Origin of the sequence: Paraburkholderia sp. 35.1, from assembly GCF_050436525.1 — a bacterium.
Classification (GTDB): Bacteria; Pseudomonadota; Gammaproteobacteria; order Burkholderiales; family Burkholderiaceae; genus Paraburkholderia; species Paraburkholderia tuberum.
The window spans coordinates 3,371,274-3,428,944 of sequence record NZ_JBNDMJ010000003.1; the positions used below are offsets into that span (position 1 = coordinate 3,371,274).

Annotated in this window: 43 protein-coding genes and 6 pseudogenes (1 of these 49 only partly in view); 29 read left to right on the forward strand and 20 right to left on the reverse strand. The window is 65.1% G+C overall.

All coding sequences use genetic code 11. The features are described 5' to 3' along the window. Positions 1–79 precede the first annotated feature (79 nt). A complete protein-coding gene (locus tag OKW27_RS35780) occupies positions 80–289 on the forward strand; it encodes a hypothetical protein (RefSeq protein ID WP_090804099.1) in 210 nt (69 codons plus the stop codon). A gap of 19 nt (positions 290–308) precedes the next feature. Here OKW27_RS35780 and OKW27_RS35785 read toward each other — a convergent pair whose 3' ends face one another. Continuing rightward, entirely contained in the window at positions 309–2,831 is a 2,523-nt protein-coding gene (locus OKW27_RS35785; RefSeq protein WP_429336236.1) for an FUSC family protein, read from the reverse strand. 213 nt (positions 2,832–3,044) lie between these two features. Between OKW27_RS35785 and recC the strand changes: the two genes are divergently transcribed. The 3 genes from recC to OKW27_RS35800 are packed head-to-tail and all read left to right on the forward strand — an operon-like array spanning position 3,045 to position 12,255. Then, complete coding sequence (gene recC / locus OKW27_RS35790; protein WP_429336237.1) at positions 3,045–6,437, forward strand: exodeoxyribonuclease V subunit gamma; 3,393 nt, start codon at positions 3,045–3,047, stop codon at positions 6,435–6,437. Further along, entirely contained in the window at positions 6,434–10,159 is a 3,726-nt protein-coding gene (gene recB, locus OKW27_RS35795) for an exodeoxyribonuclease V subunit beta (RefSeq protein ID WP_429336238.1), read from the forward strand. The genes recC and recB overlap by 4 nt, the downstream gene beginning before the upstream one ends. After that, positions 10,156–12,255, forward strand: a complete 2,100-nt coding sequence (locus tag OKW27_RS35800) for an AAA family ATPase (RefSeq protein ID WP_429336239.1) — start codon at positions 10,156–10,158, stop codon at positions 12,253–12,255. The genes recB and OKW27_RS35800 overlap by 4 nt, the downstream gene beginning before the upstream one ends. 55 nt (positions 12,256–12,310) lie before the next feature. Here OKW27_RS35800 and OKW27_RS35805 read toward each other — a convergent pair whose 3' ends face one another. After that, positions 12,311–12,952, reverse strand: coding sequence for a VC0807 family protein (locus OKW27_RS35805; RefSeq protein WP_090804107.1), 642 nt, complete (start codon positions 12,950–12,952; stop codon positions 12,311–12,313). Positions 12,953–13,141: 189 nt separating this feature from the next. Between OKW27_RS35805 and arfB the strand changes: the two genes are divergently transcribed. Beyond that, a complete protein-coding gene (gene arfB, locus OKW27_RS35810) occupies positions 13,142–13,546 on the forward strand; it encodes an alternative ribosome rescue aminoacyl-tRNA hydrolase ArfB (protein ID WP_090804108.1) in 405 nt (134 codons plus the stop codon). 12 nt (positions 13,547–13,558) lie between these two features. On the opposite strand, the gene OKW27_RS35815 is transcribed toward arfB, so the two are convergent. After that, positions 13,559–14,854, reverse strand: a complete 1,296-nt coding sequence (locus tag OKW27_RS35815; RefSeq protein ID WP_090804110.1) for a sensor domain-containing phosphodiesterase — start codon at positions 14,852–14,854, stop codon at positions 13,559–13,561. A gap of 492 nt (positions 14,855–15,346) precedes the next feature. On the opposite strand from OKW27_RS35815, the pseudogene OKW27_RS35820 reads away from it, so the two are divergent. Further along, positions 15,347–15,507: pseudogene (locus tag OKW27_RS35820) on the forward strand (putative quinol monooxygenase); the annotation flags it as partial. Positions 15,508–15,587: 80 nt separating this feature from the next. On the opposite strand, the gene OKW27_RS35825 reads toward OKW27_RS35820, so the two are convergent. From OKW27_RS35825 to OKW27_RS35835, 3 genes are all read right to left on the reverse strand, one after another. Further along, positions 15,588–15,845, reverse strand: coding sequence for a DNA-binding protein (locus tag OKW27_RS35825; RefSeq protein ID WP_090804111.1), 258 nt, complete (start codon positions 15,843–15,845; stop codon positions 15,588–15,590). A gap of 235 nt (positions 15,846–16,080) precedes the next feature. Beyond that, positions 16,081–16,320 (reverse strand): hypothetical protein, encoded by a 240-nt coding sequence (locus tag OKW27_RS35830; protein WP_090804113.1) that lies wholly within the window; start codon positions 16,318–16,320, stop codon positions 16,081–16,083. Between the two features lie 199 nt (positions 16,321–16,519). Then, positions 16,520–17,239, reverse strand: coding sequence for a YdcF family protein (locus OKW27_RS35835; protein WP_425199369.1), 720 nt, complete (start codon positions 17,237–17,239; stop codon positions 16,520–16,522). Between the two features lie 265 nt (positions 17,240–17,504). Here OKW27_RS35835 and OKW27_RS35840 point away from each other — a divergent pair, with 265 nt between their 5' ends. Beyond that, on the forward strand, positions 17,505–17,828 hold the full coding sequence (locus OKW27_RS35840) for a hypothetical protein (RefSeq protein WP_018418368.1): 324 nt from the start codon (positions 17,505–17,507) through the stop codon (positions 17,826–17,828). 371 nt (positions 17,829–18,199) lie between these two features. On the opposite strand, the gene OKW27_RS35845 is transcribed toward OKW27_RS35840, so the two are convergent. Then, complete coding sequence (locus tag OKW27_RS35845) at positions 18,200–18,451, reverse strand: hypothetical protein (RefSeq protein ID WP_090804114.1); 252 nt, start codon at positions 18,449–18,451, stop codon at positions 18,200–18,202. 334 nt (positions 18,452–18,785) lie between these two features. Beyond that, a pseudogene (locus OKW27_RS35850) lies at positions 18,786–19,181 on the reverse strand (transposase); the annotation flags it as partial. 403 nt (positions 19,182–19,584) lie between these two features. Here OKW27_RS35850 and OKW27_RS35855 point away from each other — a divergent pair. The 4 genes from OKW27_RS35855 (at position 19,585) to rluB (ending at position 25,166) form a co-directional block, all read left to right on the forward strand. After that, positions 19,585–20,487, forward strand: coding sequence for a LysR family transcriptional regulator (locus OKW27_RS35855; RefSeq protein WP_090804116.1), 903 nt, complete (start codon positions 19,585–19,587; stop codon positions 20,485–20,487). Between the two features lie 190 nt (positions 20,488–20,677). Further along, positions 20,678–21,898, forward strand: coding sequence for a pyridoxal phosphate-dependent aminotransferase (locus OKW27_RS35860; protein ID WP_429336240.1), 1,221 nt, complete (start codon positions 20,678–20,680; stop codon positions 21,896–21,898). Positions 21,899–22,283: 385 nt separating this feature from the next. After that, positions 22,284–23,327, forward strand: a complete 1,044-nt coding sequence (gene scpB / locus OKW27_RS35865) for an SMC-Scp complex subunit ScpB (protein ID WP_090804119.1) — start codon at positions 22,284–22,286, stop codon at positions 23,325–23,327. A 63-nt stretch (positions 23,328–23,390) separates the two neighbouring features. Then, entirely contained in the window at positions 23,391–25,166 is a 1,776-nt protein-coding gene (gene rluB / locus OKW27_RS35870) for a 23S rRNA pseudouridine(2605) synthase RluB (protein WP_429336241.1), read from the forward strand. A 302-nt stretch (positions 25,167–25,468) separates the two neighbouring features. Here the strand turns inward: rluB and OKW27_RS35875 are convergent. Further along, a pseudogene (locus OKW27_RS35875) lies at positions 25,469–25,935 on the reverse strand (IS110 family transposase); the annotation flags it as partial. 654 nt (positions 25,936–26,589) lie between these two features. On the opposite strand from OKW27_RS35875, the gene rimP reads away from it, so the two are divergent. The 5 genes from rimP to truB all read left to right on the forward strand — a co-directional run bounded on the left by rimP (position 26,590) and on the right by truB (position 33,149). Continuing rightward, positions 26,590–27,048: a ribosome maturation factor RimP gene (gene rimP, locus OKW27_RS35880; protein ID WP_006052964.1), complete on the forward strand. Its 459-nt coding sequence runs from the start codon at positions 26,590–26,592 to the stop codon at positions 27,046–27,048. Then, positions 27,045–28,520, forward strand: coding sequence for a transcription termination factor NusA (gene nusA, locus OKW27_RS35885; protein WP_090804122.1), 1,476 nt, complete (start codon positions 27,045–27,047; stop codon positions 28,518–28,520). Before rimP ends, nusA begins: the two co-directional genes overlap by 4 nt. Positions 28,521–28,614: 94 nt before the next feature. Next, a complete protein-coding gene (gene infB / locus OKW27_RS35890; RefSeq protein ID WP_429336242.1) occupies positions 28,615–31,536 on the forward strand; it encodes a translation initiation factor IF-2 in 2,922 nt (973 codons plus the stop codon). Between the two features lie 233 nt (positions 31,537–31,769). Beyond that, the gene (gene rbfA, locus OKW27_RS35895; protein WP_008922231.1) at positions 31,770–32,135 is read left to right on the forward strand and encodes a 30S ribosome-binding factor RbfA; all 366 of its coding nucleotides are present in this window, start codon (positions 31,770–31,772) and stop codon (positions 32,133–32,135) included. Between the two features lie 78 nt (positions 32,136–32,213). Further along, entirely contained in the window at positions 32,214–33,149 is a 936-nt protein-coding gene (truB, locus tag OKW27_RS35900) for a tRNA pseudouridine(55) synthase TruB (protein WP_429336243.1), read from the forward strand. Between the two features lie 123 nt (positions 33,150–33,272). On the opposite strand, the gene OKW27_RS35905 is transcribed toward truB, so the two are convergent. The 4 genes from OKW27_RS35905 to OKW27_RS35920 all read right to left on the reverse strand — a co-directional run bounded on the left by OKW27_RS35905 (position 33,273) and on the right by OKW27_RS35920 (position 38,283). Continuing rightward, positions 33,273–34,835: a DHA2 family efflux MFS transporter permease subunit gene (locus OKW27_RS35905; RefSeq protein ID WP_187610396.1), complete on the reverse strand. Its 1,563-nt coding sequence runs from the start codon at positions 34,833–34,835 to the stop codon at positions 33,273–33,275. 34 nt (positions 34,836–34,869) lie between these two features. Next, a complete protein-coding gene (locus tag OKW27_RS35910) occupies positions 34,870–36,111 on the reverse strand; it encodes an EmrA/EmrK family multidrug efflux transporter periplasmic adaptor subunit (RefSeq protein ID WP_090804128.1) in 1,242 nt (413 codons plus the stop codon). A gap of 83 nt (positions 36,112–36,194) precedes the next feature. Further along, the gene (locus tag OKW27_RS35915; RefSeq protein ID WP_429336244.1) at positions 36,195–37,715 is read right to left on the reverse strand and encodes an efflux transporter outer membrane subunit; all 1,521 of its coding nucleotides are present in this window, start codon (positions 37,713–37,715) and stop codon (positions 36,195–36,197) included. 52 nt (positions 37,716–37,767) lie between these two features. After that, positions 37,768–38,283: a MarR family winged helix-turn-helix transcriptional regulator gene (locus OKW27_RS35920; RefSeq protein WP_090804131.1), complete on the reverse strand. Its 516-nt coding sequence runs from the start codon at positions 38,281–38,283 to the stop codon at positions 37,768–37,770. A gap of 326 nt (positions 38,284–38,609) precedes the next feature. Between OKW27_RS35920 and typA the strand changes: the two genes are divergently transcribed. From typA to OKW27_RS35950, 6 genes are all read left to right on the forward strand, one after another. Further along, positions 38,610–40,439: a translational GTPase TypA gene (gene typA, locus OKW27_RS35925; protein ID WP_090804133.1), complete on the forward strand. Its 1,830-nt coding sequence runs from the start codon at positions 38,610–38,612 to the stop codon at positions 40,437–40,439. A gap of 405 nt (positions 40,440–40,844) precedes the next feature. Then, positions 40,845–43,706 carry a 2-oxoglutarate dehydrogenase E1 component gene (locus tag OKW27_RS35930; RefSeq protein ID WP_090804134.1) on the forward strand — a complete coding sequence of 954 codons (2,862 nt, stop codon included), beginning with the start codon at positions 40,845–40,847 and terminating at the stop codon, positions 43,704–43,706. Between the two features lie 141 nt (positions 43,707–43,847). Then, positions 43,848–45,122, forward strand: coding sequence for a 2-oxoglutarate dehydrogenase complex dihydrolipoyllysine-residue succinyltransferase (odhB, locus tag OKW27_RS35935; protein ID WP_184029896.1), 1,275 nt, complete (start codon positions 43,848–43,850; stop codon positions 45,120–45,122). Between the two features lie 138 nt (positions 45,123–45,260). Continuing rightward, positions 45,261–46,703, forward strand: a complete 1,443-nt coding sequence (lpdA, locus tag OKW27_RS35940) for a dihydrolipoyl dehydrogenase (RefSeq protein ID WP_429336245.1) — start codon at positions 45,261–45,263, stop codon at positions 46,701–46,703. Positions 46,704–46,791: 88 nt separating this feature from the next. Then, a complete protein-coding gene (gene zapE, locus OKW27_RS35945; protein WP_090804139.1) occupies positions 46,792–47,889 on the forward strand; it encodes a cell division protein ZapE in 1,098 nt (365 codons plus the stop codon). A 99-nt stretch (positions 47,890–47,988) separates the two neighbouring features. After that, positions 47,989–48,447 carry a transposase gene (locus OKW27_RS35950; RefSeq protein WP_429336246.1) on the forward strand — a complete coding sequence of 153 codons (459 nt, stop codon included), beginning with the start codon at positions 47,989–47,991 and terminating at the stop codon, positions 48,445–48,447. Positions 48,448–48,606: 159 nt separating this feature from the next. Here OKW27_RS35950 and OKW27_RS35955 read toward each other — a convergent pair whose 3' ends face one another. Both OKW27_RS35955 and OKW27_RS35960 read right to left on the reverse strand, forming a co-directional pair. Then, complete coding sequence (locus OKW27_RS35955) at positions 48,607–49,092, reverse strand: DUF2147 domain-containing protein (RefSeq protein WP_090804143.1); 486 nt, start codon at positions 49,090–49,092, stop codon at positions 48,607–48,609. Between the two features lie 201 nt (positions 49,093–49,293). Further along, positions 49,294–49,491, reverse strand: a pseudogene (locus OKW27_RS35960) (ShlB/FhaC/HecB family hemolysin secretion/activation protein); the annotation flags it as partial. On the opposite strand from OKW27_RS35960, the gene OKW27_RS35965 reads away from it, so the two are divergent. Further along, a complete protein-coding gene (locus tag OKW27_RS35965) occupies positions 49,412–49,678 on the forward strand; it encodes a hypothetical protein (protein WP_429336247.1) in 267 nt (88 codons plus the stop codon). The pseudogene OKW27_RS35960 and the gene OKW27_RS35965 overlap by 80 nt on opposite strands. Before the next feature lie 107 nt (positions 49,679–49,785). Next, positions 49,786–50,502 (forward strand): DUF2968 domain-containing protein, encoded by a 717-nt coding sequence (locus OKW27_RS35970; RefSeq protein ID WP_429336248.1) that lies wholly within the window; start codon positions 49,786–49,788, stop codon positions 50,500–50,502. A gap of 241 nt (positions 50,503–50,743) precedes the next feature. On the opposite strand, the gene OKW27_RS35975 is transcribed toward OKW27_RS35970, so the two are convergent. Continuing rightward, positions 50,744–50,935, reverse strand: coding sequence for a hypothetical protein (locus OKW27_RS35975; protein WP_090805694.1), 192 nt, complete (start codon positions 50,933–50,935; stop codon positions 50,744–50,746). Positions 50,936–51,130: 195 nt separating this feature from the next. Between OKW27_RS35975 and OKW27_RS35980 the strand changes: the two are divergent. After that, positions 51,131–51,358, forward strand: a pseudogene (locus tag OKW27_RS35980) (hypothetical protein). Positions 51,359–51,388: 30 nt separating this feature from the next. On the opposite strand, the gene hfq reads toward OKW27_RS35980, so the two are convergent. Then, positions 51,389–51,874: an RNA chaperone Hfq gene (gene hfq, locus OKW27_RS35985; protein WP_429336249.1), complete on the reverse strand. Its 486-nt coding sequence runs from the start codon at positions 51,872–51,874 to the stop codon at positions 51,389–51,391. Positions 51,875–52,313: 439 nt separating this feature from the next. Here hfq and OKW27_RS35990 point away from each other — a divergent pair, with 439 nt between their 5' ends. From OKW27_RS35990 to OKW27_RS36005, 4 genes and pseudogenes are all read left to right on the forward strand, one after another. After that, positions 52,314–52,451 (forward strand): hypothetical protein, encoded by a 138-nt coding sequence (locus tag OKW27_RS35990; RefSeq protein WP_167368637.1) that lies wholly within the window; start codon positions 52,314–52,316, stop codon positions 52,449–52,451. A gap of 47 nt (positions 52,452–52,498) precedes the next feature. After that, positions 52,499–52,598, forward strand: a pseudogene (locus tag OKW27_RS35995) (RNA polymerase sigma factor); the annotation flags it as partial. A 143-nt stretch (positions 52,599–52,741) separates the two neighbouring features. Further along, positions 52,742–54,319, forward strand: coding sequence for an FAD-binding oxidoreductase (locus OKW27_RS36000; protein WP_429336250.1), 1,578 nt, complete (start codon positions 52,742–52,744; stop codon positions 54,317–54,319). 60 nt (positions 54,320–54,379) lie between these two features. Further along, the gene (locus OKW27_RS36005) at positions 54,380–54,808 is read left to right on the forward strand and encodes a hypothetical protein (protein WP_184029836.1); all 429 of its coding nucleotides are present in this window, start codon (positions 54,380–54,382) and stop codon (positions 54,806–54,808) included. On the opposite strand, the gene OKW27_RS36010 is transcribed toward OKW27_RS36005, so the two are convergent. From OKW27_RS36010 to OKW27_RS36020, 3 genes are all read right to left on the reverse strand, one after another. Continuing rightward, positions 54,805–55,743, reverse strand: coding sequence for a DUF1571 domain-containing protein (locus OKW27_RS36010; RefSeq protein ID WP_429336251.1), 939 nt, complete (start codon positions 55,741–55,743; stop codon positions 54,805–54,807). The genes OKW27_RS36005 and OKW27_RS36010 overlap by 4 nt on opposite strands. 97 nt (positions 55,744–55,840) lie before the next feature. Next, positions 55,841–57,628 carry an AMP-binding protein gene (locus OKW27_RS36015; RefSeq protein ID WP_429336252.1) on the reverse strand — a complete coding sequence of 596 codons (1,788 nt, stop codon included), beginning with the start codon at positions 57,626–57,628 and terminating at the stop codon, positions 55,841–55,843. A 34-nt stretch (positions 57,629–57,662) separates the two neighbouring features. Next, positions 57,663–57,671, reverse strand: the final stretch of a protein-coding gene (locus tag OKW27_RS36020; RefSeq protein ID WP_184066838.1) for an acetyl-CoA C-acetyltransferase. It continues 1,293 nt past the right edge of the window; 9 of the gene's 1,302 nt are visible here — the last part of the coding sequence; its start codon lies beyond the right edge, outside the window; the stop codon is at positions 57,663–57,665.

Genomic DNA, 57,671 nt, shown 5'->3' on the forward strand with positions numbered 1-57,671 from the left:
GCCGCGTGCAAGCCCACTGGGCGTAGAATGCCGCCTTCTCCGACCCATCCGCGACTGCTTCGCGAACCGAGCCCGCTTCATGACCAGACCGCCGCGCAAGAAGAATCCGACCTTTGGCATCTCCGTCTTTATCGTGGTGGCGATCCTGCTGGTGATTGCCACGCTGTTCTATAACGCGATCCGCGAAAAGCACGAGTTCGACAGCCAGCCCACGCAGGTGCCGCCGGTGGCTTCGCAGGCAGCCGCGGCGGCCACCGCGATGAAACCGGCGAGCGGCGCCGCGCAATAACGCCCGCGCGCTTCCTGCTTCACTCCTCCGGTAGCCGGATCATGCTCGCGTCTTTGCGAATCTGCGCGGACGCCGCGAGCATCTGCTTGCATTGATGCGCGAGCAGCTTCGTGTCATGCACGGCATCGGCCGTATAGTCCGGCGATTTCTCCGTTTCGACGACCATCGCATCGAGCTCGCGACTCATCAGTTTGATCTGCTCGCCCTGCTCGGCGGGCAACGCGGTGCCGGCTTCGGCGGCGCTCAGGTTGTCGCGCACGAGGCTCAAAGCGCGCTGCAGCGGCTGTAGCGAGATATCCTCGACCTGGTGCTGCTGTTGCGCGGAAGTGCGCAACAGCGGCGCGGCGGCCGTGATCTGCGACGCGAGCACATGGCTGCGCACCAGCAGACCGTTCAACTCCGGCACGAACTTCTGCGCGGACTTCGGTTCGAGCATCATCCGCTGGAACGCCTGACCGAGATTCGCGAACGCAACGTGAACGTTCTTGCGCGCGAGCCGATAACGGTAATCGCGGTCGAGCGCGGTCGCCGCGGCGGCAGCGGCGACCGATGCACCGCTTGCCGGGCGCGCGGTCGCGTTGCGGATCGTGGTGGTGTCATGGCTGGCCTCGCCCGCGTTCGCCTCGGCATTGGCGTCGGCGACCGGCTGTGCCACGCCGGCGCGCCCAGCGCCGCGCGCACCGACGCCACTCGCCACTTCGGCTCCGGCGCCGGAGCCGGCGACGGCGAGCGCCGGGCCGCCAAAGCCGATCGCCGGATCCGCCATCGCCGCCGCCGGCGCGCGCGCGCCCGCTTCGGTCACGGCCGCGACCGCCGCCGCGGCCGGTTTACCGCTCCACCACCAGCTCGCTTCGAGATACTGCCGCGTCGCGCTGATCATGTTGTTGACGAGCTTGCCCATCAAGCGGTACTCCCAGTACGGGAACAGGTGGCTCGCCGCGATCGCGATCGCGCAGCCGACTACGGTGTCGATCGCGCGCTCGCCGATGATGCGCATGCTGCCCGGCGCGAGCAGATGGAACAACAGCAGCACATACGATGACGTGAACACGACGCTCGCCGTGTAGTTGAACAGCAGCAGGCTGTAGCTCATCACCATCGACGCGAACATCACGACCATCAGGATGTGCGGCTCCTTCACGAAGATGGTCAGCGCGATGCTCGCCGCGCAGCCGATCAGCGTGCCGATGATCCGCTGCCCGTTGCGCTGCTTGGTCAGCGAGTAGCCGGGCTTCAGAATGATCACGGTGGTCATCACGATCCAGTACGCGTTCGTGAGCGGCAGCAGGCGGCCGAGCCAGAAGCCCACGGCGACCGCGATCGTCACGCGCAACGCGTGTCGAAAGCTCGGCGAGGCCATTGTCAGATTCGACAGGATCTGCCCGAACGGCACGCGCCGGCTCGACACGAAACGGCTCAGCGCCTGGTCGATGCGCAGTTCGGTTTCGGTCGGGCTCGGCTCGGCGGCAAGGCTTCGGCGCATCTTGTCGATCAGCCGCGTGGCGCTCCAGATGCGGCGGAAATTCGACGACACGGCCGAATACGCCTCCGGGTTCTGCGTCGGCAGCTCCTGCTTGCGCATCAGTTCGATTTCATACTCGATCGCGCGCAATTCCGCCTTCACGTTCACGCGCATGCGCGGCGCCTGGTTCTGCAGCACCGCGAGGCCGATCTCCTCGAGATCTTCGGCCGCCTTGCGGATCAGATCGCGATAGAACACCAGCAGATCGGAGCCGCCGAACGTGCTGCGCACGAGCGTGTAATCGGTTTGCGCGCCGACGAACAGCTCGTGCAGATCGACGCTATTGATGAACAGGTTGTAGAGCATCGCGCGGCGTGGTTCGAGCTTGCCGCGCTTCAACCTGGGCAGATTGCGCAGCACCATGTCGCGGGCGGCGTCCTGGCGATCGACCGCGGAGATCTGCTTGTCGACGAGGTTGCGATAGCACTCGTCGAGATCGTTGTCGAGATCGTAGAAGGCGGCGCGCGCGAGCAGATAGTCCGCGCACGCGAACACGCTTTCGGCGAGCGCCTGCTGCTCGATCCGATGCATCATCCAGCGGCTCACGAAGGTCGACCAGTACGTGTACCAGAGACCGCCGAGCAGGATCCACGACGCGTTGGCGAGCGCCTGCAAGGGCGTGAAGTGCTCCTCCAGCGTCATGATCATCATGAACAGCGTCGCGAAGCTGATCTGCGGCCAGCGATTGCCGTACACGACGATTAGCGACAGCACGAACGTGAGCGGCACGACCGTGCACCACAGCGCGAGCGGATTGACGGTGGCGAGGCCGGTGGCGAGCGCGGACAGAAAGCCGATCACCGAGCAGGCCAGCATCTCGTTGTGCTTGTACTTGAGCGGGCCCGGCATGTCGACGACGCAGGCGCCGAGCGAGCCGGTCGCGATCGTGAAGCCGAGGTCACGATTGTGAAACACGATCAGGCACAGGATGGCCGGTAACGACACGCCGACCGCGATGCGCAGGCCGCCATAAAAATACTGGCTATAAAGGAATTTTCTTATTTCGACCGAATAGCGCATCGACTACCTGAATCCATTCACCGAGAAAACCGTAGTTGGAAAGACAGCGCGAAACTGCCGTCGAGTCTAACTGATTTTGCGCGCGTTCTGACCTCGCCCATTCGGCCGGGTTATGCCCTGGGGATGGGTTTGTTATGCTGTCGCTTCAATGTCCGCCGTGGCTCGTGCGCATCGTTCGCGGGCCATCAGCGTGCCAAATGTGATCTGGAATCCATGCTTCAGCTCTTCTACTCGAACCGCTACGAAACGCTGGTGGGCGCGCTGCTCGGCGACCTCGCGCAAGCGCCGTCCGACCCGTGGACCGCGCGGCCCGTGATCGTGCCGAGCGCGGCCGTGCGCCGGCGGCTCGAGCTCGATATCGCCGCGCGCCAAGGCATCTGCGCGAACGTTAACTTTGGTTATCTCGCGCAATGGCTGTGGGCGCAGATCGGCGGCGTGATCGAGGTGCCGAAGCATTCGCCGTTCGCGCCGGACCGGCTCGTGTGGCGCTGCTACCGGCTGCTCGACGACTCAGACGAAGCGCTGCCGTGGAACGCGTCGCCGCGTCTGCGCACCTATCTCGATGCGGCCGACGCGTCGATGCGCTACGAACTCGCGCGGCGCGTCGCGACCGTGCTCGATCACTATCTGACTTATCGCCCCGAATGGCTGCTGCAATGGCACAAGGGCGGCTCGATCTTCGCGAGCGGCGCGGCTGACGACACCGGTCCGCGTCTGACCGGCGCGAGCGACGCGGCGCGCGAGGACGAGCGCTGGCAGGCGGCGCTGTGGCGCGCGGTGCTCGCCGAGCTCGCGCAGCCCGGCGGTCATGCGCAAACATCCGCGGCCGCGCTGCCGCCCGCGTATCGGTTCCTCGATGAAATCGCGGCGCTCGATCTCGAGGCGATCTCGAACGCGCAATGGCCCGAGGCGGTCAGCGTGTTCGCGCTGCCGACCATGCCGCCGCTGCATATCGCGTTGCTGCGCGCGCTGTCGCGCTGGATCGACGTGCGTCTGTACGTGATGAACCCGTGCCGCGAGTTCTGGTTCGACGTGGTCAGCGAAGGGCGCGTGCAGGCACTCGACGCGGCGGGGCAGCTCGACTATCAGGAAGTCGGTCATCCGCTGCTCGCCGAATGGGGCCGCCAGACTCAGGCGCAGCTGCATATGCTGCACGAGCTGACCGAAAGCGCCGCATCGGCCGAGACCGGCGACTTCACCGAAAACCCGGAGCCGAGCTGGCTCGCCGCCGTGCAGAACGGCATTCTCGCTTTGCGCAATGAGGCCGATGCCGACGAGTTGCCTATCGAGCGCGGTATCGAGGTGCACGTCTGTCATAGCCTGTCCCGGCAGCTCGAAGTGCTGCACGATCGCCTGCTCGGCTGGTTCGACGAATTCGACGATCTACAGCCGTCCGACGTGCTGGTCGCCGTGTCCGATCTCGCGGCGGCCGGTCCGCTGATCGATGCGGTGTTCGGCACCACGCCCGCCGGCGACACGCGTCGCATTCCGTACCGCATTACCGGCCTGCCGCCGTCGCAGGCCAATCCGGTCGCGCGTCTGTTGCTCGACTGGCTCGCGCTGCCCGAGCGCAGCGTCGGCGCGCCGGATCTGATCGAATGGCTGCGCGTCGACGCGGTCGCGGTGCGCTACGGCATCGATGCGAATTCGCTCGAAGCCGCGCAGGAATGGCTCGCGGCCGCCGGCGCGCGGCGCGGGCTCGCGCCGCTCGAACCGTTGGGTGAACACGTGCCGGTCGCGCGTCATACGTTCGCCGATGCGCTGACGCGCCTGTACCTCGGCTACGCGATGCCGGCAGGCGGCGAGCCGGTCGATGCGTGGCTGCCGGTCGAAGGCGCGGGCGGTTCGGATGCTGAACTGCTCGGCCGTCTGTCGCGTTTCGTCGACGACATCGACAGCTTCGCGGCGAGCTGCGCGATCGAGCGCACGCCGTCCGACTGGTCGCAACTGCTGCTCGAAACGCTCGGACAGTGCTTCGACGGCGGCGTCGAGTTCGCCGATTCGCTCGCGGCCGTGCGCGACGCGCTCGATGCGATGAGCGCCGCGATGCAGGCCGGCGCGCATGATGTGTTGCTGCCGGCGTCGGTGGTGCGCACCGCGCTCACCGAAGCGCTCGACGACCCCGCACGCGGGGGCGTGCCGTGGGGCAGCGTGACGTTTTCTTCGCTGACGAGCTTGCGCGGTTTGCCGTTCCGCGTGGTCTGCCTGCTCGGCATGGACGACGGCGTGCTGCCGTCGCTCGCGCATGCCGACGAGTTCGATCTGATGGCCGCGTTCGGTAAGGCCGGCGACCGTCAGCGCCGCGACGACGAGCGCAATCTGTTCCTCGATCTGCTGCTCGCCGCGCGCGAGCGGCTTTTCATCGCCTACACCGGCCGCAGCATTCGCGATAACGCGCCGCTGCCGCCGGCCGCGCTCGTCGATGAACTGCTCGATCATCTCGCGCAGGTGTCGGCGGGCGAGGACGCGAGTCCGGCCGTGGTCGACAGCGCGCGGCGCGAGTTCATCGTCGAGCATCCGTTGCAGGCGTTCGCGTCGGACTACTTCGCGGCGAAGCCCGACCTGTTCACCTACGACGCCAATCGCGCCGAGCTGGCCACGCTGCTTGCCGAACCGCAGCATGCCGCCGCCACGCCGTTCTTCGATCAACCGCTGCCGCCGGAAGACATGCACGAGGTGGCGTTCGACGACTTCGTGCGCTTCTGGCGTCATCCGGCGCGCGCACTGCTGCGCGACCGGCTCGGTATCGCGTTGTCGGATGCGCAGGGCGAGTTGCTTGACACCGAGCCGTTCGATCTCGACTATGCGGGCCGCGACGCACTCGCCGAGCGCCTGCTGCCGGTCCTGCTAGACGCCGGCACCGACGACGAGGTGATCTATAGCCGCGTGCAGCGCGTCGCCGAGGCGAGCCCCGAGTTGCCCGGCGGCGCGACCGGCGCGGTCTGGCGCGCGCGCGAGCTGTCCGCGCTGCGGCAGTTGGCGCAAAGCGTGCGGCGCGAAGTGGCCGAGGGCGTCGAGCGCTTGCCGTTCGTGCTCGACGTCTCGCCGCGCTGGCCGCAAAGCGGCGCTGGCACCGACAGCGCCGTCTCCCTGTTTGGCGACTACGACGCGCTGCTGCGCGAGTCCGCCGAAACGCCGCTGCATTTGCGCGGCACGTTGAACCTGCTGACCGGAACGGGACAAGTGATCTTTCGTTATGCCAAAGCCAGCGCGCGCGACTATCTGTCCGCGTGGCTCGCGCATCTGGTCTATTGCGCGGCACAGCCGGACGGCCCGCGCCGCACCGTATGGCACGGCAGCGGCGAGAGCTTCGAGCTCGCGCCCGTCGCGGCTCCGCTCGACGAACTCGCGCCGTTGGCTGCGCTCTTCAATGCCGGCCGCCGGCTGCCGCTGCGCTTTTTCCCGAAAAGCGCATGGGCGCGGTTCAGCGAAAGCGAATCGGCGGCGCAGGGCGTATGGGTCAACGACCGCGTGCGCGGCGAATCCGACGACCCCGCGTTGCGCATCGCGCTGCGCGGCACACCGCTCACGCTCGACGAACCGTTCGGCATCCTCGCCGCGATCGTCTTCAAGCCACTGATCCAGCATCTGCGGAGCGCCTCATGAGCGACGCGCTGCGCCATCAAAGCCTCGCCGCCGACGAACTCGACGTGTTCGCATGTCCGCTCGACGGCGTGAACCAGATCGAAGCGTCGGCGGGCACCGGCAAGACGTGGAACATCTGCGCGCTGTACGTGCGGCTGCTGCTCGAAAAGAACCTGAACGCCGATCAGATTCTCGTCGTCACGTTCACGAAGGCCGCGACCGCGGAGCTGCACGAGCGCATACGCGGCCGTCTCGCGGAACTGCATCGCGCGATCGAGATGGACGACGACGGCGACGATCCGTTCATCCGCCGGCTGTTCGAAACGACGCTCGCGCCGGAGCGCGGTATCGAGCGCGAGGCCGCGTTGAAGGTCGTGCGCCGCGCGCTGCGCACGTTCGATCAGGCCGCGATCCACACGATCCACGCGTTCTGTCAGCGCGCCTTGCAGGAAGCGCCGTTCGCGGCCGCGATGCCATTCGCGTTCGAGATGGAAGCCGACGACGCGGCGCTGCGTTTCGAACTCGCCGCCGATTTCTGGCGCCAGCAGGTCGAGCCGGTCGCGCATGCGCATCCGGCGTTCGCCGCGTGGCTGGTGGCCAAGCGCGCCGGTCCCGCGTCGCTCGACGAGCAACTGGCACGGCGCCTGAAAAAGCCGCTCGCGCAATTGCGCTGGGGCAGCGTCGACGCGGCCGGTGCAAGCGCCGATCCGCAGGCCGGCTTCGATGTCGCGTGCGCGATCTGGCGGGCCGAACGCGACGCGATCGTCGCGCTACTGGCCGAGGCACAGGAGCGCCTGAGCAAGACCACGCACAAGCCCGATCACGTGAGCGCCGCGATCGCCGCGTGGACCGACTACTTCGCGCAGGGCGACTGCCATGCGCCGCCGCCGCGCGCCGCGCTGAAGCTGACGGCGTCGGCGTTGAAGAAGGCAACCAAGGTCAAGTTCGAGCCGCCCGCACATCCGTTCTTCGAGCATGCCGACGCGCTGGCCGCGGCCGTGGTCGCCGCCGAGGCCGCGCAGCGCGCGCGCTGGCTCGCGCTGGTGCAGACATGGCTCGACTACGCGCCGGCCGAGTTGGTGGCGCGCAAGCGCACGCGCCGCGTTGTATCGTTCGACGATCTGCTCGCGAATCTGTATCGCGCACTGGCCGCGCATGCCTGGCTCGCCGATGCATTGCGTAGCCGCTATCCGGCCGCGCTGATCGACGAGTTCCAGGACACCGATCCGCTGCAATTCGCGATCTTCAGCCGCATCTTCGCGCCGGCGGGACCGCTGTTCCTCGTCGGCGATCCGAAGCAGGCGATCTACAGTTTTCGCGCGGCGGATCTGCATACGTATCTCGCGGCGCGCGAGTCGGCGTCCGCGTGCTACACGCTCGCGGTCAACCAGCGTTCGACCGCACCGATCGTCGAGGCGTGCAACCGGATCTTCGAAGCGAACCGCCAGGCGTTCGTGCTCGACGGGCTCGACTATCAGCCAGTGCGTGCGGGTGAGCGGCGCCGCGCGCCGTTTACCGATCCCGACGCGAGCGGCGGCGATTTCCGCATCTGGACGTTGCCGCGCGGCGCAACGCCGCTGGACAAACGCAGCGCGCAGCGCGCCGCGAGCGAAGCGTGCGCGGCCGAGATCGTGCGGCTTTTGCGAGGGGCGCGCGAAGGTGTCGTGACGATCGGCGACAAGCCGCTCGCACCGGGCGATATCGCCGTGCTCGTGCAGACGCACAAGCAGGGCAGCCTCGTCAAACGCGTGCTCGCGGCGTGGGGCGTCGGCAGCGTGGAGCTTGCGCAGGCGTCGGTGTTCGCGACGCTCGACGCCGAGCAGATCGAGCGCGTGCTGGCCGCCATCGACACGCCCGGCGATCTGCGTCGCCTGCGCGCCGCGCTCGCCACCGACTGGCTCGGGCTCGATGCCGCCGCGCTGTGGCGTCTCACGCAGGTCGCCGATGCGCCCGCGGCCGAGGCTGTTGACGAACCCGCGCCGGCGCTCGACGTCGCCGACGCGATGGGCTGGGTCGAGCGTTTTTCGCGCTACCGGATGCTGTGGCACGAACGCGGCTTCGCGGTGATGTGGCGCACGCTGATGCGCGAACTGCGCGTCGCGCAGCGGCTCGTCGCGGGTGTCGACGGTGAGCGTCGGCTGACCAACGTGAACCATCTCGCCGAGCTCGTACAGGCGCGAGCGGCCACCCAGCCCGGCATCGCGCCTACCTTGCGCTGGCTCGCCGCGCAGCGCGAGCAGGGCGGCGGTGACGAGGCGCAACTGCGGCTCGAGTCGGATCGCAATCTCGTGCAGATCGTCACGGTCCATAAATCGAAGGGACTCGAATACGCGGTCGTGTTCTGTCCGTTTCTGAACGATGGCGGCTTGCGCGAGCCGCCCTCGTCGGGCTTGCCCGATGCGCGCGAGTATCACGACGACAGCGGCGACGCGGTGCTGCACTACGGTTGCGACGAAGAGGAAGCCGAGCGCGCCTCGCGTTACGCGGTGCGCGAGCAGGCGGCGGAACGCGCGCGGCTCGTCTATGTGGCGCTCACGCGCGCGGTGTATCGCTGCTACCTGGTCGCGGGCACGTATCTGTCGTCGCGCTCGACGAAGGAGTCGCGGCGCAGCGTGCTGAACTGGCTCGTCGGCGGCAGCGGCCACACGTTCGACGCCTGGCTCGCCGAGCCGCCCGACGAAGCCGCGCTCGCGGCGAGCTGGCAGGCGCTCGCGGGCGGACCGGTCACGTTGCGGGCGCTGCCCGAAGTGACGCGCCGCGTGCCGCTCGAAAGTCTGCGGGATCAGGGCGCGCATCTGCACGCGCGCGCGAATCGGCGGCCGTTGCGCGATCAGTGGCGCATGGCAAGTTTCAGCGGGCTGATCGCGGCCGGCGGCAGGAGCGCGGATGCGCACGTGCACGCGCCGCAGGAAGACGTGCGGCCCGACCACGATGAAATCGCCGATGCGCTACCCTCCGCGCCGCTGCTCACGCCGCTCGCCGCGTCGAGCGCCCCGGCGCATGCCGACGACGACATCCTCGCGTTCCCGCGCGGCGCGGCGGCCGGCGATTGCCTGCATCGGATGTTCGAACTCGCCGATTTCACCGAGGCGCGCACCTGGCCCGACGCGATCCGCGGCGCGCTGCGCGAGCGTCCAGCGCCGGCCGCGCCCGAGCTCGCCGTGCGCTTGCCCGCGATGATGCATCGGCTGATCGCCGACGTCGTCTCGACCGAACTCGTGCCGGGCATGACGCTCGCGCGGCTCGATCCGCGTCGGCGCCTGAACGAACTCGAGTTTCTGTTCGCGGCCCCGTCGCTGGATTTTCCGGCGCTGCGCGAGCTGCTGATCGAATACGGCTATCCCGACGTCGCGCTGGAGCCCGGCGTGCTGCGCGGGTTCGTCAAAGGATTTATCGACATGATCGTCGAGCACGACGGCCGCTTCTGGATCGTCGACTGGAAGTCGAACCATCTCGGCGACACCGCCGCCGACTACGCAGCCGCGCCGCTCGAAGCGGCGATGACGAGTCACGCGTACCACCTGCAGGCGCTGCTTTATACGGTCGCGCTGCATCGCTATCTGAAGACGCGCGTGCGCGACTATGCATACGACACGCATATCGGCGGCTACCTGTATCTGTTCGTGCGCGGCGTGCGGCCCGACTGGCGCGATGTCGACGGCGCCGCCGGTGTGCACAGGCGGCGTGCGCCGTTCGAACTGGTGGCGCTGCTCGACGCGGCGATGATCGGAGGTGGCGCATGAGCACGCTCGGCACGCTTGACGAGCGTGCGGCCGCGCCGCTCGGCCTCGAAGACATCGGCGTCAACCTGCCCGCACCGGCCGATTTCAGCATCGCGCTGGCCGAAGGGTTCGCGCGCCGTATCGGCATGCTCGCGCGGCGCGGTGGCGCATCGACCGAGGTGGTGAAGTGGGCCGCGCGCGGCGCGTTCGCCGCGAGCCGCGCGACCGCCGAAGGGCACGTGTGCGTGCCGCTCGCGACGCTCGCGCGCCGCTTCGACGCGTCGAGCGCCGAAGTGCGCGCGGCGCTGCTCGCGAGCGGCATGGCAAGCGATGGCGCAGCGGACGCGGCGGGCGCGGCGGGCGCGGCGGCGTTGCGCCCGCTCGTGATCGACGCGCAGGGGCGTCTCTATCTCGCGCGCTACTACGACTACGAGCGGCGCCTGGCCCACGCCCTGGTCGCGCATGCGACGGGCGAGGCGAGCACCGCGAAGGCCGACGCCGACACCACCCCCGCCGCTTTGCGCGAACGCCTGCTGCACTACTTCGGTCCGCCGCGAGACGACGACGTCGACTGGCAACGCGTCGCGGCCGTGATGGCGCTGTCGGGGCGGCTGACGATCGTCAGCGGCGGCCCGGGAACCGGCAAGACCACGACCGTGGTCGGCGTGCTTGCGTGTCTGCTCGATGCGCGGGCCGATTTGCGCATCGCGCTGGCGGCGCCGACCGGCAAGGCGGCGCAACGGATGCAGGAAGCGTTGCTCGCGCGCGCGGGCGAGCTGCCGCCCGAACTCGCCGCGCGTTTGCCGCAGACGTCGTACACGCTGCATCGCTTGCTGGGGTCGGGGCCGGGCGGGCGCTTCCGGCATCATCGCGATAATCCGTTGCCGTATGACGTGGTCGTGATCGACGAGGCGTCGATGATCGACGTGGCGATGGCCACGCATCTGCTCGACGCGATCGGGCCGCAAACGCGGCTCGTGATGCTCGGTGACAAGGACCAGCTCGCCGCGGTCGAAGCCGGCGCGGTGTTCGCCGAACTCAGCGCGCGGCCGGCGCTGAGCGCGCGCGGATTGCAATGGGTCGCGCAGGCGCTCGACATCGACGAGGCGCGGCTCGCGCGGGCTTTGCCGCGCGCGTTGCGTGAAGTCGATGAAGCACCGTTGGACGATTTATTTGAGCCGCCCGAGACGCCGCAAACCTTCGAGCCACCCGCGTCGGGCGATCCGTTCGGTGACGGCGTGACATCGGCGACTGGCGAGCAGGCGGATCGCGATAAGCGATCGGCGATCGAACGCAACCCGCTCGCGGACTGCGTCGTCTGGCTCGAGCGCAACTACCGGTTCGGCCTCGAGTCGCCGATCGGCCGTTTGTCCGTCGCGATTCGCAACGGCTCACCGAGCGCGGCGCTCGACGTATTGCAGATCGACCCGACCGAGGTCTGCGCCGCGGCGCTGCACGAGGACGCTCACACGGCGCTGGCCGAGCGCACCACCGCAAGACTTGCCGGTGGCTTCGCGCCGTACGCCGACGCGCTTGCCAGGGCGCTCGCCGTCGATACGCCCGATCCAGTGCCGCTCTTCGACGCGCTCAACCGCTTCCGCATCCTCTGTGCGACGCGGCTCGGACCTCGCGGCGTCGATCAGGTCAACGCGGCGATGGCGGCTGAGGTGCGCCGCGCCGCGGGCGTCACGCTCGCGGTCGGCGCGCAGTGGTTTGCCGGACGTCCGGTGATGGTGACGCGCAACGATTACGCGCTGGGTCTGTTCAATGGCGACATCGGCATTGCGCTGCCGGGCGCGGGCGGCGCGCTGAGCGTGTACTTCCGCACCGGCGACGGCGGTGTGCGCGCGGTGTCGCCGGCCGCGCTGCCGCCGCACGACACCGCGTTCGCGCTGACGGTCCACAAGTCGCAAGGTTCGGAGTTCGAGCAAGCGGTGCTGGTGCTGCCGTCGGCGTTCAGCCGGGTGTTGTCGCGTGAGCTCGTGTATACGGCGATTACTCGCGCGCGCGAACGTGTCGAGGTGATCGGCGCGCGGGCCGTGCTCGCGCAGGCGATCGCGACGCCGACGCAGCGTGATTCGGGGCTGGCCGCGCGGATTGCCGAAGCATCGCGTTGATTGCGCGGCAGCAGGCAGAAAGAGCGAAGTGGCGGACTTGTGGTGCGAGCGGCGCTCAACCGGCAACCCCGCTCGCCCGCTCGATGGCCTCGACGCGGCTGCGCATCGTCCTGCGATACCACAGTGTCCACAGCGCGAGTCCCGCGTAGATGCCGTAGCCGATAAACGGCGACACGACGAGGAAGCGTTCGATCGGCCACGTCAGCGCCATCCACGCGCGTAGCGCGGTTTCGGCGGTCAGCCCGATGCCCCACACGAGCGTCATGGTTCGCATCGCGGTGGCGAGACCGGGGCGCTCGCGCCATAGCGCCTCGAAATGCGCGGCGCCGCCTTCCATTTCGCGCGCGACCGTCGCGCGCGCGAGGTAGAAGATCAGAGGACGACGCATCGGCAGCGACAGCAGGAACACGACGCCGACCGCGCCGGACACCAGCGACTCGCGCAACAGCAGCATGCGCGGACTGCCCCCGAGCGCCATGGCCGCGACCGACAGCACGATGCCCGCCACCACCATCACGCTGAGCGCATCGACGCGCCTGAAGCGCGCGAGCTCGATCGCGCTCCACACGAGCGGCGGCACGGCGGACGCGATTAGCGCGCCGGTCTCGCCGACCCGCGGCAACGCGAGCCGGTAAGCAAGCCACGGCAGCAGAAAGTTGACGGCCAGTTCGAGCACGAAACCGGGACGGATTTTCATATGAATTTACGCCGTAAGCGAAAGAACCAGTATCGATGAACCGGTCGGGCCGACGCAAATGGTTTTTTTCGTAGCGTTCGCGAGCCGGTGCCGCCGGGCGCCGCGCCGGGCGCTCCGCCGCCTTCCCGCGAGTTCGGGCATCTCGCGTCGAGCGCTTGTACACTGACGCATCTTCCTTCCCGACCACCTATGACATCCCGCTATCCGGTCCCGCCCAACGAAATCGAATTGACCGCCGTGCGCGCGCAGGGGGCGGGTGGTCAGAACGTCAACAAGGTGTCGAGCGCGATCCATCTGCGTTTCGACGTGCGCGCCTCGTCGCTGCCGGAAGTGCTGAAGATGCGTCTGCTCGCGCTGTCCGACCACCGGCTCACGCGCGACGGCGTCGTGATCATCAAGGCGCAGGAGCATCGGACCCAGGAGATGAACCGCGCGGCGGCGCTCGCGCGGCTCGATGAACTGATCGAAAGCGTCAGCGTGACCCGCAAGCATCGGGTCGCGACGCGGCCGACCCGCGCGTCGAACCTGCGGCGGCTCGACAGTAAGGCCAGGCGCAGCGAGGTCAAGTCGGGGCGCGGCCGCATGCACGAGTAGCGGCGTGGGTCGCTAACGTCTCGCGCCGCGTCTGCCGGTGCGCACATCCGGCGGCGACGCCTCCGGCACGAAGTCGACGCACAGCACGTGCGTGCCGTCGCGCTCGAACGCGATCGCCGCGGTGTAGCAGTCCTGACCATCGGCGAGCGAATAATGCGGCCCCATCATCGCGACGCGGCCTGGCGCCGCGAGCGCGTGCCGGAAATACGCGCGACGCGACCAGTTGCTGCGCGTCTCCGTATAGAGCGGCGCGAGCCGCTTCGGAGGCGGCGGGACCGACGCCGCCGTCACCGAAGGCTGGGTCTGCTCGCCCAGGCCGTCGGTGAGGAACACGCGGCGCGCTTCGGGCAGATGCCAGACCTTTTGCGCGGCCTGTTCGAGGTCACCGGTCGCCTTGTAGGTGTCGGCGGCGGCCAGCACCGCTTCCGCGAAGCCCTCGAACCCGAGCCGCTGGTGGCCGGCGTTCGCACGCTCGTACTCGGCGAACTTGCTCCAGATCGACGCGACGAGCTCAGGCACCTTCGTGCAGGCGGCCAGCACGCTGCTCTTTGGCTGACCGAACCAGAACCCCTGCACGAAATCGACGTCGGCCTGCATCAGGATCATCAGCTCTTCATCGGTTTCGACGCCTTCGGCGAGCACGAGCGTGCCCGACTGATGGAGCATCGCGATCAGATGGCTGATCATCGATTCGTCGCCCTCGCGCTTGCCCGCGCGCGCGACGAGCGAACGGTCGAGTTTGACGATGTCGGGGCGGAAGCGCCACACGCGATCGAAGTTCGAGAAGCCGGTGCCGAAGTCGTCGATCGCGATCAGAAAATCGCGCGGCTGCGAGGCGGCGAGCATGCTGGCGACGGCGGATTCATCGTCGGCGGGCTGCTCGAGCACTTCGATCACGATGCGCTCCTGCGGCAGCCCGAAATGCGCGGACAACTCGTCGATGAAAGCGCGCTGCGGCCAGCCGGTTTCGAACACCTGCGGGCGCGTGTTCAGAAACAGCCACCCGGTGCTGATGCCTTGCTCCATGAAGTTCGCCACATGCAGGCAGCGCGCGATGCGATCGAGTTCGCGCGCTTCGGCGGCCGAGCGCGTGCCGGAGAACAATACTTCGGGCGAGACGGGCAGACCGACCGGATCGAACGCGCGCAACAGCCCCTCGTAGCCGACCACGCACTGATGCGTGACCGACAGCACCGGCTGGAACACGCTGTGCAATGTCAACGCGCGCCAGGTCGCGGTCCAGCCCGACTCGCCGCGGACCAGGTGCGGGAGCAGGCCGCTCACGGTCAATTCGCTGACGGATGGCATAGAAGCGGGCATGAAAGCTGACATGGGATCGTTGCGGCAAGGGAATGAAGGGGCGCGCAAACCCATTCGGCGCGTAGCGCTCGCACACCCGAAGCGTCGCCGGAACGAAACGAATGCGTCCCGCGAACACGGAGGGCGGTGCCAGCCACGCTGGACTCCGGCGAATTGGTCAAAATGAGTCTAGCAGTTTGCAGCGCGCGACAATGTGCGGGTTATCACAAACGCATGGGCGCGAAAATTGTCTGCAAAACGACTGCCTACGGCCGTGCGGCAATCCGTTGCGGTAATGCGTCGGAGCGTCCCGCGCGCTTGCCACGCGCGACACCGATTCCCAATCGCAATGAGTTACCGTACCACGCCGAGGGTAGCAGGGCGCCCGGTGGTCGCCCGCCAAACTCCAGGCCGACGGTGCTCACATGCTAGTGCCGCTGTAGGCGCTGATGCGGCCATTCGGGCGGCGGGCTTGGCACTGCTCTGCCGGGCGGATTCTGGCGCGACGTGCAGGAGCCGCGCCGGTTCGTGTCATTGAGCGATGGGAAAGCCAGGATGCGCTCGCGGCGCATGCGAAATCCGCGCATATCCAGGCTTATAAGAAGGCGGCCGCGGATTGGATCGAGCACGCGGAGATTCGCGTGGTGTCGAAGATCGCCTGAATTCGGGCGCGGGCGTCAGCGGCGCGCGGACACGCTGGACAGGTGGGGCGGCCCCGAGGCCGCCGGCGCGCCGTCAGCGATCAGTGGGTTGCTTGCGGGACATCGAGAATCAGGATGATGGTCCAGTCGGCGTCGCCGTCATGGTGATACTGGCGCTCCGCGACAATGAACGGCTCCTGCTTGCCAGCCGGGCCGAGAAACAGCACGTCGCCTTCCATCGGCAGGCATTCGACAGGCGGCAGGGCGAGGTACGCTTCCTGACCGCCACGCGGCATCAGTTTTTCGATCTTGCGAGATGCTGCTTCGGTCCATTCGATATCAAGCTGGATGTTGCTCATGCTGTCCTCCGCACCAGGGTGCGCACGGGTTAGGGGATGCCGGCGGCTCGCCGGTCGGTGCGCGACTTTAGCATACAGAGAGCAGAGCGCCGGCGGCTTGCCGGGCCGGTGCGCGCTCGGAGTGCCTTGCCAACAGCGAGCGGGTCGCACAAATAAAAAAAGCCGAAACCGGCGCTGCCAGCTTCGGCTTTTTCACCTTCACGACGAGGCCGCGAGGCGAGATCCGCGAAGTCGTTCAGGTGCCCGACGCGTCGGCACCCTTCTTCGGATGATGCGGAGCCATCTTGTGATGCTTGGCCGGCGCGGCCGGTGCGCTTCCCATCGACTGCTCGCGGTTTTGCAAATCTTGCGCACGCTGCTCGACGTCGGCGGCCTTCGCCGGATCGGTGCTCGTCGTGATGCCGTTGTCCTGCGCGTGAGCCGCGCCGGCTGCGGCACACAAGGAAACCAGGATCGCCATGGACACTTTCTTCATCGTTACCTCCGTAGAATGGTGGTGGACCCGAGTATTGCCTGTCCAGTGGGAAAGACAATGCATTCTATCGAGCAAACTCTTCTCTAGCCGATGGCTTTGTAACCGCGCTCAACACTTGTTACGTTTTGTAATAACTGGACGCTGGTCGAATAAACCGCGACGTCCTCGAGTGCGAGAGCGCAGCGGCCTACATCGTTCGTCAGAACCAGCCGATCGCGCGATACAGGTGAAATTGCGCGAGGCCGATTAGCTCATGCAACGCTATCTCCGCGGCCACGAGATTGGCGAAGCGCGGCAGCACGCCGATCCGCGCGCGCCGCGCGCTTGAAATCTGCGGCTGCGGCTCGACGCCGAAGCGCTGAAAATCGAGCAGCGCACGCGGCATCTGATACGCGGAGGTGACGAGTATCAACGTGTCGTAATGTGATTGACCGACAATAACCGAGACGTTGCGCGCGTTCTCATAGGTCGTGCGGCTGCTTTGCTCGAGCACGATGTCCGAGCGCGCCACCTGCTGACGCAGCAGATAGGGCAGGTAGGTGTCGGCTTCGGTCGCGCTATGCCGCTGCGGATTGCCGCCGCTGACGATCACCCGGCACGTGCTCGCCGTGCGCTTGCAGGCCGCGTAGTTCTGCGCGCTGACCTCGATGCGCGAGAGTACGTCGCGCGGTGGCACCAGCACATGGTCGTGGTCGTAGACCGTGCCGCCGCCGAGCAGGATGATCGCGGTGCGTGGCGCGAAGGTGGCGGCCGTGGCGCTCTGTCGTTGCGGCTGCGCCAGATCGAGCAGTGGCGCGGTTAGCCAGCCGGCCGCGAGCAGCCAGAACAGCGCGATCATGCAGAAGATGAGCGGCCGGCGCGCACGTTTCCATAGCACGATTGCTGCAAAAAAAAGCGCTAATAAAGTGAATAGAATCAATTTAAATGGGGTAACGTATGTCTTTCGGGACAAATCCACGGGCCTGCCATCGCGCCGCGGCGGTTGCATCGTCGGTTCATGGAGAGAACGCTAACATGCCGTTCTGACGGGGGTTCCGAAAACGAGACCAGGCAGCACCTGGCGGAAATCCGCCGTCAGACAGGCGGCGAGCTTCCGACCAGGCGCGGGTGCTACGCGCGTCGCCGGTGGCGCAGTGACGCGTGGGCATGAATGTGTCATAGCTGCACTTTAAGAAAGAAGTGAGATGACCACGTATTCCAACGAAGCGGTACTTGAAGCGCTGCGGCGAGCGCAATATCGTCAGGTTCCCTGGGCCAGAAGGCCGGGTGTCTTCCAATATCTTCGCGCGCTGGGGCTGATGGACACCGTTCGTCAGCGAACCGTCGCACCGGCGCCAGGCTTTCATGCTCCCGTCGACATCGCGGTGCTCACCGAACGGGGCAAAGCGGAGTTTGCGCGGCTCGAGCACGACGAGCGTCTGCTCACATGGACAGCGCAACGCATGAACGATTATGTTCTCGGCGCGGCCGAACCGCAGTCCGCCGCGACAGCCGAAGTCAGATCTTAGCTCAAGGTTCATCGCTTACCTGAACTGAGTCACTGTCCGCCCGGGCCTGTCGCCCCTCGGCGGGCCGTCGCTGACGTCGACCGGTCGCCGTGCGCGTCCGCGGGCGACTCTCGGCTTCCCATCGACAAGGCGGCGACGCGATCCGCGCAGGTCGTTGCCGTTGCGCGCCTTTCATGCCATCAACGCCTCGAGGGCGAAAAAAAGCCCGTATCACGAAGATACGGGCATACCGGAATTACTACTGCCACGCTGTGCTAATGGCGTTGAGTCAGACTGGTGCCGCGTCCGGTGGTTCCCCGATCGTAAGTGCGCAATGCAAGATACTGGGCACCGCGTCGCGCGACGCGCCGTCCGAGCGACGACTTGGCAAATCAACGCCGCCGCTGATCCTCACGCGGCGCATCGGGCCGAGCCCGCACATTGCTGGCGATATCGCCGCGCAGATCGCCACGCGGCGTCGGCGGCGTGAAGTCGCGATTATGGGCCTCGCTCTGCTGCCACGCTTCCAGCGTGGCCTGGCGGTCCGGGCGCCAGTTCCACCCTTGCGGGCGTTGTTGCGCAATTGCGGGCGCGGCCATCGATGAAATCACAATGCCGCACAACACCAGTGACATTGGTTTCATTCCGAAATCCCCCTCGACCTCGAGCCCTTCGACTCAAGGCCTGTTTGCATAAGTATTAACGTATGCCGGAGGACGAAAGCACGCTGTAATTAATGGTAAATGGATGTTTCACCCGGAGCTATCGGGTAGTTTGGCAGTCTGAGGCAGCGCGCAAGGAGCGCGGTGGCGGTTGTGCGGGAGGCGCGACGAAGGGGCGCGCGAAGCGGAGAAGACAGCGTCTCGCGGCGACCGTCAAATGCTGGCGGGTCGTGGGCGCGCACGCAATCGTGGAAAAGTCGGCTGGATAAAAAACCGGGCGCCTACAGGCGCCCGGTGACCGCGTAGTTTCGGGTCAGGCCATCTTGACCGGCGCGCGCCACGATTCCGGATTGGTCCAGAACGCGCCGCGTAGGCGGTCGCGGCTCGGCGGTGCCGGCGGTTTCGCGGCCGTTGCGCCGATCCGGCCGCGCAGCGAGATTTCGCGGCCGCTCGTGCCAAGCCGTTTCACAATTTCAGCGAGCGTGCCATCGGCTTGCCACTCGTCGAAGCGCCGGCGGCAAGTCGGGGGGGACGGGTAGCGGCCCGGCAACTTGGACCAGCCTTCGCCTGTCGACAACACCCAAAGCACGGCGTTGACCACCGCCCGAGCTTCCACGCGCGGTCGACCACGCCGTTCGCTGCGCGCCGGCTCGGCGCAGAACAAAGCCTCGACCAGCGCCCATTCGTTATCTCTCAAATCGTCGAACAGCATCATGTTTCACCTCAGCGAAGCTAACTCCGGTGCGCTGCCCCGCGCCGCGCACTCTTCACGCACTCGATAGGCGAGTGCCAAAGGGGACGGGCTTGCCACGGATTGCCATCGGAAATCATGGCGCCCTCCCTGTGCGTTTCACAACGCACGAAGTGTGCCAATCTGCTGCCGATTGCCTGAAAGCCCCGTAGCGGCGGGCCAACGCGGGCGCCAGCCAGGGCCGTATAAGAATCCAAAAAACCCATCTCGCAAATCGGGACAATCACCAATCTGGGGCAGAAAAGCCCGGCCGGCGTGCGTTCGCGCTTTTTTGCTGCATTGCAGCGGCCGCGTGGACGGTGCTTTGCCGCATGTATTTGGTCGTACAATGCGCATCAAGCTGCGCTATTGATGAGGTGAACAAATGAATGTGACGCTGCGACAGCTCAGGGTTTTCATCGAGGTGGCGCGCTTGCAAAGCTTCAGTCGGGCCGGCGCCGAAATCGGCCTCACGCAGTCGGCGGTCAGTCGCTGCGTACGCGAGCTCGAAAGCGAGATCGGCCTGAAGCTCATCGATCGCACGACGCGCGAAGTGCAACTAACCGACGTAGGCGGCAACCTCGTGGCGAGTGTGTCGCGACTGCTGGGGGATCTCGACGACGCGTTGCGCGAGATCCGCGAAATCGGCGAGCAGCGCCGCGGACGCGTGGTGGTCGCGGCGAGCCCGACCGTCGCGTGCCGGCTGATGCCGCGCGTAGTCGCGTCGTGCGGACAGCAGTTTCCTTATGTGACGCTTGGGCTGCGCGACGACGTGCAAAGCGACGTAGTGCGCAAGGTGAAGTCGGGTGAAGTGGACTTCGGCGTGATCATCGGCCCGTTCTCCGACGACGATCTGCTCAGCGAGACGCTGATGACGGACTCGTTCTGCATCGTGTCGCGTGACGATCACCGGCTCGCCGCGCGCAAGCAGGTTACGTGGAAGGACCTCGACGGCGAGCAACTCGTGATGCTCGATTATGCGTCCGGCAGCCGCCCCCTCATCGATGCCGTGATGCAGGCGCAGGGCGTGAACGCCACCGTGGTGCAGGAACTCGGCCATTCGGCGACGGTGTTCGGGCTCGTCGAGGCGGGCGTCGGGATCAGCGTGCTGCCGTGGCTCGCGCTGCCGCTGCCGGCGGGGGCGTCGCTGGTCGCGCGTCCGCTGGTGCCGCGCGCGGAACGCCTCGTCGAACTGGTGCGGCGGCGCGACCGGTCGCTGTCGCCCGCGGCCGAGGCGGTGTGGAATCTGATCCGCCAGTTGCCGGCACGGGCCGAGGAGTTGAATTAACGGGCGGGATCGCGTGCGATCCGTTCGACTGGTGGATTGGCGCCGGGCGCGGCCCGCCGCCCACACGCCGCCTGCCGCTACTCGCTGCGCCGCTGTCCGGTTACCCGGCGCGCTAAACTACCATCTTCATCGCGCACGCCTTCGCGGTTGCGCTTCGAGCCTCTTATCCTTCACCCACCCGGAAGCCTCGATGAGCGAATTGGACCTGCCCGTGCCCTCCATCCCGAATGCGCGCGACGCCGTACGCGCGCTGCGTCCATCGCAAATCCGTGAAGTCGCGAACGCCGGTTTCGGCGTCGACGACGTACTGCCGTTCTGGTTCGGCGAGTCCGATCGCGTCACTCCCGCATTCATTCGCGACGCCGCGAGCGCCGCGCTCGCCGCCGGCGCGACGTTTTACACGCACAATCTCGGCATCGCGCCATTGCGCGCAGCACTTGCGGGCTACGTCAGCGAGTTGCACGGGGCGACGTCGCCCGAGGACGTCGCGGTCACGAGCGCGGGCGTCAACGCGCTGATGCTCGCCGCGCAGCTGGTGGTCGGCGGCGGCGACCGCGTCGTCGCGGTGACGCCGCTATGGCCGAATCTGGTCGAAATCCCGAAGATTCTCGGCTCGCATGTCGAAACCGTCGCGCTCGGCTACGGCGAACGCGGCTGGGAGCTCGACGTCGGACGATTGCTGACCGCGCTGACGCCTGACACGAAGATGCTGATGATCAACTCGCCGAACAACCCGACCGGCTGGGTGATGAATCGCGACGACCAGCGCAGCGTGCTCGAACACTGCCGGCGGCACGGCATCTGGATCGTCGCGGACGAGGTCTATGAGCGGCTCTACTATCCCGGCGATGACGCCGCCCAGGCGGCCGGTGTGCGCACCGCGCCATCGTTTCTCGACCTCGCGACACGCGACGAACGCGTGATCTGCGTGAATTCGTTCTCGAAAGCCTGGCTGATGACGGGGTGGCGGCTCGGCTGGATCGTCGCGCCGACCGCGTTGATGGACGACCTGGCGAAGCTGGTCGAGTACAACACGTCGTGCGCGCCGTCGTTCGTGCAGCAGGCGGGCATCGCGGCGCTCCAGCAGGGCGAGCGTTTTACGCAGCAGCTGGTGCGCGACCTGAGGACGTCGCGCGATCATCTGGTGCGCGCGCTGTCGGCGGTTCCCGGCGTCGATGTGAAGGCCCCGTTGGGCGCGATGTATCTGTTCTTCTCGATGCCGGGCGCGACGCGCAGTCTCGATTTGTGCAAGGCGATGGTGCGGGAGGTCGGGCTCGGCGTGGCACCGGGCAGCGCGTTCGGGCCGCAGGGCGAGGGGTTCGTGCGCTGGTGCTACGCGTGCGATACGGTGCGGCTCGATGCCGGCGTCGAGCGCTTGACGCGGTTTCTGGCGCGCCACGCCGGGGCCTGATCATGCGGCCTCGTACGCCCCCCGCGCTTCGTGTTGATGCACCGCGAGCGGCGAAAAGCCGCGAATCGTGAGAATCTTCTTGCTGTCGACTCGACTCGACTCGACCCGGGCGGGCGCGGCTACACCGGTCGGCGCCGCAGCAGAAGATGCACGGCAGATCGCGGCTTTACGCCCCGGTCGTTTTTGCGTAATATGGCGCTCAGTCACGCGATTCCTTTCAGGAATATCGCCGCTCCGTCCGGCTGGGTCTGGCTCGATAAGTCTGTTCGCCACCCCCCGGTGCGTGCTCCCATCAATATGACCGATCAGAATCGGGCGAGCGCGTCTTCAGTTCCACATCGTCTGTTTGATCCGGTTCTTTGACCACAGGGTCTGACCTAGCTGCATGAATACCCAAGAGGCGAAGATCGTCCTCGAGACTGCCTTGATCTGCGCGCAGGAGCCGTTAAAGCTCGGCGAATTGCGCAAGCTCTTTGCCGACGGCGTGTCGGCGGACACTGTTCGGACCTTGCTCGAAGACCTGAAGCGGGACTGGTCTGGGCGCGGTGTGGAGCTGGTCGGGCTGGCGTCGGGCTGGCGGTTTCAAAGCAAGCCCGCGATGCGTTCGTACCTGGATCGGCTGCATCCGGAAAAACCGCCGAAATATTCGCGCGCGGTGCTCGAAACGCTCGCGATCATTGCCTACCGGCAACCGGTGACACGGGGCGATATCGAAGAAATTCGCGGTGTGACGGTGAATACGCAGGTCGTCAAGCAGCTCGAGGATCGCGGCTGGATCGAGGTGATCGGTCATCGCGACGTGCCGGGGCGTCCGGCGCTGTATGCGACCACGCGCCAGTTCCTCGACGACCTTGGTCTAACGGCGCTTGACGAGTTGCCTCCGCTTGCCGATCCGTCCGCACAACTGAACGCGGATCTGCTGGGTCAGCACGCGATCGAGTTTGCCGAGGGCGACGCGCAAAGCATGCAGCAGCCGGTGCAGGATGCCGGGCACGACATCGCAGGTGAGGCTGGCGAGCCGGCTCCGCCGGAAGCGGCGCAGCACGCTGCGTCGGGATTTGAAGCAGCGCCGCCCGAGACGGTAGCCGAGTCGACGCTCGAACCGGAGCCCCGTGCGGAAGCGACCGGGCAGGCCGGCACGTCGAGTGCGTCAGACGCGTCGAGCGCGCCGCACGACATGCAACAACAGCCCGAACCGGCACCCGCGGCAGCGCATGCCAGCGTCGCCGGCTCGGCACAGCATTACGATCCGGTCGCCCAGACCGATCCGGCAACACCCGCGCACGGCTCGGGCGCAGCTCGCAATACGGAGCACGCCGCCGAGCCGAACCCGATCGAGGCGGCGCACGACGATCCCGAGGATCGCCGCGATGCCGCACAGGACGCAGGTTTTCTGACCGACGACGAAACCGAGTCGCGCAGCGCCTGACGTAACCGAACTTTTTTGCCGCGCCCGCAACGGGCGCGCGCGACCTGACATTTTGAGGTTGTTTTGACACATACCCACGACACCGATTCGTCCGAATCCGAGCGCCCCGTGCCGTCGGCGCGGACCGACGAACGCACTACGCAAGCGGCGACAGGCGAGGGCGAGCGCCCGGCTCATGGCGCGGAAGCAGAGGGCGAAGAGCGCCCCCGCCGCGGTCTGCGTCGCGGGCCGCGCAGCCTGATCGCGCGACGCCGCGCCGGCGCGAAGACGAAGGCAGCCGAGGGCGCGCCCGCGCAAGGCGCGCCGGTCGTCGCCGAAACGCCGCCGGACGGCGAGGTCGTCGCCCAGGTGCGCACGCCGCGCAAGGACGCGGGCGCGAAACAGGGCGGGCGTCGTAACGCTGGCGGTGCGAAGCGCGAGGGCGCATCACGCGAAGACCAGCGCGAACGTCAGCCGCGCGAAGGTCAACGTGAGGGCCAGCGCCAGAATCGCCGCGGCGCCGATGCGGCCGCGGAGTCAGCTCAGGACGATCTGTTCTCATACGTGACGTCGCCCGCATTCGATGCCGACAACACCACGACTGGCGGCGTACGCGCGCCGATGCTGCGCCATGGCAAGGCAGCGGCCCCGAAGCGCGTGCTGTCGCCCGATGACGACGCGCCGAAGCTGCACAAGGTGCTCGCCGAGGCGGGCATGGGCTCGCGTCGCGACATGGAAGAGCTGATCATCGCCGGCCGCGTGTCGGTGAACGGCGAACCGGCGCACATCGGCCAGCGCATCATGCCGACCGACCAGGTCCGCATCAACGGCAAGCCGGTCAAGCGCAAGGTCGCCGGCAAGCCGCCGCGCGTGCTGCTGTACCACAAACCGACCGGCGAAATCGTCAGCCACGCGGACCCGGAAGGCCGTCCATCGGTGTTCGACAAGCTGCCACCGATGAAAACCGCCAAGTGGGTCGCGGTCGGGCGTCTCGACTTCAACACTGAAGGTCTGCTGATGCTGACCACCTCGGGCGATCTCGCGAACCGGTTCATGCATCCGCGTTATAGCGTCGAGCGCGAATACGCGGTGCGTGTCGTCGGCGAACTCGCCGAGGGTATGCGTCAGAAGCTGCTAAACGGCGTCGAACTCGAGGACGGCCCGGCGAATTTCTTGCGCATCCGCGACGGCGGCGGCGAAGGCACGAATCACTGGTACCACGTCGCGCTCGCCGAAGGGCGGAATCGCGAAGTACGCCGCATGTTCGAAGCGGCCGGCCTGATGGTCAGCCGGCTGATCCGTACGCGCCACGGCCCGATCTCCCTGCCGCGTGGTCTGAAGCGCGGCCGCTGGGAAGAACTCGAGGACAATCAGGTGCGCGCACTGATGGCATCGGTCGGCCTGAAGGCGCCGACTGAGGAGCGCGGTAGCCGCAATGCGGCGCCGGAGCGTCGTCAGCCGGATCCGATGCAGACGTCGATGGGCTTTATCAACCGCGAGCCGGTGTTGATGTCGCACAGCCGCTTCGAGCAGCAGCCGCGCGGACAGGGTCGCCGTGGCGCGGCGGGCGGTGGCTTCGGCGCGGGCATGGGGGGCGGCACTGGTTCTGGTGTCGGTGTGGGCAATCGTGGCGCCGGGGGGCAGCGCGGCCGCGACGTCGACGGCAATCGCGCGTCGTCGCCCAACGGCAACCGTGCGCGCACTGGCGGCAAGCGTGCCGGCGCGTCCGGCGACAGCGGCGGCAATCGCGGGCCGGGCGGCAATCGTGGCGGCAACGCCAACCGTGTCGGCGGCAACGCGGGTTCGGGCGGCGCGAATCGTGGCGGCGGCACGGCGCGCGGTCGCTCGCGCGGCCGTTGAGCGGAGCGCTGTACCGCGTTTGAGGGGTGGCCGTTGAACGGCCATACCCTTTGGTGCAGTTCGCATGACCTGCCAGGCTGATATGACTTCCGGTGTCAATCGGGATCGGGTTTTTAGTTTCTCGAATTCATGTTGCCGGAATTTCCTCAGGGCGGTGTAGCAGTACATTTCGGCGGTGGATCAAGCTGATATCCGCGGGTTGGGTACCGCACTACAGATGTCCGCCCAATGAGCCTGCCGCTATCTGGAACCGCAAGTCGGATGCAGTAGTCCGTTGCGTAGCCTGGTCGCGGCTTACTCGTCCCAAGCGAGAGTAGAAAGGCCTTCACGCGTTGCCGTGCGCGCTTCAGGTCGTCTTTGGCGCCACCCACGTCCGTGCCAGATCGCGGAACGCTTCGTCGTCGCTCGGCACGTACACCGCGGAGAGGTCACCGGCGCGCAAAGACCGCACAAGCTTGATCGCATCACGCCGCTCAGTCTTGACCCGTTCACCCGGTTTTTTCGGAATCAGCGATCGGGCGCACACGATGCACCCGAATCCCTTCTGCACGAACTGCCGGTAAAGTCCGTAGCCGCATGGACCGGCCTCGCAGACAACGCAGATGTGCCGCACTTTCGACTGCAGGCGCCTGCACAGGTGATCGATATCAGTCTGCGTCATACCGATCTTGCCCAGCAGTTCGACTTCGCCCGAGCCCGGCGCATACGCGACTGTGATCGAGTCCTTGTGTACATCGAGACGGACGCACAGCGTGCTATCGTCTTCCATGCTGGCCTCCGTGCCGGAAATCGCCGGGAGCGGCCGTGTCCGCACTGTGCTGCTCTGGCTGCAATGCTAACCCGCGCTTGATTCGTTACGGCGGGCCAGCCATTGCCTCACGGGAGTCATACTGCATACTGATTAGCAATGTCGAGTGCTTCCCGGCCGAGCCGTTTATCGTTTTTGGCGATTTTATGCCGCCTCTTGTTTGCCGCGTTCGCATGGCGTTCCGATGCGTCAAACGCCGTGCGAAACTGCGCTGAAGACCGACAGGACGCATCGCCGCAAAGTGTTGGCGTAGCCCGTCCGGCTCCCCTTCCCGACGGCTCGGGCGACCTTGCAAAAGCCCGGATTTGCCGCCACATTGTCGAAAGATTCCTATCAAATCAAGCGGAAATGCGCATCGCCCCGCGTTCCGCGGATTGCGTTTGGGCCGGAAAATGGCTACAATCGCGGAGTCGCTGGGCGTACGGTTTCATGTGCGGCTCAGGTGCGACCACCGGCAATAAGATGATGGGCGTTCAGCCCATTTTTTTTTGCCGCTCAGTTCATCGTGGTTCGGCATCTCGGGTTCGCACGAACGTGCGCCGGCTTGGCGCGCGGCCCGCATTGGTTGTTTGCAGAAGAGGCGAGGCTCGCTGCGCGAACATCTAAGAGGGCACTGTGCAACTGACGGAACTGATTGAAACCACGGTCGTGGGACTCGGCTACGAGCTCGTCGATCTCGAGCGCACCGGGCGCGGCATGTTGTGTATCTATATCGACCAGCCAGCCGGCATCGCAATCGAAGACTGCGAGAAAGTCACGCGTCAGCTCCAGCACGTTCTGACGGTCGAAAATATCGATTACGAGCGGCTCGAAGTATCGTCACCCGGTCTCGATCGCCCGCTGAAGAAACTGGCGGATTTTGAACGTTTCGCGGGCAGCGAAGCGGTTATCACACTGAAAAAGCCATTGGACGGTCGGAAATCGTACCGGGGCATTTTGCATGCTCCGCAAGGCGAGACGATCGGTCTGGAATTTGAAGGAAAAGAAGGGGCCGCGATGCTCGATTTCACGCTCGCGGACATGGACAAGGCGCGCCTTGTTCCGAAAGTTGACTTTAGGAGCCGCAAACAATGAGTCGCGAAGTGTTGATGCTGGTGGATGCGCTGGCACGCGAGAAGAATGTCGATAAGGACGTGGTATTTGCCGCGCTCGAAGCGGCTCTCGCTTCGGCCTCCAAGAAACTCTTCGAAGAAGATGCGGATATCCGCGTCCACATCGACCGTGAAAGCGGCGTGCACGAAACGTTTCGCCGCTGGAAGGTGGTGCCGGACGAAGCAGGTCTGCAGGAACCGGATCAGGAAATTTTGCTGTTCGAGGCGCGCGAGCAGCAGCCCGATATTCAGCTCGACGAGTTCATCGAGGAGCCGGTGCCGTCAATCGAATTCGGCCGTATCGGAGCGCAGGCCGCCAAGCAGGTGATCCTGCAGAAGGTGCGCGACGCCGAGCGCGAGCAGATCCTGAACGACTTCCTCGAGCGCGGCGAACACATCATGACCGGCTCGGTGAAGCGCCTCGACAAGGGCAACTTCATCGTCGAATCGGGCCGCGTCGAAGCGTTGCTGCGCCGCGACCAGCTGATCCCGAAAGAAAACCTTCGGGTGGGCGACCGCGTGCGCGCGTATATCGCGAAGGTCGACCGCACCGCGCGTGGTCCGCAGATCGAGCTGTCGCGTACGGCGCCGGAATTCCTGATGAAGCTGTTCGAGATGGAAGTGCCGGAAATCGAGCAGGGCCTGCTCGAGATCAAGGCGGCGGCTCGCGATCCGGGCGTGCGCGCGAAGATCGGCGTGGTGGCTTATGACAAGCGCATCGATCCGATCGGCACCTGCGTCGGTATTCGCGGCTCGCGCGTGCAGGCCGTACGCAACGAGCTCGGTGGCGAAAACGTCGACATCGTGCTATGGTCGGAAGACCCCGCCCAGTTCGTGATCGGCGCGCTCGCGCCGGCAGCCGTGCAGTCGATCGTCGTCGATGAAGAAAAGCATTCGATGGATGTCGTCGTCGACGAGAACGAACTCGCGGTCGCGATCGGCCGCAGTGGCCAGAACGTGCGGCTTGCCAGCGAGCTCACCGGCTGGCAGATCAACATCATGACGCCGGACGAATCTGCGCAGAAGCAGAATCAGGAGCGTGGCGTCCTGCGCGACCTGTTCATGGCGCGTCTCGATGTCGACGAGGAAGTCGCCGACATCCTGATCGACGAAGGCTTCACGAGCCTCGAAGAGATCGCCTACGTGCCGCTCAACGAAATGCTCGAAATCGAGGCATTCGACGAAGACACCGTTCACGAACTGCGCAACCGCTCGCGCGACGCGCTGTTGACGATGGCGATCGCGAACGAAGAAAAGGTCGAGAATGTAGCGCTCGACCTGAAGAGCCTGGACGGCATGGACGCCGACCTGCTCGCGAAACTGGCCGAACATCAGATCCAGACGCGCGACGAACTCGCCGAGCTGGCCGTGGATGAACTGGTCGAGATGACTGGGATGGGAGAGGATGCCGCTAAGGCGTTGATCATGAAAGCACGTGAACACTGGTTCCAGTGAGAAATGACCATGGCGCACTGAATTGAACGCGGCCGTCAGGCCGCATGACCCGATGCTAACCGCAAGGAATCGGTCCTTGCATTAAGAGGAATGAATGGCGAGTAACAACGTAGCCCAATTTGCCGCGGAACTGAAAATGCCTGCAGGCGTGCTGCTTGAGCAGCTGCAGGCAGCTGGCGTCACAAAAGCGAGCGAAGCCGACTCCTTGTCCGAAACGGACAAGGCGCGTCTGCTCGACCACTTGCGCAAGTCTCACGGCTCGACTGATGCAGACAAGCGCAAGATCACGCTGACGAAACGGCATACGTCGGAGATCAAGCAGTCCGATGCGACGGGCAAAGCTCGCACCATTCAGGTCGAGGTGCGCAAGAAGCGCACGTTCGTCCGCCGCGACGAGACTGTCGTGGAAGGCGGGGATGCATCGAATCATGTGGCCGAGAACGCGGACGCAGAAGATCTCGAACTGCAGCGTCGGGAGGAAGAAGCACGTCACGAAGCTGAGCTGCTCGAAAAGCAGGCGCAGGAGCTGAAGGCGCGCCAGGAACAGCTCGAGCGCGAAGAAGTCGACCGTCAGGCGCGCGAGCAGGCCGCGGAAGCCGAGCGTCAGCGCGCGGAAGAAGATGTAAAGAAGCGCGCAGCGGCTGCGGCCGAGGCGGCGGCTCGCGAGAAGGCCCAGCAGGCGGCGGCGAAAGCCGCTGCACCGGTTGCCGAGAAGGCAAACGAGCAGGACGACGAACGCGCGGCAGCGGAACGCGCCGCGCAACGCGAAGCCGCGAAGAAAGCGGAAGACGCCGCGCGTGTGGCCGCCGAAAAGGCGCGCGCCGAACAGGAAGAAATCGCCAAGCGCCGCGCGGCGGCCGAAGCCGAAGCGCGCGCGATTCGCGAAATGATGAACACGCCGCGCAAGGCGCAGGTGAAGGCGCCGGAACCGGCACCGAAGCCCGCCGAGCCGGCCAAGGCGGCCGAAGCCAAGGGCACGCTGCATAAGCCGGCGCGTCCGGCTGGTGAAGCACCGGCGCGCCCGGCAGCGAGAAAGCCGGCAACCGCCGCGACTCCGGCGCCCGCGAGCGCACCGTCGGCGGGCGACAAGAAGAAGCCGGGCGGCGGTAAGAGCGGCTGGCAGGACGACGCAGCGAAGCGCCGCGGCATCAAGACGCGCGGCGATTCGAGCGGCGGCGTCGATCGTGGCTGGCGCGGCGGTCCGAAGGGGCGTGGCAAGCATCAGGAGCAGAGCACCACGTTCCAGGCGCCGACCGAACCGATCGTGCGTGAAGTGCATGTGCCGGAAACCATCACGGTCGCGGATCTCGCGCACAAGATGGCGGTGAAGGCTTCGGAAGTCATCAAGGTGATGATGAAGCTCGGCCAGATGGTCACGATCAACCAGATGCTGGACCAGGAAACGGCGATGATCATCGTCGAGGAACTGGGCCACCATGCGCTCGCGGCGAAGCTGGACGATCCGGAAGCCATGCTGGTCGAAGGCGAAGCGAGCGACGCCGAAGCGCTGCCACGTCCGCCGGTCGTCACGGTGATGGGCCACGTCGACCACGGCAAGACCTCGCTGCTCGACTACATCCGCCGCGCGAAGGTTGCGGCAGGCGAAGCGGGCGGTATTACGCAGCACATCGGCGCCTACCACGTCGAAACGCCGCGCGGCGTGATCACGTTCCTCGACACGCCGGGTCACGAAGCCTTTACGGCAATGCGTGCCCGCGGTGCGAAGGCGACCGATATCGTGATCCTGGTGGTGGCCGCCGACGACGGCGTGATGCCGCAGACGAAGGAAGCGATCTCCCACGCGAAGGCTGGCGGCGTGCCGCTCGTCGTCGCGATCAACAAGATCGACAAGCCGGAAGCGAATCCGGAGCGCGTGAAGCAGGAGCTCGTCACGGAAGGCGTCGTGCCGGAAGAGTACGGCGGCGACTCGCCGTTCGTGCCGGTGTCGGCGAAGACCGGCGCGGGCATCGACGATCTGCTCGAAAACGTGCTGCTGCAGGCCGAGGTGCTGGAGCTGAAGGCACCGGTCGAATCGCCGGCCAAGGGTCTCGTCATCGAAGCGAAGCTTGACAAGGGTAAGGGTCCGGTCGCAACGATCCTCGTCCAGTCAGGTACGCTGAACCGCGGCGACGTCGTGCTGGCAGGCAGCGCCTACGGTCGCGTGCGTGCCATGCTCGACGAAACCGGCAAGCCGACCAAGTCCGCGGGTCCGTCGATCCCGGTCGAAATCCAGGGTCTGTCGGAAGTGCCGCAGGCTGGCGAAGAAGTAATCGTGATGCCGGACGAGCGCAAGGCGCGTGAAGTTGCGCTGTTCCGTCAGGGCAAGTTCCGCGACGTCAAGCTCGCAAAGCAGCAGGCCGCGAAGCTCGAGAACATGCTCGAGCAGATGGGCGAGGGCGAAGTGCAGTACCTGCCGCTGATCGTCAAGGCCGACGTGCAGGGTTCGCAGGAAGCGCTGGTGCAGTCGCTGCAGAAGCTCTCCACCGACGAAGTACGCGTGCAGATCGTGCACGGAGCGGTCGGCGGCATCAGCGAGTCGGACGTCAATCTCGCGACGGCGTCGAAGGCGGTCATCATCGGCTTCAACACCCGCGCGGACGCGCAGGCTCGCAAGCTCGCGGAAGCTAATGGCGTCGACATCCGCTACTACAACATCATCTACGACGCCGTGGATGACGTGAAGGCGGCAATGTCGGGCATGCTGGCGCCGGAGAAGCGCGAAGTCGTGACGGGCACGGTGGAAGTACGCCAGGTATTCAAGGTGCCGAAGGTCGGCACGGTGGCCGGCTGTATGGTCACGGACGGTTTCGTCAAGCGCTCGTCGTCGGTGCGCGTGCTGCGCAACAACGTCGTCATCTTCACGGGCGAACTCGATTCGCTCAAGCGGTTCAAGGACGATGTGAAAGAAGTCCGTCAGGGCTTCGAGTGCGGTATGTCGATCAAGAACTTCAACGATATCGTCGAAGGCGATCAGTTCGAAGTCTTCGAGGTCACCGAAGTCGCGCGTACGCTGTAATTCGCGCGGCACGGCACAGCGGGCGGAACGGGCTTGACGCCCGCTCCGCCCGTTGTTTTTGAGCCCGCAGTGTCGAGTTTGTTGCTGGCTTGGCTGCCGCGTTCGTCGCAAATGGACTCTCACCCCGCCGCGGCGACCGCGACGCCGTCGTATCGAACGAATATCGAACGAATATCGAACACGGCTCGCGCGAACCAATTTTTTGCATCCGTGTTAGCGGAGCACACAACACCATGCCTAAGAAACGTACTACTCCCAATCGCAACGTGCAGATCGCCGATCAGATCCAGCGCGACCTGGCTGAGCTGCTGCGCGAGGTCAAGGATCCGCGCATCGGCATCGTCACATTTCAGAGCGTCGAGCTGACGCCCGACTACGCGCACGCAAAGGTCTACTTCACGACGCTGACGGGCGACCCGCAGCAAACGCTCGAAGCGCTGACGCACGCTGCCGGCCATCTGCGCAATCTGCTGTTCAAGCGCCTGCATATCCACACGGTGCCGACGCTGCATTTCCACTACGACAAGACGATCGAGCGCGCCGTGGAGATGTCGCGTCTGATCGACGAGGCAAATTCCACGCGCGCGAAAGACGACTGAGCGTCTGCCATGCCGTGGCGTTCCATGTAGCGCGCGGCGCCGTTTTTCGCATTTCCCGAACGTTCTGCCTCCCTCGACATGACCGCACCTCAACGCCCCCGCGTGCCGCGTCGCGCGCTCGATGGCGTGCTGCTGCTCGACAAGCCGCTCGGCCTGTCGAGCAACGACGCGCTGATTCGCGCGAAACGTCTTTATCTGGCGAAAAAGGCGGGCCACACCGGCACGCTCGATCCGCTGGCAACTGGCCTGCTGCCGCTGTGTTTCGGCGAGGCCACCAAGTTTTCGCAAGACTTGCTCGAAGCCGACAAGACCTACGAGGCGACGATGCGCCTCGGTATCCGCACGACCACCGGCGACGCCGAAGGCGAGGCGTTCGACATCCGCGCCGTCGACTGCGACGAAGCGGCGGTGCGGGCGGCTTTGCCGAAATTCATCGGCGAGATCGTTCAGATTCCGCCGATGTACTCGGCGCTCAAGCGCGATGGCAAGCCGCTGTACGAGTACGCGCGCGCCGGCCAGACGGTCGAACGGGAAGGGCGGCAGGTGACGATTCGCGCGCTCGAGCTGATTGCGTGCGCGTTGCCGGATGTGACGTTTCGCGTGACGTGCAGCAAGGGCACCTATGTGCGCACGCTTGCCGAGGATATCGGCGAAGCGCTCGGCTGCGGCGCGCATCTGGTCGCGCTGCGGCGCACGGGCGTCGGCGCGCTGACGCTCGAGCATTCGGTCACGCTCGACGCGTTGTCCTACGCGACCGAACTCGAACGCGACGCATGGCTGCAACCGGTCGACGCGCTGCTGTCCACGTTCCCGCAGGTCTGTCTGAACGACGATGACACGCGCCGCTTCCTTCACGGCCAGCGCCTGAAGCTGTCGTCGCTGACGATCGCCGCCGACGCGGTGAATGCCCCGCGCGTGAGGGTGTACTCGGCGCAGGGGCGGCTTCTGGGGGTCGCGAAGCCGGGCGAAGGCGTGCTCGCACCCGACCGTCTGATCGTGACGACGGAGAGCTAGAGGTCGTCGTTTTGCCAGCCCGGCGCGGACAATAAAAAAACGGGATCGCCATCGAGCGATCCCGTTTTGATCATGCCCTCCGGTGGAGCGGTGTCGAACTAAAGCAACACCACAAACACCCCCTCAATGCGCCGTGGCCGCCGCCGCTCCCGCATCGCCGCCTGCCCGTTCCGGCCGTGTGATCCAGATCAGCGCGATCAGCGCGACAAAAATACCGGCCGAAATGAAGAACAGATCGTTTACGCCGAGCTGCGCGGCCTGCTGCGTGACCATGGTGTTGAAGAGACCATAGGTCTGCTGCTGATCCAGACCCGCCGCGCCCATCTGATGAATCGATTGACCGAACGCCGGGTTGTAAGCATTCGCCTGTTCGGTCAGTTGCGCGTGATGCATGATCGTGCGGTGATCCCAGGCGGTCTGGAAGATCGACGTGCCGATACCGCCGCACATGATCCGCACGAAGTTCGACAGCCCCGAGGCCGCCGGAATCCGATGGCCCGGCAAGCCCGACAGCGTGATCGACACGAGCGGAATAAAGAAGCCGGCCATACCGATACCTTGAATCAGCGTGGGCAGCATCAGCGAGTACGTATCGACGCCCGTCGTATAACGCGAGCGCATCCAGAAACACAGCGCGAAAATCAGGAACGACAGCGTCGCGATATAGCGCGGATCGGTACGCGGCAGCACCTTGCCGGTCAGCGGCGACAACAGGATCGCGAACACACCGACGGGTGCCATCACGAGTCCGGCTTCGGTCGCCGTGTAACCGATATCGGTCTGGAGCCACAGCGGCAACAGCACGAGATTGCCGAAGTAAAGCCCATAGCCGATCGACAGCGCGATCGTGCCGCCGGTGAAATTGCGCCGGCTGAACAGCGACAGATCAACCACCGGATGCTCGGCCGTCAACTCCCACACGATAAAAAACGCGAGCGCGATCACCGCGACGAGCGCGAGCACGACGACCGTCGTCGACGAGAACCAGTCGAGGTCCTTGCCCTTGTCGAGCATCACCTGAAGCGAGCCGACCCAGACGATCAGAAGACCGAGGCCGACGCCGTCGATTGGCGCCTTCCTGATGACCGAATCGCGGTTACGGAAGATCATCCACGTCGCGGCGGCCGCGACCGCGCCGACGGGAATGTTGACGTAGAAGATCCACGGCCACGAGATGTTGTCGGAAATCCAGCCGCCGAGGATCGGACCGGCAACCGGTGCGATCAGCGTGGTCATCGCCCACATCGATAGCGCCATCGGCGCCTTCGCGCGCGGATAGCTCGCGAGCAGCAGCGTCTGCGACAGCGGGATCATCGGGCCGGCCACCGCGCCTTGGAGCACGCGCGACGCAAGCAGGAACGGCAGGTTCGGCGACAGCCCGCACATCCATGACGACAGCACGAACAGCACGATCGACGCCATGAACAGCCGCACCTGGCCGATGCGGTCGGTGAGCCAGCCGGTCAGCGGCACCGAGATCGCGTTGGCCACCGCGAACGACGTAATCACCCACGTGCCCTGGTCGGACGATACGCCGAGGTCGCCGGCAATCGACGGGATCGACACGTTCGCGATCGACGTGTCGAGCACGTTCATGAACACGGCGAGCGACACCGCGATGGTGCCGATCACCAGTTGCGCGCCCTCGAGCGGCGGGTGAGGGACCTGCGCCTGAGCCTGAGCCATTAAAAGAGCCTTCCGTGAATCATCGGGCGGACCCTCAGCTCTTATGGGCCGCCGGTTTCGCGGCGGCCGCGGCGCTCGCCGCGGTCGACTTCTGCGCGCCGCCGTTCGCGTTCGTGCCGGCGTTTTCCGAGATGATGCGCGCGATTTCCGCATCGGCTTCAGCGCCGTACTTGTCGAAGACGTTGGTCTGGTAAACCGTGGACGGCGCCTGACCGAGCTGGCCGCCGGTGTCGTCCTTGATGTTCACGTCAGCTTGCATCGACAGACCGATACGCAGCGGATGCTTCTCCAGCTCCTGCGGATCGAGCGAAATACGCACCGGCAGACGCTGCACGACCTTGATCCAGTTGCCGGTCGCGTTCTGCGCGGGCAGCAGCGAGAACGCCGAACCCGTGCCGGCCGAGAAGCCGACCACCTTGCCGTGATACGGCACCGACGAGCCGTAGACGTCGGCCGTCAGTTCGACCGGCTGGCCGATGCGCATGTGCTTCAGTTGCACTTCCTTGAAGTTCGCCTCGACCCACACGTCATGCAGCGGCACGATCGCCATCAGCGGCGAGCCGGGCGATACGCGCTGGCCGACCTGCACGGAGCGTTTTGCGACATAGCCTGTGACCGGCGCCGGTAGAGTATTGCGAGCGTGGTTCAGGTATGCGTCGCGCAGCTTCGCGGCGGCGGCCTGCACGTTCGGGTGATCGGCGATCGTGGTGTTCGCGGTCAGCGCGCGGTTTGCCGCGAGTTGCTGTTTGGCGGCGTCGAGCGCGGCTTGCGCGCTCTTCACGGAGTCGCGTGCGTGCGAAATTTCTTCCAGCGATACCGCGCCGGTTTGCGCGACCGTCATACGGCGCTTCAGGTCGTCCTGGGCGCGCGACAGATCGGCCTGGCTCGCCGCGACCCGCGCTTCGTACTGGCTGTCGTCGGCGAACAGACCGCGCACCTGGCGCACCACCTGCGCAAGATTGGCCTCGGCCTGTTCGAGTGCGACGCGCGCGTCGGCCGGGTCGAGCACGACGAGCGGGTCGCCGGCCTTGACGACCTGGGTGTCGTCCGCGTTGACCGCGATCACGGTGCCCGTGACCTGCGGGGTGATCTGCACGACGTTGCCGCTCACGTAGGCATCGTCGGTGTCTTCATGGAAGCGCGCGACGAGGAAGTAGTACAGGCCGTACGCGACCGCGGCAATCAGGATCACGATGACGAGCAGCGTCATCATGCGCTTGCGTTTGCCGTTGTTCGCCGCTTGCGGTGGAGTGGCGGGCTGCTGGGGGGTGCTCATTGATGTGCTCCGGGTTCTTTTGAACGTCGTCGTTTATTCGGGTGTTCGTGTGTATGCGTGTGCGTCGGCGCGGGCGGGCTCGCTCAGTTCGCGGCGGTGCTCGTGGCGTGGTTCGCGGCGTTGGCCGATGCGGGAGCATCGGTCGGCACGACGAGACCGGTCTGGGTTGCGTCGAAGCCGCCGCCCAGTGCCTTGATCAGACCGATCTGCAGACTGCGGCGGCGCATCTGCAGACCCGTGACCGTCTGCTCGGCGGCAAGGCGGTTTTCGTCGGCGGTGAGCACCTGCAGCTGCGGCGACAGGCCGGCCTTGTAGCGGATTACGGCGAGCTGGTACGCCTTGCTCGACGCGTCGAGCGCGCGCTGGGCGTCACCCTCCTGGCGGTCGATCGAGCGGATCGACGACACCTGCGTCGAGACGTCCTGCAGCGCGTTGATCAGCGTCTGGTTGTAGTTCGCGACGTCGCCCTCGAAGTCGGCGTAGCGGCCCTTCAACTGCGCGCGCAACGCGCCGGCGTCGAAGATCGGCAGATGGATCGCCGGGCCGAACTGGATCTGACGGCTCGACGCGGTCAGGAAACGGCCCCAGCCGAACGCGTCGAAGCCGAAGCCGGCCGCGAGATTCACGTCCGGGTAGAACTCGGCTTTCGCTTCCTTCACGTCATGCATCGCGGCTTCGACCTGCCAGCGCGCGGCGACGATGTCCGCGCGACGCGCCACGAGGTCGGCCGGGATGTTGTCCGGCAGAGCGACCACGTCGCCGCCGGTGAGCACCGGCTTGTCGATCCGCAGGCCACGGTCCGGGCCTTTGCCGAGCAGCGCGCCCAACTGGTAGCGCACGACGGTGATCTGGCCGTCGAGGTCGGTCAGGTTCGACTGGCTCGTCGCGACGTTGCCGGCGGCGGTCTGCTTCTCGACGTTGGTGTCGAGGCCGGCCGTCACGCGGTCATTCGTGATACGGCCGACGTCCTGGCGGTTCGCGATTTCACGCGCGGCGATGTCGCGAAACGCATACAGCTGCGAGAGCTGGTTGTAGGTGCTCGCGACCGACGCGGCGAGCGTCACGCGCGCCTGCTGCATATCGGCCTCGGCGGCTTTCTGCTGCGACACGGCCTGGCCTAGCCGCTGACGGTTCTTGCCCCACAGGTCGAGATCCCACGACGCGCTCGCGAGCACGTTGTTCTCGCTATACCAGGTGCCGCCGAACGGAGGCGGGTAAAGGGAGTTTGCCGAATACAGCTCGCGGGTCCAGGAATAGCTCGCGCTGACCTTCGGGAACAGCGCTGCGCGCGAGCTTTCGATATACGAGGAAGCCTTTGCGAGCCGCGCTTGCGCCTGGGCGATCGACGGGCTGCCCTCGAGCGCTTCCGCGATCAGCTTCGGCAGTTGCGGGTCGCCGAACTGGTTGGCCCAGTCGAGCGATGGCCACTGGCCGCCCTCGTTGGGCAGACTCTGCGTCGACTCGTACTGCGTCGGCGACGCGATCTGCTTGTCGCTTTTGACGCCGAAGTAGTTCGCGCACCCCGTGAGGACGAGCGCCGTCACCGCTGCGGCGACAGCGGCCCGGCTCGACAGCGCGGGCGCGGACAGGGAAAGGGATTTCATCGCTCGACTCTTCTTTGAGTGGAATGTATTGATGGACGCAGCAAGCAAGCTATTACGATTTGCTATCGGGATGGCTTGCGGCGTCGCGGGAAAGTCCCGTGTGTTCGCCGGAATTGACGAGCACGCGACGCAGCATGCTCTTCAGGAAGCCCACTTCTTCCGGGGTGAACCCGTTCAGCAGGTTATCGAGCACGCCATTGAAAATAGCCGGCATGCGAGCCGCGATCGCATGGCCTTCCGGCGTCAACGCGAGGCGCACGACGCGCCGGTCTTCATTACTGCGCACCCGCGTGAGCAGGCCGCGCTTTTCGAGCCGGTCGATCAGGCGCGTGACGGCGCTTGCGTCGATTCCGTATTCACGCGCCAACTCAGCCGCGAGCAGGCATTTGCCGCTCGCCACCATGAACAGGATGCTGCCTTGCTGGCTGGTGATGCCGAGTTCGGCCATGCTGCGCTGTGTGATGAGGTTTGATAGCGTCGATCTCACCCGTGAGATGAGATAGCCGACGCTTTCGCCGAGCTGGTACTCGCTGAGATCCGGCGTGGATTCGTTGGACGGCTCCGTCATGATTCTCGTGCGAATGCAATGGTTGACTAGGCATTAGTATAGCTGGCTGTTGATTGACGCGACAAGCGTTAATACAGCTTGGGCAAGGATGATTTCGCGCTCAAGCAACAAACCGTACGGAATGACGTAGGGCGGGGCAAGGCGCGATTCGCGCAACTCGCGCAAGGGCGGAGAGCGGACGGTCTATCGGGGAATACCAGAAAAGGATCATCCGTGCGTGCTATAATTTTGGGTTCCCAAAAGTGCGCTTTGGGCTTGTTGTCGTGGTTTGGCTCCTCAACCAGCAGCATAAGCAAGCGGCGCACTCAACCGTCTTCAGGTTTCCTATGACCCGCGCCCTACGCAACATCGCCATCATTGCTCACGTCGACCACGGCAAGACCACGCTCGTCGACCAGCTCCTCCGTCAGACCGCCACGTTCCGCGAGAACCAGCAGATCGCCGAGCGCGTGATGGACTCGAACGACATCGAAAAAGAGCGCGGCATCACGATCCTGTCGAAGAACTGCGCGGTGGAGTACGAGGGCACGCACATCAATATCGTCGACACGCCGGGGCACGCCGACTTCGGCGGCGAAGTGGAGCGCGTGCTGTCGATGGTCGATTCGGTGCTGCTGCTCGTTGACGCGGTGGAAGGCCCGATGCCGCAAACCCGCTTCGTCACGAAGAAGGCGCTCGCACTGGGTTTGAAGCCGATCGTCGTGGTCAACAAGGTCGACCGTCCGGGCGCGCGGATCGACTGGGTGATCAATCAGACCTTCGACCTGTTCGACAAGCTCGGCGCCAGCGAAGAGCAGCTCGATTTTCCGATCGTCTACGCATCGGGCCTGAACGGCTACGCGGGTCTCACGCCTGATGTACGCGACGGCGACATGCGTCCTTTGTTCGAGGCAATCCTGCAGCACGTGCCGGTGCGCCCGGCCGACCCGGAAGGTCCGCTGCAACTGCAAATCACGTCGCTCGACTACTCGTCGTACGTTGGTCGTATCGGCATTGGCCGTATCACGCGCGGCCGCATCAAGCCGGGCATGGCCGTCGCGGTGCGATCGGGCCCGGAAGGCGAAATCCTCAATCGCAAGATCAACCAGGTGCTGTCGTTCAAGGGTCTCGATCGCGTGCAGGTCGACTCGGCCGAGGCGGGCGACATCGTGCTGATCAACGGTATCGAGGAAGTGGGCATCGGCGTGACGATCTGCTCGCCGGAACAGCCGGAAGCGCTGCCGATGATCACCGTCGACGAACCCACGCTGACGATGAACTTCCTCGTCAACTCGTCGCCGCTCGCGGGCCGTGAAGGCAAGTTCGTCACGAGCCGCCAGATTCGCGACCGCCTGATGAAGGAACTGAATCACAACGTCGCGCTGCGCGTGCGTGATACCGGCGACGAAACGACGTTCGAAGTGGCCGGCCGCGGTGAGCTGCACCTGACCATTCTGGTCGAAAACATGCGCCGCGAAGGCTACGAGCTGGCCGTGTCGCGTCCGCGCGTCGTGATGCAGGAAATCGACGGCGAGAAGCACGAGCCGTACGAAAATCTGACCGTCGACATGGAAGACCCCCACCAGGGCGGCGTGATGGAAGAACTTGGCCGCCGCAAGGGCGAAATGCTCGACATGGCATCGGACGGCCGTGGCCGCACGCGTCTCGAGTACCGTATTTCGGCGCGTGGTCTGATCGGCTTCCAGTCGGAATTCCTCACGCTCACGCGCGGTACGGGTCTGATGAGCCACACGTTCGATTCTTACCAGCCGGTCAAGGAAGGCGCGGTCGGCGAACGTCGCAACGGCGTGCTGATCTCGCAGGACGACGGCGCGGCAGTCGCGTACGCACTGTGGAAGCTGCAGGACCGCGGCCGCATGTTCGTGGCGCCGGGAGAAGCGCTGTATGAAGGCATGATCATCGGCATCCACAGCCGCGACAACGATCTCGTCGTGAACCCGATCAAGGGCAAGCAGCTTACCAACGTGCGCGCGTCTGGCACCGACGAAGCCGTGCGTCTCGTGCCGCCGGTTCAGCTGTCGCTCGAATACGCGGTCGAGTTCATCGACGACGACGAGCTGGTCGAAGTCACGCCAAAGTCGATCCGTCTGCGCAAGCGCTACCTGAAGGAACACGAGCGCCGCAGCGCGAGCCGCAACAAGGTTGCCGGCGAATAAGCCGGACTCGAATATCCGTCTGGATAGCAGGAAGCGGAAGCCACCTTCGGGTGGCTTCCTTGTTTTTGGCGCATCAAAACGTTTGGCGCTGCATCATGCCTGCCACTTTCCGGGGCGGCACACATGTAGACACCCATCGCGCCGTTCGCCTTCATTTCTCACAGAACACTGTTGCGCGCTGTGAAAAGGCACCCCGTCACCCGCGAAACGCCCGCCATCACAGGCTTTGCGCCTGTGCCGTTCGCTATCTGGACTATTCGTTCTGTGCTATGCTCCCGGGTGCAAAGTTTTAGGTCCTTCCAAGCAAGACTTGATTCGCGCAATCCGCTAAACGGTCAGGCCGTGTCGCGGAAGGTTCGGTAACCCGCTATTTCTCGAGAAACTCGAAGAAAGGTGAGCGTAAAAATGATGAAGCAATTCCAGTCGAACTCTTATCTGTTCGGCGGCAATGCTCCGTACGTTGAAGAAATGTACGAAGCGTATCTCGATAATCCGGCGTCAGTGCCCGAGACCTGGCGCAGCTATTTCGATGCGTTGCAGAACGTGCCCGCATCGGACGGCAGCAACGCCAACGACGTGGCCCATGGCCCGATCGTCGAATCGTTTGCCCAGCGCGCCAAGGCCAATGCCTTCCTGCCGCGCGCAACGGCCGGCGGCGAAGATCTTGCAACCGCCCGCAAACAGGTTTACGTCCAGTCCCTCATCGGCGCATATCGCTTCCTCGGCTCGCAATGGGCCAATCTCGATCCTCTGAAGCGCCGCGAGCGTCCCGCGATCCCCGAACTTGAACCCGCGTTCTACGACTTCACCGAAGCCGACATGGACCAGGAGTTCAGCGCAACGAATCTGTACTTCGGGTTCGAGCGCGCGACGCTGCGCGAGATCGTCAAAGCCCTGCGCGACACGTACTGCGGCACGATCGGCGTCGAGTACATGTACATCAGCGATCCGGAGCAGAAGCGCTGGTGGAAGGAACGCCTCGAATCGATCCGTTCGACGCCGAGCTTCAACAACGACAAGAAGAAGCACATCCTGAATCGCCTGACGGCCGCCGAAGGCCTCGAGCGTTTCCTGCACACCAAGTACGTCGGCCAGAAGCGCTTCTCGCTCGAAGGCGGCGAGAGCTTCATCGCGGCGATGGACGAAGTCGTGCGTCACGGCGGTCTGCGCGGCGTTCAGGAAATCGTCATCGCGATGGCACACCGTGGCCGTTTGAACGTGCTGGTCAATACGCTCGGCAAGATGCCGGCAGACCTGTTCGCCGAATTCGAAGGCAAGCACGTCGATGATCTGCCGGCTGGCGACGTGAAGTACCACAAGGGCTTCTCGTCGGACGTCGCGACGGAAGGCGGCCCGGTTCACTTGTCGCTCGCGTTCAACCCGTCGCACCTCGAAATCGTCAACCCGGTGGTCGAGGGCTCGGCGAAGGCGCGTATGGACCGTCGCGGCGACGAAAACGGCGTTCAGGTGCTGCCGGTGCAGATCCACGGCGACGCGGCTTTCGCCGGCCAGGGCGTCGTGATGGAAACGCTGAACCTCGCGCAAACGCGCGGTTACGGCACGCACGGCACGCTGCACATCGTCATCAACAACCAGATCGGCTTCACGACGTCGGACCCGCGCGACTCGCGCTCCACGTTGTACTGCTCGGACGTCGTCAAGATGATCGAAGCGCCGGTGCTGCACGTGAACGGTGACGATCCCGAAGCGGTCGTGCTGGCCACCCAGATGGCGATCGACTTCCGCATGCAGTTCCACAAGGACGTCGTCGTCGACATCGTCTGCTTCCGCAAGCTGGGCCACAACGAGCAGGACACCCCGGCGGTCACGCAGCCGCTGATGTACAAGACGATTTCGAAGCACCCCGGCACGCGCGCGCTGTACGCGGAAAAGCTCGTTCAGCAGGGCGTCATCAAGGCCGAGGATGGCGAGGAATTCGTCAAGGCTTATCGCAGGGCGATGGACGAGGGCCACCACACGGTCGACCCGGTGCTCTCGAACTACAAGAGCAAGTACGCGGTGGACTGGGTGCCGTTCCTGAACCGCAAGTGGACCGACGCGGCCGACACGGCCGTGCCGCTCGCGGAACTGAAGCGCCTCGCCGAACGCATTACCACGATTCCGGAAAACTTCAAGGTTCACCCGCTCGTCGAGCGCGTGATCAACGACCGTCGCGCCATGGGCCGCGGCGAAGCGAAGCTCGACTGGGGCATGGGCGAGCACCTCGCGTTCGCATCGCTGGTCGCATCCGGTTATGCCGTGCGCCTGACCGGTCAGGATTCGGGCCGCGGCACGTTCACGCACCGTCACGCAGTGCTGCACGACCAGAACCGCGAGCGCTGGAACGACGGCACCTACGTGCCGCTGCAGAACATCGCCGAAGGTCAGGCGAAGTTCACGGTGATCGACTCGGTGCTGTCGGAAGAAGCGGTGCTCGGCTTCGAATACGGTTACTCGACCGCTGAACCGAACACGTTCGTCGCGTGGGAAGCGCAGTTCGGCGACTTCGTGAATGGCGCGCAAGTCGTGATCGACCAGTTCATCTCGTCGGGCGAAGTGAAGTGGGGCCGCGTGTCGGGCCTGACCATGCTGCTGCCGCACGGCTACGAAGGCCAGGGTCCGGAGCACTCGTCGGCGCGTATCGAGCGTTTCCTGCAACTGTGCGCAGACCACAACATGCAGGTCGTTCAGCCGACCACGCCGGCGCAGGTCTTCCACCTGCTGCGTCGCCAGATGATCCGCCTGTTCCGCAAGCCGCTGATCGTCGCGACGCCGAAGTCGTTGCTGCGTCACAAGGAAGCCGTGTCGGATCTGTCGGAACTCGCGAAGGGTTCGTTCCAGCCGGTCATCGGCGAAGTGGACGAAACCATCGACGCGAAGAAGGTCAAGCGCGTGCTGGCCTGCTCGGGCCGCGTGTACTACGACCTGGTCGCGCATCGCCGCGAAGCGAAGGTGAACGACGTCGCGATCATCCGTATCGAACAGCTCTATCCGTTCGCGCACAAGCAGTTCGAAGCGGAAATGAAGAAGTACGACAACGCAACCGAAGTGGTGTGGGTGCAGGACGAGCCGCAGAATCAGGGCCCGTGGTTCTACATCGAGCACCATCTCAAGGAAGGCATGAAGGAAGGGCAGAAGCTGGCGTACAGCGGCCGTCCGGCTTCGGCTTCGCCTGCAGTCGGCTACTACGCGAAGCACTACGAGCAGCAGAAGGCGCTGATCGAAGGCGCTTTCGGCCGTCTCAAGAGCGCGTCGATCGCTAAATAAAGAAACAGACGAGCCGGGAAAGCGCAGTGCGCTTTCCCGCGCCGCGCCGAACGTTTCCCATGAGGTTCAGGCGCGGCGTTCACGGTTCGCAGGCGGTCGTGAAGAAGCGCCGTCACCCGATACGTATTCAGGATACTCATAATGGCTATTGTTGAAGTCAAGGTTCCCCAGCTTTCCGAGTCGGTCTCGGAGGCAACCATGCTGCAGTGGAAGAAGAAGCCCGGCGAGGCTGTCGCTCAGGACGAAATCCTCATCGAAATCGAGACCGACAAGGTCGTGCTCGAAGTGCCGGCACCGGCAGCAGGCGTGCTCGCGCAAGTCATTTCGAACGACGGCGACACGGTCACGGCTGAGCAGGTGATCGCGAAGATCGACACGGAAGGCACCGCAGGCGCCGCCGCTGTCGAAGCCGAAGTGAAGCCGGCTCCGGTCGCTGCCGCGGCTCCCGCACCGGCGGCTCAGGCCGCTGTCGCAACGGGCTCGAACACCGCTGCTTCGCCGGCTGCCGGCAAGCTGATGGCAGAGAAGGGTCTAGCTGCGGGCGACGTCGCCGGCACCGGCCGCGACGGCCGTATCACGAAGGGCGACGTGCTCGTCGCCGGCCAGGCTGCTCCGGCTGCCAAGGCTGCACCGGCTCCGGCTGCCGCACCGAAGGCTGCGAAGCCGTCGCTGCCGGACGTCAAGGCCCCGGCATCGGCCGATCAATGGCTGAAGGACCGTCCGGAACAGCGCGTGCCGATGTCGCGTCTGCGTGCTCGTATCGCCGAGCGTCTGCTCGAGTCGCAGCAAACCAACGCCATCCTCACGACGTTCAACGAAGTGAACATGGCGCCGGTCATGGAGCTGCGCAACAAGTACAAGGACAAGTTCGAGAAGGAACACGGCGTGAAGCTCGGCTTCATGTCGTTCTTCGTGAAGGCAGCTGTTCACGCGCTGAAGAAGTTCCCGCTCGTGAACGCGTCGATCGACGGTAACGACATCGTCTACCACGGCTACTTCGACATCGGTATCGCTGTCGGTTCGCCGCGCGGTCTGGTGGTGCCGATCCTGCGCAATGCAGATCAGCTGAGCCTCGCCGACATCGAGAAGAAGATCGCCGAATTTGGCCAGAAGGCGAAGGACGGCAAGCTGTCCATCGAAGAAATGACCGGCGGTACGTTCTCGATCTCGAACGGCGGCGTGTTCGGCTCGATGCTGTCCACCCCGATCATCAACCCGCCGCAGTCCGCGATCCTCGGCGTGCACGCCACCAAGGAACGCGCAGTGGTCGAAAACGGCCAGATCGTGATCCGCCCGATGAACTACCTCGCGCTGTCGTACGACCACCGGATCATCGACGGCCGCGAAGCAGTGCTGTCGCTGGTCGCGATGAAGGATGCGCTGGAAGATCCGGCTCGCCTGCTGCTCGACCTGTAAGCGCACGTTCCACCGACGCCGGCCCGCGGTTTGCGCGGGCCGGCGTCATCCGTAGCACGTCTTTAGCATTCCGCAGTACAGGAACGGCGCGCGCCACCTCGGGTGGCCCGGCGCCGTTCCGCCATCAAAGGGATTGTCATGTCCAAAGAATTTGACGTCGTCGTGATCGGCGCAGGCCCTGGCGGTTATATCGCCGCCATCCGCGCAGCGCAGCTCGGCAAGACCGTCGCATGTATCGAAAAGTGGAAGAACCCGGCCGGCACGCTGAAGCTCGGCGGCACCTGCCTGAACGTCGGCTGCATTCCGTCGAAGGCGCTGCTCGCTTCGTCGGAAGAGTTCGAGAACGCGTCGCATCACCTTGCCGACCACGGCATCTCGGTGGAAAACGTCTCGGTCGATATCTCGAAGATGATGGGCCGCAAGGACGGCATCGTCGAGAAGATGACCAAGGGCATCGAATTCCTGTTCCGCAAGAACAAGATCACGTGGCTCAAGGGCCATGGCAAGTTCACCGGCAAGACGGACGCCGGCGTGCAGATCGAAGTGAGCGGCGAAGGCGAAGATGGTGCAAGCAGCGAAGTCGTCACGGCGAAGAACGTGATCATCGCAACGGGTTCGAAGGCGCGTCATCTGCCGGGCATTCCGGTCGACAACAAGCTGATCGCCGACAACGAAGGCGCACTCTCGTTCGACACGGCACCGAAGAAGCTCGCCGTGATCGGCGCAGGCGTGATCGGTCTGGAACTCGGCTCGGTGTGGCGCCGCCTCGGCGCGGACGTGACCGTGCTCGAAGCGCTGCCGGAATTCCTCGGCGTGGCTGACCAGGCGCTGTCGAAGGAAGCGGCCAAGCAGTTCAAGAAGCAAGGTCTCGACATCCACGTCGGCGTGAAGGTCGGCGAAGTGAAGACGAGCGAAAACGGCGTGACGATCGCCTACACGGACAAGGACGGCAACGCGCAGACGCTCGAAGCCGACCGCCTGGTCGTGTCGGTCGGCCGCGTGCCGAACACCGACAACCTCGGCCTCGAAGCGATCGGCCTGAAGGCCAACGAGCGCGGCTTCATCGACGTGGACGACCACTGCGCGACGGCCGTGCCGAACGTGTACGCGATCGGTGACGTGGTGCGTGGCCCGATGCTCGCGCACAAGGCTGAGGACGAAGGCGTGCTGGTTGCCGAAGTGATCGACGGTCAGAAGCCGCACATCGACTACAACTGCATTCCGTGGGTGATCTACACCGAACCGGAAATCGCATGGGTCGGCAAGACGGAGCAGCAACTGAAGGCGGAAGGCCGCGAGATCAAGACCGGCCAGTTCCCGTTCATGGCTAACGGCCGCGCGCTCGGCATCAACAAGGCGGACGGTTTCGTCAAGATGATCGCCGACGCGAAGACCGACGAACTGCTCGGCGTGCACATCATCTCGGCGAACGCATCGGACCTGATCGCGGAAGCCGTGGTGGCGATGGAGTTCAAGGCGGCGTCGGAAGACATCGGCCGTATTTGCCATCCGCACCCGTCGCTGTCGGAAGTCATGCGCGAAGCGGCACTCGCCGTCGACAAGCGCGCGCTGAACATGTAAGCACGCACGCCTGACCGAAACGCAACCTTGGCATCACCAAAGGCGGGCGGGGTTCAATCCCTCCCGCCTTTCTTTTTGCAGCAACACGATGAACGTCACCGAATACTACGAAAAAGAACTGCAGACGCGCGGTTATCAATCCGATCCGGCGCAGCGCGCGGCGGTCGACCGCCTGCAGCGGTGCTATGAAGAGTGGGTCGCATACAAGTCGCGCCGCTCGAACGCGTTCAGGAAGCTGATCATTCACCCCGATCTGCCGCGCGGCGTGTACATGTGGGGCGGCGTGGGCCGCGGCAAGAGCTTCCTGATGGACAGCTTCTACATGATCGTGCCGTTGCATCGCAAAACCCGTCTGCACTTCCACGAGTTCATGCGCGAAGTGCATCGCGAACTCGAAGAACTCAAAGGCCGGGCCGATCCGCTCGACGAACTCGCGCGGCGCATTGCGAAGCGCTATCGGCTGATCTGTTTCGACGAATTCCACGTCTCGGATATCGCCGACGCGATGATCCTGTATCGCCTGCTCGACAAGCTGTTCGAGAACGGCGTGCAGTTCGTGATGACGTCAAACTACGCGCCCGACACGCTGTACCCGGACGGCCTGCATCGCGACCGCATGCTGCCCGCGATCGAACTGATCAAGCAGAAGCTCGACGTGATCAACGTCGATGCGGGGATCGATTATCGCCAGCGCACGCTCGCGCAGGTGGAGGTCTATCACACGCCACTGGACGCCGCCGCCGGCAAGGCGCTGCGCGACGCCTTCGCGCGCCTCGCCGCGGTGCCCGACGAAAGCCCGCTGCTGCATATCGAGAAGCGCGAGCTGAAGGCGCTGCGCCGCGCGGACGGCGTGGTCTGGTTCGACTTCGCGACGCTGTGCGGGGGCCCGCGCTCGCAGAACGACTACCTCGAACTCGCGACCCGCTTTCACGCGGTGATCCTGTCGGACGTGCCGCAGATGTCGGTGCGCATGGCGTCGGAAGCGCGCCGCTTCACGTGGCTCATCGACGTGTTCTACGACCACAAGGTCAAGCTGTTGATGTCGGCTGCGGTGCCGCCGGAGCAGTTGTACGTCGACGGTCCGATGGCTAATGAATTCACGCGTACGGTGTCGCGCATCGTCGAGATGCAGTCGAAGGAGTATCTCGACACGCCGCGCCGGATCGTCGACACGTCCCTAACCTGAGCTACCGCGCACGACATATTTTCAGGATTCGGAGTGGTCTGATATTCCGCGCACGGATGACTGGCTATCTTTTGTCGTTGTTCTGACAAAGGAGGAAGCATGAACCCGTATCGCGAAATCACCGATGAAGAATGGCAGCGCGTTGCGCCACTGCTGCCCGAACTCCGGCCGCGTACCGAAATGCGTGGCCGTCCACTTGCCGATACCCGCTCGGTGCTCAACGGCGTGCTTTGGGTCATGTATAGCGGCGCCACCTGGTCCAAAATGCCGCGCCGCTACCCGCCATATCAGACCTGTCATCGCCGCTTCAAGTCGTGGTACGAATCGGGCGTGCTCAAGCACGTCACGGAGCAACTGCTCGACACCGCGAGCGAAGATTTCTGCAGATTGATGGAAGCGCGTATGCGCACGCACGCGAGCGTGCAGCACAAGCGCGCCGCGTCCAAGCGCGTGCCCGCGGCGTTTCGTGTTCCGGCCGCCGTATACGATCCGGTACCGGCCACGTCGGTGCCGGCGTCGCCGATCGCTTACGCTGCACCGCTCAAGCAGGCAGCATGACCATCGCAAACAGCTTGCCCCAATGAAAACGGCCGCGCGATTCTTGATCGCCGGCTGTTTTTTATGTCGCACCTCCGGGTGCCGAGCGCGCATCGTTGCAGCATCATGCGCACATTCAGGCGACGTGTTTGGCGCCACGCATGCGCCGCACGTCGACCCTCATTGCTGCCGTATCCACGTTTGCGAGCGGCCAAGCAGCGCGACCCCAATGTAGCCACGCACCACGAGCTTGTTGCCGCCGTCCTCGAGATGCATCTTGCATTTGTAGACCTTGCCGTTTTCAGGATCGAGAATCTGGCCGTGATCCCACGCGTCGCCATCCTTCTTCATGCTGTTGATGATGGTCATGCCGAGGACCGGTTGATCCTTGCGCGCGTCGGTGCATTCGGTGCAACGGCGATCCGGCTGGTCGTTCGCGCCGAGACCCTTGATAACCTTGCCGTTCAGTTCGCCATTGCTGTCTTGTGCGATCTGCACGAGCGCCTTCGGCTGGCCCGTGTGATCGTCGATGGTTTGCCACGTGCCGATCGGTGTATCGGTCTGCGCCATGGCGGTCACGGCGCTGGCGAGCAGGGCGCCGGCGAGCGCGGCGTGACGGGCGGTGCGCAGCGCAAGCGCGCCGGCGCGTCGAGTGAATTGCGTCATTGCCTTCCTCCTTGATATGAGACGGCGCGATCATGGTCGCGCGGCGTTATGGGCATCGTGGTCGGATGTACGGTACCGGCCCTCGCGATGCGCAACGGTGCCAGCGGTGTGCCGTTTGCATCGTCAGCGCAGAATACGCGAAAGTGCATGCGTCGTTTGATAGTGGAGCTTCTAATCCGCTCGCGGCACTTCTGAAGCGTGTCAATTCAGCTGGTAGCAGAACCTCGCGTTGATGCGCGGACTATGCGATGCGCTCTCCACCGGCGCATCACCGACCGCTTTTCCGACGGACACATCGAGGCTGTAGCAGTGCGCATATGTGAAGCCGAGCGTGATCGGCCGGTCGGCCTCGACCGTTGCGCCCCAGCCGGAATCGCCCGACGCATCGCCCGGCTCATGGCATGTCCTCGCCGACGAGCGGTGCGAAGCGTGGCGCGACTTCGTCGAACGAAATCGACTTCCCGCCGTCGACCTGCACGGTCAGGTTCGGATCGCGGTGGGGCGCCTCGATCAGCGGCAGGGAATCGAACGGATCGTCGTCTACCGCCGCGCCGGTGAGGCGGGACTACGTTTGTGCCTGTTATAGAAGCAAACGCGCAAGTACCATATTTTCGACGAAGAGCCCGAAACCCGCCAAAGTGAGTAATAATTCCCCGTTTTCTACTAAAACAAAATCTGTTCAACAGGTATCACATGGACCGAAAGTCGAAGCTACGAGAGATTGCTCTGGCCGCATGCATCGTATTGGGGGCCCTTCAGGGCGCGAATGCACAGGCTCTGCAGAACAGTGGTGCGAGCGGTACGGTCGTGTCCCAGCCGGGTACGACGAGTGCGTTGCCCGACACCTCGCAGGCCGGCCAGGCGGAAACCACTGCACTGACGCCGGACGAAAACCGGCAATCCGCCACCGGGAACGTGGCTGAATTGCAGCAGATGATCCACGGCCCGGATCTGAGCGAATTGCGCACCACGTATAACGGCAGCTATGGCGCGAGCCTGCTGTTCTACGGCAAGGAGATGACCTACTACGTCGCGCTGTTCCAGCAGAAAAACTTCTGGCGCGTGATCAAGTCGCAGGACGCCGCGCGCGCCGAGCTGATCTACAAGGATTTCGCGCGGCAGACGATGCAACTGTCGGACATCGAGATCCGCCGTACGCAACTCGAAGCGCAGAAGGCGTTCACGCAGCGCATGGTCGCGCTGTCGCAGGAACGCGCGAGCCGGCTGCAGGCCGACCTCGACGTCGCGCGTCAGCAGCAAAGCATCGTCGCGAGCCAGCAGGAGCAGAAGCGCGCCGAGGCGACCGAACTGGCGCAGCAGAAGGCCGTCGCGCAGGATCAGTTGCGCGTCGCGCAGCGCCAGGTGCGCGACCTGCAGCGTCAGCTCAATAGCGGCTTGCCGGTGCATTGAGCACGACGGCGTGAGCCTGGGTGGAGTGGCGGGACGGCGCGGAAATCGGTGCGCCGTCCGGCTCGTCCGCGGGCGTTACCGTGGTTATATTTGATCGGTGCTTTCCACACCCCGCCAGCCCGCGCATCGCACTTTTACCGCCGGGCTTTTCGGCATTTGCACTCGGCATTTTTCGCGAGCCCTGACGGCTCGTTGCCGCGTCGTTGTGCGCCGCCGTCGTACGACGCAAGACGGCGCGACTTCAATGCCGCTTGCGCGTATCCGCTTGCGTTTTGCGCATCCGTTCGCGAGGCGGCTGCGTCACGTCGACGGCGATCGGATCGCTGGCGGGAAAGCTTTCCATCAGCGCTTCGTCGAGCCGCGTATCGGCGGACGTCGGGGGCGTCCGGCGCGTGCGCGCCGGTCGGGAGGCATGCTGGTTTTTGCTGGTCATGGCGCGCTCCATCGGTAGAGGGTCAATCATTCAGCATAGCGCATCGCGGCTATCGGCGAACGACCGCCAGATGGCGCAGGCGCGTCGTTTAAAGCCGGCCGGCATCTCGATTCGTTCTCCGAGTGTCCCGGCCGCGCTCGAGCCGCGCTTGAGCCGCGAACGACACCTCCATCGATCCATCACACAGCGAACCTGATGAACGGGAAAAAGCCGGCGGGCTCGCGACGAGTGCACGCAGCCCACGTCGTGGAAGCCGAACTGGAACACCTGGATTGAGCGACGCGGCAACCGGCGCTGCACCTGTTCGACGCCGGCTACTGGCGGCGCCGCGTGCTGGCGGTCAAGGGGAGATTCGAGCTGACCGAGCGTCAGCTGACCCAACTGGAGAAAATTCTGCGGCGCCTCGGTCCGTCCACGGAGTAGCGAGGCGCGGCCGCTACAGCTTCTTCGTATTTATTCCTGATTGCCGCCGGGGCTGCCGCCGCCGTGGTTGCCGCCGTGGTTGCCGCCATGATTGCCGCTTTCGCCGCCGTTGCCGAACAGACGCCGCCGCCGCGTGACGACCACCGGACCTTCGGAGTTGCCGCTGCGCTCGCTCGGCGCGCGTTCCGCCGACGGCGTGCCGTACGATTCACGCCCTTCGCGCGGCTCGCGATGTTCGCGCGAACCATGCGGACCGCGCGCGCCATGTTCGCCATGCGACGTTCGGCCGGTGCGCGGCGCGGGCCGCGTGCCGGTGTCGAGCTGGATCGTGGAGATCGCGCGCTTGTAGATGCCTTGCAGGCCAACCGGCGTGCGCAGCATCACCAGGTACTGATCGAACGACTCGATGCATCCGGTCAGGCGGATGCCGTTGACCAGATATATTTCGACGCGCTTTCGTTCCTTGCGCGCAGCGTTCATGAAGTCGTTTTGCGGATGCGATTCTGCGGAAGCCATGGACAATTCAGGTTAGGTAGACGGTGGTTCGCCGCGATTTTACCCTTTCTACCCTATGCGGGGGCAGAACGCGTCGACGGGGGCGAACTTTGTCCACTATAACGGCTTGTGAGCACATAAGCATCCGATAACGCGGGACTGTAACGTTGAGTTACGAATCTGCTGGTCAATGTCGTCTACTTCCGGTCTCTCCAGGCATTGCCGGCATGGATGGCGGAAAAGGAAGAACATAGGGGCATGTTGCGCGACCACGGCGGCGGCGTCGAAGCGCCGCGAAAAAGCCCGGAGAAACAGCGCAGCGAAACAGCGCCACGACGGTGATGGAATAAACAACGCGATCGCGGCGTTAAGTCCAGTATGGCAGTACCGCATTCCGCGGCCTGCCGCCCGCCGCGCCGGTCGGTCGATCGCGTGCCGGGCATCTGCCAGGAGGCTCACCATGAAAGCATCCCGTATTCTGTCAGCGCTCTTCGTCCTGCTCGCGCTCGCGTGCGGCTCCCTCGCGCACGCGGCCGATACCGACAACGCCGCGTCGGGTTCGAGCAACAACAGCAACAGCAGCGGCGGCGGCTACTAACGCCGCGACCGGGCCTGGCACGCCGGGTGACATTCGAAGCGGAAGTGATCGCGTGGCTGCTGACGGATCCTGCGGCATCTGTACATCGACCAGCTGCGCGGGCGCCGCGAGATCGCCGTCGACGACGAAAGCGCGCCGTCGCGATCGACGTGTGCAGCGAGCTCGGTGGTAAGCCTGAGACGTGGCAGCAGTAGCAGGCGGTAGCGTGTCGTCAAGGCCGTTAGCGGCGACGCACGCATAGCTGCCCGCGCGACTGCACCCGCGGATTGCCCGACCGACAAGGAGACGCCTTGCCCCAGACGCTGCCGCCCAACCTGTCCGCCGCACAGTTCGACCGGGCGCTCGCCGGCTGGCGCGCGATCGTCGGTGAAGCGCACGTGCTGCGTTCCGACGCCGACCTCGCCGCCTATGTCGATCCGTTCGCTCCTGGTGAGCCGGGGGCGTTTGTCGCGAGCGCCGCGCTGCTGCCCGCGTCGGTCGATGAAATCCGTGCGGTGCTGCGCATCGCCAATCAGTACCGGATTCCGCTGTGGACCGTGTCGACCGGGCGCAACTTCGCGTACGGCGGCGCGGCGCCGCGTCTCAGCGGCTCGGTCGTGCTCGACTTGCAGCGCATGAACCGCATCCTCGAAGTCAACGAAACGCTCGCCTATGCGCTGGTCGAACCGGGCGTCAGCTATTTCGATCTGTACGCGCATCTGCGCGACAAGGGCTACAAGCTGTGGGTCGATCCACCGGCTGCCGGCTGGGGCAGCGTGGTCGGCAACACGCTGGAGCGCGGCTTCGGCTATACCGACTACGGCGATCACGCGGCGGCCCAATGCGGGATGGAGGTCGTGCTCGCCAACGGCGACGTGCTGCGCACCGGCATGGGCGGCGTCGAGATCGGCACCGCGTGGCAGCTGTATCAGCCGGGCTACGGGCCGTCGTTCGATGCGATGTTCATGCAGTCGAACTACGGCATCGTGACGAAGCTCGGCGTGTGGCTGATGCCCGCGCCGCCCGCGTATCTGCTCGGCGAAATCCAGTTTCGTCGCGAGGCCGATCTGGAGGAGATCGTCGAAATTCTGCGGCCGTTGCGGCTCGACGGCACGATCCGCAATCACGCGGTGATCGAGGGCGGATTGCGGCGCGCGGCGAGCCTGTCGCCACGCCGGCAGTGGTACGACGGCGCGGGCGCGATGCCCGGGAGCGCGGTGCAGGCGATGCTCGACAAACTCGGCGTCGGGCACTGGAACCTGCATTTCGCGCTGTACGGCACGCCCGAGTTGATCGATGCGCGCTACGCGCTGATCGAGCGCGCGTTCGCGCGGGTGCCGGAGGCGCGGCTCACGGCGGCGCGCTATGCGGGCGATGCTCAGCCGACTGGCGGCGGCGATCGCAACATGGCCGGCATTCCCGCGATGACCGCGTTTCGCATGCTCGACTGGCGCGGCGGCGCGGGCGCGCACGTCGACTTCGCGCCGATCTGTCCGGCGACCGGGCGCGACGCGATGCGCCAGTACACGATGGTGAAAGCGCGCGCCGCCGAATACGGCTTCGACTACTACGGTGGCTTCACCGCGGGCGCGCGGCATCTGCATCATATTTTCGCGGCGATTTTCGATCGCGACGACGCGAATCAGGTGGAGCAGGCCGGCGCGCTGCTGCGCTCGCTGATGAGCGACGCGCGCGCGGCCGGCTACGGCGAATATCGCGCGCATCTCGCGTACATGGATTTCGCGGCCGCGCAATACAGCTTCAACGACGGTGCGTCGCTGCGCTTCGCCGAAACGCTGAAGGATGCGCTCGATCCGAACGGCATTCTCGCGCCGGGCAAGCAGGGCATCTGGCCGGCGGCATGGCGTGACCGGCGGGGGTACACGTGAACGACGCGTGCGGACACGCACGGCAGACCGAAGCGCAAACAGAACGGAACGTACACGCCAATGGATCGACGCACTTTCATGCTCACCGGTGCATGCCTCGCGACGGCCGCGGGCGGCGCATGGCCGTGGCTCGCGCAAGCCGCCGCGTGCGCTGACGATGCGCGCGCGTTCGCGATCGTCGACTCGACGCTCGAATGCGGCGCGTCGTTCGCACGCTATGCCGCGCATCTTCGGTTGCCGACCTTCGAAACCGGCGACGATGCGGGCGCGCTCTGGTTCACCACACTTGCGCCACTGCTCGACGTTGGGCGGACCCCGCACGCGATGCCCGCGCTGATCGGCTTCACGCGCGCGTCCGATTACTTCGTCCTGCAACACCTCGCGCTTCGCACGGGACGCTTCGTCGAGCATCGTCACGAAGCGCGCGAGGGACTGGATGCGCAACCCGCCCACGTGGCCTTCGCGCTGACGCCGCGCAGCGCGCGCTAGAACTTGTAGTCCTTGTTCTTCGGATCGAAGGTCGAATCGTCGAATGTCCTCGGCGTGATGCTCTCGAACACGATCTGCTCGAAAATCTTGCCGTCGTTGTCGTAAGACTGGACGCTGCGAAAGAACGGATGACGCAGATCGAGCCCGAGCGTTTCCTTTTTCGCGTAGAACTGTGGTTGGCCGACCGGTGTTTCGAACGTGAACGCGACGACGCGCACACCGTCGATGGTCTTCACTTCGATCTGCACCGAACGTGGCAAGCCGGCCTCGGTGTATTTTTTTCCTTCACTCAGGTATTGATCGGCAACGTACTCGGTGCCGAGATCGCGCACGCTGTGATTCGATTGCGAGCGTGCGAGCGCGCCGGTCAGCGACGTCCACAACGGCATCACGTTCATGATGCCGCCGAGGTGGCCGTAGGTTTCGTCGCTACGTTTCGATTCGTCGTAGATGATTTCCTGGCCCGCGTGCGCGCCGTCGGCCAGCCACTTCGCGTAGATGCGCAGCGGGTCGTGCGCGACGCGCACCAGCATGTGATCGGGCTTGTCGGGCCATATGCCGCGAATGCGCTCGGAGCGCGACATCGTGAACTCGTAGGACGGGTAGTCGTTCGGTCCTTCCTTGATATAGCGCGGCAGCGCGAGCGGATCGAGCGACTGGAACAGCGCGACCAGTTGCGCGTCGTCGAGCTTTTCGAGCGTGCCGCTTTGCTGCGCGGCGCGCAGCCATTTGACCTGCTGGTCGAGCGTCAGCATGCCGACCTGCGCGGCCGGCGTGGTGGGCGGCTTGACGGCGCTCGCGGTGTCGAGCGGGGGCGGGCGATCGTCGTTCTGCGCGAAGGCCGTCGGCACCGACAGCAGGCCGAGCGCGACGAGCAGCGCACCCAGCAAGCGCTGTCGCCGGCGATGCGAACGGGCGGACATGCGGTGCTTCATGAATTTCTCCAGAAAGTGACGCGGCCGCTCATGCAACATGCAAGGCAATAACGCGAAGCAACGAAGCAATAACGCTTTGAAGCAACGCTTATTCCCGTCAGGCGGACTTCTGTTTCGCGAGTTCCTCGTCGCGCAACGCACGGCGCAGAATTTTGCCGACGTTGGTTTGCGGCAGCTCGTCGCGGAACTCGACGAGCTTCGGCACCTTGTAGCCAGTCAGATTCTTGCGGCAGTACGCAATCACCTGCTCGGCGGTCAGTGTCGGCGTGCGCCGCACGATGAACACCTTCACGCGCTCGCCCTGCGCGGGGTCGGACACGCCGATCGCGGCGACTTCGCGCACGTCCGGATGCGCGGCGATCACGTCCTCGATTTCGTTCGGATACACGTTGAAGCCCGACACGAGGATCATGTCCTTCTTGCGATCGATCAGACGGATAAAGCCGCGCGAGTCCATCACGCCGATGTCGCCGGTCGCGAGCCAGCCGTCGTCGTCGATCACCTTCGCGGTTTCGTCGGGGCGGTTCCAGTAGCCCTTCATGACCTGCGGGCCCTTCACGCACAGCTCGCCCGCCTCGCCGATATTGGCCCAGCTGCCGTCGTCTTTCCTGAAGCGCACCTGCGTGGACGGCGCGGGCAAGCCGATCGAGCCCTCGAAGTCGCGCAGATTGGTCAGATCGACCGGATTCATCGAGACGATCGGCGAGCACTCGGTGAGTCCGTAGCCCTCGATGATCGGCTTGCCCGTCACCGCCTTGAAGCGCTCGGCGACGGCTTTCTGCGTCGCCATGCCGCCCGCCATCGCGAGCTTCAGGTCCGAGAAGTCGCGCCGACAGAATTCCTCGTTGTCGAGGAACGCGTTATAGAGCGTGTTGACCGCGGTCATGCCGGTGAATTTTTCGTGACGGATGATCATCATCACGCGCTTCATGTCGCGCGGATTCGCGATCAGGATGTTGCGCCCGCCGAGCCCCATGAAGATCAGCGCATTCACGGTCAGCGAGTAGATGTGATAAAGCGGCAGCGGCGTGAGCACCGTTTCGCCCTCGCCGGACAGCTGCCCCGCGGCCCACGCCTTCGCCTGCAACAGATTGGCGAGGATGTTCCGGTGCGTGAGCATCGCGCCTTTCGCGACGCCGGTCGTGCCGCCCGTGTATTGCAGGAACGCGATGTCTTCGTGGGTCGCGCGCACCGGTGTATGCGGCCGTGCATAACCGGCCGAAAGCGCTTTCAGGAGCGGCACCGCCTGCGGCAGCTTGTAAGGGGGCACCATCTTTTTCACGTGACGCAGCATGAAATTGAGCAGGTGTCCCTTCAGGTTCGCGCCGTCGGCGAGCAGATCGCCGAGCCCGGTCACGATCACGTTGCGCACCTTGGTGCCGGGCAATGCATCTTCGAGCGTCTTCGCGAAGTTCTCGAACACGACGATCGTCTGCGCGCCGCTGTCCTTTAGCTGGTGCGCGAGTTCGCGCACCGTGTAGAGCGGATTCACGTTGACGACCACCGCCCCCGCCTTGATGGTGCCGAACAGCGCGACCGGATACTGGAACGTGTTCGGCAGCATGATTGCGACGCGCTCGCCCGGCTCCACGCCGATGCTTTGCAGGTACGCCGCGAACGCGCTCGCCTTGCGGCCCAGTTCACCGTACGTCAGGTTCGCGCCGACGCTCACGTACGCGACGCGCTCGCGGAACTGTGCGATGCCTTCGTCGAAGAACTGATCGATCGACTCGTATTGCGTGACGTCGATGTCGCGCGGCACGACGTCCGGATAGGACGCGTACCAGATGCCGTCGGTGTTCGGAGCGGGGTGGGGCACCGGGTTTTGACGAGGCGTGCCGCCTGCGTCCGGCATGTGCAGCGGGGCTTGGGTGGGCTCGGTCATCGATTGCCTCCTGAAAATGTTGGTATGCGCTGCCCTAGCGTTC

Bases quoted from the DNA above. Each gene is read 5' to 3' on its own strand.
- OKW27_RS35780 (WP_090804099.1), top strand. From the start codon at position 80: ATGACCAGACCGCCGCGCAAGAAGAATCCGACCTTTGGCATCTCCGTC.
- OKW27_RS35785 (WP_429336236.1), bottom strand. From the start codon at position 2,831: ATGCGCTATTCGGTCGAAATAAGAAAATTCCTTTATAGCCAGTATTTT.
- recC (WP_429336237.1), top strand. From the start codon at position 3,045: ATGCTTCAGCTCTTCTACTCGAACCGCTACGAAACGCTGGTGGGCGCG.
- recB (WP_429336238.1), top strand. From the start codon at position 6,434: ATGAGCGACGCGCTGCGCCATCAAAGCCTCGCCGCCGACGAACTCGAC.
- OKW27_RS35800 (WP_429336239.1), top strand. From the start codon at position 10,156: ATGAGCACGCTCGGCACGCTTGACGAGCGTGCGGCCGCGCCGCTCGGC.
- OKW27_RS35805 (WP_090804107.1), bottom strand. From the start codon at position 12,952: ATGAAAATCCGTCCCGGTTTCGTGCTCGAACTGGCCGTCAACTTTCTG.
- arfB (WP_090804108.1), top strand. From the start codon at position 13,142: ATGACATCCCGCTATCCGGTCCCGCCCAACGAAATCGAATTGACCGCC.
- OKW27_RS35815 (WP_090804110.1), bottom strand. From the start codon at position 14,854: ATGCCATCCGTCAGCGAATTGACCGTGAGCGGCCTGCTCCCGCACCTG.
- OKW27_RS35825 (WP_090804111.1), bottom strand. From the start codon at position 15,845: ATGAGCAACATCCAGCTTGATATCGAATGGACCGAAGCAGCATCTCGC.
- OKW27_RS35830 (WP_090804113.1), bottom strand. From the start codon at position 16,320: ATGAAGAAAGTGTCCATGGCGATCCTGGTTTCCTTGTGTGCCGCAGCC.
- OKW27_RS35840 (WP_018418368.1), top strand. From the start codon at position 17,505: ATGACCACGTATTCCAACGAAGCGGTACTTGAAGCGCTGCGGCGAGCG.
- OKW27_RS35845 (WP_090804114.1), bottom strand. From the start codon at position 18,451: ATGAAACCAATGTCACTGGTGTTGTGCGGCATTGTGATTTCATCGATG.
- OKW27_RS35855 (WP_090804116.1), top strand. From the start codon at position 19,585: ATGAATGTGACGCTGCGACAGCTCAGGGTTTTCATCGAGGTGGCGCGC.
- OKW27_RS35860 (WP_429336240.1), top strand. From the start codon at position 20,678: ATGAGCGAATTGGACCTGCCCGTGCCCTCCATCCCGAATGCGCGCGAC.
- scpB (WP_090804119.1), top strand. From the start codon at position 22,284: ATGAATACCCAAGAGGCGAAGATCGTCCTCGAGACTGCCTTGATCTGC.
- nusA (WP_090804122.1), top strand. From the start codon at position 27,045: ATGAGTCGCGAAGTGTTGATGCTGGTGGATGCGCTGGCACGCGAGAAG.
- infB (WP_429336242.1), top strand. From the start codon at position 28,615: ATGGCGAGTAACAACGTAGCCCAATTTGCCGCGGAACTGAAAATGCCT.
- rbfA (WP_008922231.1), top strand. From the start codon at position 31,770: ATGCCTAAGAAACGTACTACTCCCAATCGCAACGTGCAGATCGCCGAT.
- truB (WP_429336243.1), top strand. From the start codon at position 32,214: ATGACCGCACCTCAACGCCCCCGCGTGCCGCGTCGCGCGCTCGATGGC.
- OKW27_RS35905 (WP_187610396.1), bottom strand. From the start codon at position 34,835: ATGGCTCAGGCTCAGGCGCAGGTCCCTCACCCGCCGCTCGAGGGCGCG.
- OKW27_RS35910 (WP_090804128.1), bottom strand. From the start codon at position 36,111: ATGAGCACCCCCCAGCAGCCCGCCACTCCACCGCAAGCGGCGAACAAC.
- OKW27_RS35915 (WP_429336244.1), bottom strand. From the start codon at position 37,715: ATGAAATCCCTTTCCCTGTCCGCGCCCGCGCTGTCGAGCCGGGCCGCT.
- OKW27_RS35920 (WP_090804131.1), bottom strand. From the start codon at position 38,283: ATGACGGAGCCGTCCAACGAATCCACGCCGGATCTCAGCGAGTACCAG.
- typA (WP_090804133.1), top strand. From the start codon at position 38,610: ATGACCCGCGCCCTACGCAACATCGCCATCATTGCTCACGTCGACCAC.
- OKW27_RS35930 (WP_090804134.1), top strand. From the start codon at position 40,845: ATGATGAAGCAATTCCAGTCGAACTCTTATCTGTTCGGCGGCAATGCT.
- odhB (WP_184029896.1), top strand. From the start codon at position 43,848: ATGGCTATTGTTGAAGTCAAGGTTCCCCAGCTTTCCGAGTCGGTCTCG.
- lpdA (WP_429336245.1), top strand. From the start codon at position 45,261: ATGTCCAAAGAATTTGACGTCGTCGTGATCGGCGCAGGCCCTGGCGGT.
- zapE (WP_090804139.1), top strand. From the start codon at position 46,792: ATGAACGTCACCGAATACTACGAAAAAGAACTGCAGACGCGCGGTTAT.
- OKW27_RS35950 (WP_429336246.1), top strand. From the start codon at position 47,989: ATGAACCCGTATCGCGAAATCACCGATGAAGAATGGCAGCGCGTTGCG.
- OKW27_RS35955 (WP_090804143.1), bottom strand. From the start codon at position 49,092: ATGACGCAATTCACTCGACGCGCCGGCGCGCTTGCGCTGCGCACCGCC.
- OKW27_RS35970 (WP_429336248.1), top strand. From the start codon at position 49,786: ATGGACCGAAAGTCGAAGCTACGAGAGATTGCTCTGGCCGCATGCATC.
- OKW27_RS35975 (WP_090805694.1), bottom strand. From the start codon at position 50,935: ATGACCAGCAAAAACCAGCATGCCTCCCGACCGGCGCGCACGCGCCGG.
- hfq (WP_429336249.1), bottom strand. From the start codon at position 51,874: ATGGCTTCCGCAGAATCGCATCCGCAAAACGACTTCATGAACGCTGCG.
- OKW27_RS35990 (WP_167368637.1), top strand. From the start codon at position 52,314: ATGAAAGCATCCCGTATTCTGTCAGCGCTCTTCGTCCTGCTCGCGCTC.
- OKW27_RS36005 (WP_184029836.1), top strand. From the start codon at position 54,380: ATGGATCGACGCACTTTCATGCTCACCGGTGCATGCCTCGCGACGGCC.
- OKW27_RS36010 (WP_429336251.1), bottom strand. From the start codon at position 55,743: ATGAAGCACCGCATGTCCGCCCGTTCGCATCGCCGGCGACAGCGCTTG.
- OKW27_RS36015 (WP_429336252.1), bottom strand. From the start codon at position 57,628: ATGACCGAGCCCACCCAAGCCCCGCTGCACATGCCGGACGCAGGCGGC.